Below are 55,667 nucleotides of genomic sequence, written 5' to 3'. Positions count from 1 at the left end.
CATTTCGAAACAGGCGAAACCCTTGGGCCCTTTGACCAAATCATCTGCGCGGTGCCTGCTGAACAAGTCAGCGATCTTTTGGCCGCCCATACCCCAGCCATTGCCCAACAAGCCAAAGCGATCAATTCATTGCCCTGCTGGACAGGCCTGTTTGCCTTTGAAACGCCTTTGGCGCTCGATTGGGATATGGCGCGCTTTGAAGCCCATCGGGTGCTGGATGTGATCTCCGCAAGCGTGAATAAGCCCGGCCGCACGGGGCCTGCGACCTATGTCGTCCAAGGCCGCGCCGATTGGTCGATTGCGCATTTGGAAGAAGGCGCAGACGAGATTGCGACCACCCTCTTTCAGGCCTTGGCAGAGGTTTGCGGCCCCCTACCGACACCTCTGGTCCAATCCGCCCATCGCTGGCGCTATGCACGGGTCGAGACCAGCCATGGGCCGGGTCATTTGTATGATGGCGATCAAGGCATAGGCGCGTGCGGCGATTGGTTGTCTGGCCCACGGGTTGAATCGGCTTGGTTATCTGGGCATCACTTGGGCCGACACCTGTCAGCTTAGCTGACAAAATGAAAAGACCGTTCTACAACCTTTTTGCTCTCGTTTCTCTCACTCGGATTGTCCAAAGGAAGCCCACATGTTCTTGTCTTTAGCCACATGGCCCGAAATTGATCAGCGGCTGAAAGCAGGCAAGCGCGGGATCATCATTCCCATTGGCAGTCACGAGCAACATGGCCCAACAGGCCTGATCGGCACAGACGCGCTCTGCCCCGACATCATTGCGCGGGAAGCTGAAAAGCAGGGTGACTTACTGATCGCTCCGCCTTTTTCGATCGGCATGGCCCAGCACCATATGGGCTTTCCGGGCTCTATGACATTGCGACCCTCCACCATGATTGCCACCATTGTCGATTGGACGGCCAGCCTAACGCGGGCGGGCTTTGACCGCCTCTATTGGGTCAATGGCCATGGCGGCAATGTCGCCACGATCCAAGCCGCTTTTGCGGAAACCTATGCGCCTTTTTCACTGCGCGGTGAGGCAGCCCCCTTTGCCCATATGCTGAAGAATTGGTGGGAATTACCGGGGATAGAACGGTTGTGCCTCGACATGTATCCCGTCGGCCATGGCTCGCACGGCACAGCCTCTGAAGTGGCAGTCACTTATTGGGCCTATCCAGAACGCGCAGACCTCGCGAAGCTGGTGCTAGACCCGAAGATCGCGCCTAATGGCCCGATCCGCGATGCTGCAGACTATCGCCGCCGCTTTGCGGATGGCCGCATCGGCTCTGACCCAACCCAGTCGACGCCAGAGCAAGGCGGCAAGATTGTTGAAGCCGCCGCCAAGGCCCTAATCACCGACGCCACCAACTTCTTTGCTGAGACTGCCTGATGGCCCAAGCCCCCCATAATTTTGATGTCTTGATTTCGGGCGGTGGCTTGGTTGGCCTGACTTTGGCCTTGGCACTTGACCAAGGTGGCCTGAAGGTGGCCGTCATTGACCGCTTACCGGCGGCGGACTTGTTGGAAGAAACCTTTGACGGGCGCGCCACCGCTATGGGGTTTGCGACCTATCGTATGATGCAGAGCTTGGGGGTCGCAAGCCACATTGGCGAAGTTCAGCCGATTGAACAGATTTTGGTGTCGGACGGCCGGATCAGTAGCCCCTCACGCAAAGGTGGCCCGTCTTCCCTCACCTTGCATTTCGACCATCGTGAGACAGGTGCAGGCGATGAGCCCTTGGGCTGGATGATTGAAAACCGCCGAATCCGCCTCGCGCTCGACAAAGAGGCCGCCACACGGTCCGGAATCACGCGCTTTGCCCCCGATGAGATCGACGATCTACGAATTGACACGGGCCAAGTTACGGCGCGCTTGAAGTCGGGCAAGATCTTGACCGCGCCCGTGATCGTCGGCGCAGAAGGTCGCGGCTCTTACGTCCGCAAAAAGGCGGGTATCCGCACCTATGGCTGGGCCTATGATCAAACCGGCATTGTGACCACGGTTGCGATGGAAAACAGCCATCAAGGCGTTGCGCATGAATATTTCTTGCCAACAGGCCCCTTTGCCATCCTGCCGCTGATGCATCATCGCGCCAATATCGTGTGGTCAGAGAAGACCAGCCGCGCAAAAGCCCTTCTGGCCATGAGCCGCCCCGATCTGGAGCAAGAATTGGCGCGCCGATTTGGCGACTTCTTAGGCGCGGTCAAGCTTGATGCACCCGTCTGGTCCTATCCTTTGTCGATGGAGCTTGCCGCCACTTGGGCCAAGCCGCGTGTGGCCCTCGCCGGGGATGCAGCCCATGGCATTCATCCAATTGCAGGCCAAGGCCTGAACCTTGGCCTCAAAGACGTTGCGGCTTTGGCGGAAGTTCTGGTCGAGGCGCGCGGTCTCGGCCAAGATTTAGGTGATTTGGCGGTGCTGGAGCGCTATGCCCAATGGCGGCGGACCGATACGATGACGCTGGCTATCTCGTGCGATGCCTTCGTCCGGCTTTTCTCCAACGACATTGCCCCGGTCCGGGCACTACGGACACTCGGCCTCGGGATTGTCGATGCCATTGGCCCAGCGCGGCGCTTTTTTGCGAGCCATGCCGGCGGTGCCGTCGGTGATTTGCCAAGACTTCTGCGTGGCGAGCGTTTAGGGGCGAATGCATGACCGACTTTGCCACGCCCAATCTACCCGCTCGCGATATGGCGGCGACCTCTGCCTTCTATCAAAAGCTGGGTTTCACGGAAGATTATGTTTCGCCCGGCTGGATGATCCTGTCACGCGGCGGCCTGCAACTTGAGTTCTTTCCCTATCCCGACCTTGACCCCACGACCTCGTCCTTTGGCAGCTGTTTGCGGGTCGACGACTTGCAGGGCCTCTATCAGGCGTGCGTCGCTTCTGGCATTCCCCAAGTTCACACCGGTATGCCCCGCGTGCATCCACCCAAGCGTGAGCCATCAGGCCTGACCATCGCCTATCTGATTGACCCAGACGGTAGCCTGATCCGCATCATCCAGAACGATTAAAGCCGCTCCAGCACGGCTTGGGCAAAGAGCTTCGCACCGTGCTTACCGTCTTGGCGGTCGAGCGTCAGATAAAGCCAAGGCTCAATCAGCTCTAACTCCATCAACAACCAATTGCCGTCTGCCCCGCGCACGAGATCAACCCGCGCATAAGTCAAAGGCGTGCCGTCGGCCTTGGCCAGCACGGCTTTCGCGGCTTCCAACGCGCCTTCGGGTGCATCAATGCCCGTTTCGACGGCCCCATGCTGGCCTTGCGTGCGATAATCACCCGCTTTTGGCCGCTTGATCAGCGCATGGGAAAACCGCCCACCGAAATAAAGCAGCGACAACTCGCCCTCTTCCGTCACCGCGGGCAGGAAGGGCTGGATCAAGGCAGCTGCCGGGGGCAATATATCGTCGGAAGGAACAGGTTCACCACGCTTCAAACGGGCTTGCCGCCAAGCGCCTGCGCCAATGCGCGGTTTGATGATGATCTCATCGGCATTCAGCACATCAAAGCTGCCCAGAATCACGTCGGGGCTGCAGGCATCGACGGCCAAGGTTGGGGGTACAGGGGCACCGCGCCGTTCAAGCTCTGCCAAATAGCCCTTGTCCATATTAGCGCGGATGACCGCGCCATCGTTTAGCAAGCGCGCGCCTGAGGCTTCAATTTCGGCAACGCGCTTCAAAAAGGTCTCAGTCGCTTGCGGGTAGTTCCACGCCAAAAGCGGCAGAACGGCTGAAAAGCGCGACCAATCCGTGCCGTCATCCTGCCAGAACACCGGCTCTATCTCGACACCCGATGGCGCAAACGCCTCGCGCAGCAGCACAAGTTGATTATGCGCATAATCGGGTTCAGCCCGATCCGGGCGGCTGGGGTAATAATCATGGGTGACGAGGAGTGCGATTGGTTTCATGTCCAAGCCGCTAGCCGCATCGCGCGCAAACGTCTAGAGCAGGCCCGCACTAAATTGCTTGCGGCAAGGAGCCCTTAGAGATGACGACCCAATTTGATGTTTGCGGTGTAGGTAATGCGATTGTTGACGTGATTGCACCCGCATCGGACGAATTCCTAGCCGAACATCAAATCGCCAAGGGTGCCATGACCTTGATTTTTGATGAGCCTGCGGTGGAGCGCCTCTATGCGACCATGGCAGCCGGTCAAGAAAGCTCCGGTGGCTCTGCCGCCAACACTTTGGCTGGCATCGCCTCTCTGGGCGGCAAAGGGGCCTATATTGGCAAGGTCGCCAATGACACCTTGGGCCAAGTGTTTCGCCATGACATGAATGCTGGCGGCGTGGCCTATGACACCCCGCCCCATGCCAATGGCCCTTCGACCGCGCGCTGCTTGATCAATGTGACGCCCGATGGCCAGCGCTCCATGAGCACCTTCTTGGGCTGCTCACCCCTGCTGACGCCAGAGGATTTGGACCCTGCGAAACTTGCTGCCGCGCAAATTGTTTTTTTGGAAGGCTATTTGTTTGACGCCGAAGAAGCCAAAGCAGCTTTCGTAAAGGCCTCTGAGATCGCCCACACTGCTGGCAATAAGGTGGCGCTGACCTTGTCGGACTTGTTCTGCGTCGACCGTCATAAGGCGGCTTTCCGTCATCTGGTTGCCAATCACATCGACATTTTGTTTGCCAATGAGGCCGAGATCATCGCGCTTTATGACGCGCCAGACTTTGACACCGCCTTGGCCGCAGCGCGCAAGGATTGCGACCTGGTCGCGCTGACCCGCTCTGAAAAGGGTTCGGTTCTGGCGCGTGGCGTCGAAGTTGTGACCGTTGCCGCCGATCCTGTTGCCCAAGTCGTCGACACCACGGGTGCTGGCGATCTTTATGCGGCAGGCGTGCTCTATGGCTTGGCCAGCGGTCGTGAACTTGAAGCGTGCGGAAAACTGGGTTCACTGGCAGCTGGGGAAGTGATTTCCCATTATGGCGCGCGCCCGTTGGTCAGCCTTGCAGAGCTAGCCGCCGCTCGCGGTCTCTAAAGGGTCAGGTTTGGCGTAAGTTTTGCTTGGGCAGCGCCATGATCAAGCACGCGGCCTACCTTGGAACACTGATGGCATTGGGCTTTGCCTCCACTGGGCAAGCCCAAAGCGTCTCCACCTATCGCTCTGACGGCGTCACCGCGCCGCAAGTGAAGGCGGAAGTGCGCAAAGAACGGCCTCGCAACGTGCGTATCACACGGTCCACCGATGCATTGCCGCCCGTCGGCGGTTTTATCGACACGATTGAACCGGTTGGCGGCGGCGTGCGCCTTGCACCCGCCTCGACCGAAGCTGAGCCTCTGCCAATGGCCATATTGGTCGACGTAGAGGCACAACCGCGCCAGAGACCACAATCACGCAAGTCGCGCCTGAAGCGCCCTGCACGCAACTAATCATACGACCTGTCGGCTGCCCTTCCCCTGCCCGGTTCTGAGGGTTAGAAAGCCCAACCTGCGACGGGATCGAACACCAGCATGCTGAAACTTGACGGGCTCACCAAAACCTATGCTGGCCAAAGGGGTGTGAACTCTATCAGCTTTGAAATCGCACCTGGCGAAGTGGTCGGCTTTGTCGGCCCCAATGGTGCCGGCAAGACGACGACCTTGCGGATGATTGCTGGCACGTTGGAACCCGATCAGGGCACAGTTCAACTGATGGGCCATGATGTCTGGTCGAACCGACAGACCGCCCAAGCCGTGATGGGCTATTTGCCTGAACATGCACCCTTGTATGACGATATGACCCCGCGCAGCTATCTGGACTTTCTATTGTCCGCGCGGGGGGTGGCGCGTAAGCAGCGCCCCGATCTCCTCACCCAAGCTGCCAAGCGAACCCAGATTGAAGATGTGCTGGATCGGCGGATTGAAGGCCTGTCGAAAGGCTATCGGCGACGCGTGGCGCTGGCTGGTGCGTTGGCCCATGACCCGCCTGTCCTGATCCTCGACGAACCCAGCGATGGCCTCGACCCTAATCAGAAGCGGGTGACGCATGCATTGATCCGCGAGCTCTCGCCCGGACGGATCATTTTAATCTCCACCCATCAATTGGATGAAGCCGCCACTTTATGTAGCCGCTTGATCTTGATCGCGGAGGGCCAAGTGCGCGCCGATCAAAGCCCGGCGGACTTTGCAGCCCAAAACCCTGAGGGCCGGATTGAAGATGTCTTCTATCGCTTGACCGCAGGACCTTCGCCCACGGCGTCAAATCCGGACGAGGCGCAAACATGACCGCCTTTTGGACTGGCTTTTGCGCCTTATACCGCCGTGAGTTGCGCCAAGATGCCGGCAATCCCTTGGCCTATATGTTTGTGGCGAGTTTTATCTCGGCTTCTGTCCTATTGGCGTTTCAAGTGGGCGGCCTGTTTGAGGCCGGGCGGGCGGAGCTGGTCGCTTTCTTCCAATTTCATCCGTGGCTGTTTGTGGTCCTGATGCCAGCGCTAAGCATGCGGGCGTGGAGCGATGAAGCGCGGACGGGAACTTTAGAAACCTTGCTCGCCCTACCCGTGCCGACGTCGGCGCTGGTGCTCGCGAAATTCATGGCGGCTTGGACTCTGGCATGCCTGATGCTCGTCCTCACGACACCACTCTGGCTGGGCCTTAGCCTGCTTGGGCCTGTCGATCATGGGGCGACTTTGACCGCTTATCTGGGCTCTTGCCTGCTGGCGGGGGCCTATCTGTCAATCGGAATGGCCGCGTCTTCTGTCAGCCGCAGCCAAGTCTTAAGCTTTGTCATCGCTTTGGGCGTGAGCTTTCTGGCCACTGCTGCTGGGCTACCGCTGGTGAGTAGCACCTTGGCGGCCTTCCTGCCTTTACCACTGACAGAGGCGCTCGCCTCACTCTCCATGCTGGATGCCTTTGCAGGATTTGAACGCGGCGTGATTGAAGCCCGCGGGCTGAGCTATTTTCTGGCCGTTATAGCGCTGGGTCTGTGCTTGACGGGCCTGTGGGTCGACACGAAGCGTGGGGGGCAAGCATGAAGCGGCCCCTCTTCACCCGCCTTGCTGCGGCTCTCTTGGTTGTTTTGTTTGTGAGCAGCCAAGTGATCAGCCAAAACTGGCTGGCGGCTCTGCGTGTCGATACCACCCAAGACCAGCTTTATACCCTCTCAGCCGATACAAACGCCGTGTTGCGCGAGCTCAAACAACCCTTAGAGCTGCGGCTTTATCTTTCCCGCGAGGCCTTGACCGAAGACCCAGTGATGCGGGGCTTTAGTCAGCGCGCGGCTGATTTGCTGTCGGTCTATGCGCGCGAAGCCAATGGCCAGATCAGATTGACGATCATCGATCCCAAGCCATTTTCGGCCCGTGAAGAGGAAGCTTTAAAGGCAGGTCTCACACCTATTCCGGGGCCGCGCCCGGATGATGCGGCCGCTTTTTTGGGTTTAGTGCTGAAGAGCCCCTATGGCCGCGATTTGGTGGTGCCGCTGCTCGATCCAGCCGACGCCGCCAGCCTTGAGTTTCAAGTAACCCGCGCCGTGATCAAACTGAGCGAACCGAACCGAACACGGGTTGCGATGCTCACCAGCCTGCCTTGGCTCGTGGCAACCGACCCAGAAAGCGGCACCATGCGGCCGGTGGCCGAGATTGCATCCTTATTGATGCAGGAGACCGAGTTTTCTCTCTTAAGCTCAGATTTTCAGACAATTCCGGCGTACACAAATGTGCTGATTGTTGCTCAGCCTGAGCCTCTGACCGAGGCGCAGCAATTTGCGCTGGACCAATATGTTCTCAAAGGCGGCAAGCTTTTGTTGCTTCTGGACCCCGCTTCAACCATTGCGCGCGATGGCGGCGGCGGTCAGCAACAGGGGACCCAAGCGCTGGGTCGTTTGACCCAAGCGTGGGGCTTTAGCGTGCAAGGCGATGTGATTGCCGATCGCGCCTACGCTTTGCCGGTACAGACGGGCCTTGCTGGCCGCGCGGCAATTGCACCCCAGCCGCTGATTTTTCAAGTGCCCGCCAGCGGCCTCAATCAGGATCATGCTGTCACGCGGGCCTTAAGCCAAGGCGTTCATGTGGCAACGCCCGGCGAAGTGGTTCGGCTTGGCCAGACAGGCACCAGCTTCACCCCGCTGCTGACCTCGTCGCCCGATACGATGCGCCTTGAGGCCAAGCGCACTTTATCGGGTCTAAGCCCACAAGATATTGAGCTTGATTGGCAAAGCTCTGGTCAGCGACAAGTCTTGGCAGCAGAAGTTAGCGGTTCTTGGCGCACGGCCTTTCCAAATGGCGATCCAGCCAAGCGACAAGTGGATGCGCTCGCGGCAAGCGATAAGCCCGGCCAAATCCTCGTTTTTGGCGACGTCGATTTGTTGGCCGATAGCCTTTATGTCAATGACACTGGCGCTGTGGCCGACAATGCGCGCCTGATCCTCAATAGTGTGGATTATCTGGCTGGCAAAACACAGCTTGTGGAGCTGCGATCCCGCACACCTCGCCCGCGCAATTTGGTAGAGGTCGAAAAGCTGCGGCAGGCGGCGCAAGCGCGCGTGCTGGAAGAAGAGCAGGCTTTGGAAAGTCGTCTCGCCTTGGCTGAAACCCGCTTAAAAGAGATCGAGGCCAAGGAAGCGGCCAAGGACCTCATCGCGTCAGACGTCACCGACAATGAACTCGCCCAAGTCCGCCAAGAGGTGCAAGAAGCCCGCACCCGCTTGCGGGCTGTCCAAGAAGGTGTGCGCGAGGGTGTTGCGCGCATCAAAACCCGTCTCATGGTAATCCCCGGCATTGTGATCCCCCTGCTGATCGTGCTGGCAGGGCTGTTGGTTCAGGTTTTCAGGCGACGCCAGCAGCGGCGGCTTGCCCAATGACCAAGCCGAATTTGACCACGGGCGACCTCAAACGACGGGATATCTTATTTCGCTTGGGCGGAGCTTGTGTGGCGGGCTTGGGTCTTAGCACTGTTGCACCTGCAACTAAGCCCAATGGTCAGCGGGAACAGCGCAGGTCCGGCAAGGTATTCCCAAAGTTTGCCAAAGAGGTGTCGCGTATCGGCTGGGTAAAGGTCGTGGGACCCGTCGCCCAGTTTGAACTGGCAGATGTGTCTGGAACCTGGAAGTTGCCCCGGGCTGATTGGTACAATGCAGGCGATGAACCGTTACGCCGTCTCATCAAGGCGCTAAGTGACTTGCGCTATCTCCGCGCCTTGCCCACGCCGACAAAACAAGAGTCTGCTGCCAGCCAAATCGATCCGCGCAAGGGTGGGGACGGGGTATGGCTGACATTAGAGGCCGACGACCGTACCCCGCTCGCCACGTTGATTTTGGCTAAACGGGGCGAACAGACCTTGGTACAGCTTGCGGGTGAGACCGCGCTCTATGAAGTCAATTCGGTGGATTGGCCGAGTTTTACCAATCCGAGCGCATGGCTGGACCTGCCCAAACTGGATTTTGCGCCCGAGCGGATCGCGACGGTCAGCCTCGCGCGTCCGGGGCAAGGCCAGCTTGATATTGTCCGGCGGCCAGATGGCGGATTTGCGCCGGTCGGCGGCAAAGCAAACCCCTTGATAACCGACATCGCACTGCTGCTTGGGCGCTTGGAATTCCAAGATACTCGGCGGGCTAACAGGCTTACCGGTCCCACACGCTTTAGCCATGAGACGAGCCTGAAATCAGGCTTGGTCATTGCGCTGGACGGCCATGAAGATGAAGGTCACTATTGGGTGAAATTGCGCATGGATGCAAGTCAGGCCGCAAGCCCAGAAGAAGGCGACCGTCTGGCCGCCCAAACCGACCAATGGGCGTTTGAAATTCCAGCTAAGTCCTGGACCTTATTGACGACCCCGACTGACTTACTTCTGCAAGCGGGTCCCTGACTTCTCACAAAAGCGCGCGTGCTGCGTCTGATAAAGCTCTAACGCTGGACCTGATGGCGTGTGCGTTCTAACTGAGGACTTATGATTTCTGGCTTCGCAAACCCGCAACGCTTTTTAGGCCTCAGCAACTGGCTGTTGCCAATTACCAGTGTGTTGGCTGTGATTGTTTCCGCTATCGGCGTGGTTTGGTCGCTCCTCTATGCCCCAGCGGACTATCAGCAGGGTGAGACCGCGCGCATCATGTATATTCATGTGCCGTCGGCTTGGATTGCGGTCGGTGCCTATAGCGGCATGGCGATTGGCAGCATTTCCTATCTGGTTTGGGGCCATGCACTTGGCGATATTGCCGCCAAAGTGATGGCACCAATCGGGGCAGCCTTTACCGCGCTCTGCCTTGCCACAGGTTCCATCTGGGGCCGCCCAACGTGGGGCACGTGGTGGGAGTGGGATGGACGTTTGACCTCGGTCCTCGTGCTCTTCTTCCTCTATTTGGGTTATATGGCGCTGCGCAGCGCTTTGGACGAAACCAGCAAGGCCTCCAAAGCCGCGGCCATTTTGTGCTTGGTCGGCACGATCAATATTCCGATCATCCGCTTTTCGGTTGAATGGTGGAATACGTTGCACCAAAAAGCCTCCATCATTCGCGAAGGTGGCCCCAGCCTCGACCCCAGCCTCTTACACCCCTTGCTTGTTATGGGCGTTGCCTATCTGTTGATTTTTGCCGCTTTGACCTTGGCCGCGATGCGCGCGGAAATCTGGAAGCGCTCAGCCGACGCGATTCAGGCGAGGTTGCAGTCATGATTCCGCAATTTGCTTCCTTCGCTGAGTTCTTAGCCATGGGCGGCTATGCTGGCTTTGTCTGGGGTGCTTGGGGTCTAAGCGCCGCCGTGATCGCTGGCCTCATCCTGCGCGCCAATGTGACAGGGCGCAACCAGAAAGCCCGCTTGGAAGCCTTGCGCCAAGAAAAAGACGCGGGCACACCCTCATGAGCGCACAGCCCTCTGCCAATCGCCTGATGGCGTTTCTGCCGCTGGCCTTATTCCTAGCTTTAGCCGGGCTATTTGCTTGGGCGATGTTTGGCCAACGCGTCGACCGCCATGCCAGTGCTTTGATCGGCAAGCCAGTACCGCCCATTATGTTGCCAGATATGGACGGCAAGACCCTCGACCTTACGAGCTACAAGGGCCGCGCCGTCATTGTGAATGTGTTTGCGTCCTGGTGTGCGCCATGTCGGGTCGAGCACCCCATGCTGCTGCAACTGGCCAAGGATAAGCGCTTTGTGGTTATCGGCCTTGCTTACCGCGATGACCCCAGCAAAACCCAAGCCTATCTCGACGAATTGGGCGACCCGTATGCGCAAACTGGCATTGATCGGCAGGGCGCGGCGGGCGTGCAATTGGGCCTAGGCGGCGTGCCAGAGACCTATGTCATCAGTGCCAAGGGCATTGTGCTGACCCGCCACCAAGGGGAAATCACCCCGAAAGTGGCCGCTGAATTGGCACAATTGGCGGCGCGAAATTCAACGCCCTAAAAATTGCTGCTTGGGGCGACGTGCCTTCTGAATTTGTTCGTAAATCATTAACGCGACGCAGATTAGCCCTGACTTTATGAAAGTTGATCCGCCTCTTTTCCCCCAATCTCTCGGCCAAACCCCTGCTGCGGCGCGCCCGTCTGCGGAGGCGACAGAGGCCCGCAAGGCGTTTGCAGCATTGTTGAGTGCTGCCAATCAGCGCTCGAGCTTACCTCGGACACCAACCACCGATACCCCGCCAGCGCGGCCTGCTTCTGCTATGAATTCAACGCCTTCGGTCAAGGCAGAAGAGCCAGCACCGCAAAATGGCTTGGCCCGCCCCGGGCGCGTGATCGACATCCGCGTCTAGTCAAAAAATTTAACTAAAATCCAATTCAAATCTAGTTTAAATCAAAGTCAAAATCACCTCAAATCAAGCTCTAACTTAGCTTAATATCTCCCGATTCTGCGGACGGTTTATTGGTAACTCATGGGTAATATCGCCCTCGGTTACAACAACCAAGCGCCTAAATGGCGTTCCACCGCTTGATGAAGGATCATACAATGATTGGCATCAACTCCAGCTTAGGGCCTGTACAGGCCTTACAGCTGCAGGTCGCAGCCCGGAGTGACCCGTCCCAAAAAAGTTCGGACGACACACGCGCTCGCGACACAGCGTCAGACAAGGGCCAAACGGCCTTTGAGCTTGATCTGACAATGCCTCGAAACCTGCCGGATAAATTGCCCAAAGCCCATCACCTGGACTTTCTGACCCAGATGGAAGCGATTGTGGCTGCCAATTCAACGCAGGAAACCACCAGTGACCTATCGACCGATGCTGCCCGCCTACAAGCGCTGCAGATCCGTCAACAATTGGAGTCATTGCCGCACGGGATCAGTAATCGTGCGTCCCAACTCGCGCTGGCCTTTTTCCGCTAGCCCCGGCTGACCCCACACCCTCTTTGTATTCGTGCCTTCGAGAGTTTCACCACGCCGACCCTGTGTCGGTGTGCTTGGGGGCGGCTGTCCGCACCCATGGGCTGAGCGAAGTTCCTCACCAACAGGGCCATAGCGCCCGTTTCAGCAACGCGTGACTTAAAGTCAAACCAATTGCTAAATGCAAGGAGATCACAATGATCAGTGTCAACACCAATATTGGCGCCATGGCCGCCGTTCAAAACCTCAACAGAACCGGCCTCGAACTCCAACAATCGCAGTCCGCCATCTCAACCGGCAAAAAGGTCGCCAATGTCCGCGACAATGGGGCAGTCTGGGTGATTGCCAACAAAATGAGCACAGACGTGGAATCCTATAGCCGCGTGCGTGAATCGAACGAGCGCGCCACGGCTATTCTCGATACCGGCATTGCAGCTGGCGAAGGGATCATGGAATTGCTCAACGAGATGAAAGCCAAGGCTTTGGCCGCAACCCAAACCGGCCTCTCTGCCGGTTCCCAGGCGGCTTTAGCCGCCGACTTTGCCCAATTGCGCGATCAAATCACAACTGTCGTGGCCAATGCCGCCTTTGACGGCACCAATATGGTGAAGGCAACACCCGACAGCGCCATTGCGTTGGGGGACTCGGCCGGGGCGAACAATATCACGATTGCGGGCGCAAACCTAAGCTTGGGCGGTGGGGTTGTGACCGTCACCGGGACTTCGGCGGTCGATAATACGACCAATGCCGCAGCCGCCCTAACGGCAGTCAATAACTCAATCACCGCATTGGGTACACAATTGGCGACCTGGGGTGCTGGGGCAAAGCGGATGCAAGTTCATCGTGACTTTGTTGGCAAGCTTCAAGACGCGTTGAACACCGGTATTGGTTCGCTGGTTGATGCTGACTTGTCGGCTGAAAGCGCCAAATTGCAATCCTTGCAAGTGAAACAGCAATTGGGCATCCAAGCCCTGTCCATCGCGAACTCAGGCATGCAAACGGCTTTGTCGCTCTTTCGCTAAAGCTGAAGCCTCTGACTGATTGAGCGCCACTATGACCCGGATGATTGCCTCGCAATCGTCCGGGTTTTTCTTTTGAATCAGAAGAATAGATCAAGTTTAATTGTGAATCGGCAAATTCTACCTATTGGTAACAAAAGATTCACTACCCTTTGGTAACGTGGCCCTAGTCAAAATGACGCAAGCGGCGAACCAGCCGCCAAGAATGCAAAATGCAAGGGGATCACAATGGTCACGGTCAATACCAATAAGGGTGCGATGGCTGCCATCCAAGATCTGCGCGTAGTGGGGCAGTCGATGGCAAAGTCCCAAGCCGCAATCGCAACTGGCAGCAAAGTCTCATCTGTTCAAGGTGCCGCGTCTAGTTGGGTTTTAGCCAAGCAAACCTCCAGCGATGTTTCGGCCTATAATCGCGTTCGCGAGTCGACTGATCGTGCATCAGCCATGTTGGATACGGCGATGGCGGCAGGTGCCGCCATCATGGACTTACTCGACCAAATGAAGTCGAAGGCCTTGGCGGGGACCCAGACAACCAATTCCGCTTCGGTTCAGGCCGCTTTAGCTGCTGATTACCTCGCTCTGCGTCAACAAATTGGGCTGGTGGTTGCAAATGCGCAATTCGAAGGAAGCAATATGGTTGGCCCCAACCCTGCAAGTGCCATAGCGCTGGGCGATGCCGATGGTAATAACAGCATCACAATTGCTGGGGCGGACCTCTCTTATGGCACCCCAATTATGCAGATCACGGCTTTTTCCCATTTAACAGGCCCAAACAACGCGACTGTTGCTCTGGGACTCGTGAACTCAACCATCACCACACTCGGCAATCAGATGGCCACATGGGCAGCTGGCGCCAAGCGGTTGGAAACCCATCGCGAGCTGACGAGCAAAATTCAAATGGCTCTGGACACGAAGTTCTCATCCCTCAATGATGCGGACCTCACGGCCGAGAGTGCCAAACTAAAGGCTGCCCAAACGCGCGAACAACTCGCGACACAAGCTTTTGCAGTGGCAAATGCAACAACAAGATCAGCGCTGTCGCTCTTCCCATAATTGAAGTCACTTTCAAATTAAAAACCATGGGTTGGCCAGTAAGCTTCTTGCTGGCCGATTTCATTTTCGAAATTCGAAATAAAAAATAAATACAGATAGATATGTATTTTGTTACTTTTGGTAACGTACGATTCATAACCCGCTGGTAATGTTATTCTTGTCACAAAGACACGGCGGCAAAAAGTCGCCCAAATGCAAAAAGCAAAGGGATCAAAATGATCAGCGTCAATACAAATATCGGGGCTATGGCGGCCATTCAGAATCTGTCCTCAACCAATCGCGATCTGCAATCCACACAGAATGCGATCTCAACGGGCAAAAAGGTTGCGTCAGCGAAGGACAATGGGGCCATTTGGACCATTGCCAATAAAATGACCTCCGACGTCAAAGCCTATGACCGCGTTCGGGAATCCAATGAGCGCGCCGGGGCAATCCTCGATACCGGCATCGCAGCTGGCGAGGCCATCATGGAATTGCTCAATGAAATGAAGGGCAAGGCCTTGGCTGCTTCTCAAGCAGGCTTGTCGGCAGGATCTCAAGCGGCACTAGCCGCAGACTTTGCCCAATTGCGCGATCAAATCACAAACGTGGTTGCAAACGCTTCCTTCGACGGGGCAAATATGGTCGCCGCAACACCCGCATCCGCCATTTCCTTGGGTGATGCGAATGGCACCAACAATATCACCGTTGCAGGGGTGAGTTTGGCCTTGGGGAGCACGACCATTACGGTCACGGCAACCTCAGCGGCCGATACAGCGGCAAACGCGTCAACTGCCTTGGGTCTTGTCAACACGTCCATTACCAACCTCGGCACGCAATTGGCGACTTGGGGTGCAGGTGCCAAGCGCTTGGATGTGCATCGTGACTTTGTTTCCAAGTTGTCCGATGCCCTCGACACCGGGATCGGGGCGATCACCGACGCTGACCTCAGCAAGGAAAGTGCGAAACTGCAATCCTTGCAAGTCAAACAACAGCTGGGCATCCAGGCATTGTCGATTGCCAATAGTTCTGCCCAGTCCGCGCTTTCACTCTTCCGCTAAGAGAAGAGATTTAAAAAGAAAAATCCCATTCGAAACCTTGGCCCGGACGGTAACGTCCGGGCCTTTTTCTGTTTGAAACAGGTGGCCAAGCGACGACATCAGAAACCAAAATCCCACTTAAATCAAATCAAAAACAATGGCTTGATGATGTTAATATGAATGTCTGCATTTTATTCTTCTTGGTAACTTCTGATTCATAACCCATGGGTAACTTGGCCTGGTCAAAAGGACGCGGGCGACAAAATGTTGCCCAATCTGCAAAATGCAAGGGGATCACAATGATCAGCGTAAATACCAATATCGGGGCCATGGCGGCCATTCAGAATCTACGCAGCACGAATTCTGACATGCAAACCACCCAAAAGGCGATCTCAACCGGCAAGAAAGTTGCCTCCGCCATCGACAATGGCGCTGTTTGGACGATCGCCAACAAAATGACTTCCGACGTCACCGCCTATGACCGCGTGCGCGAGTCCAATGAGCGCGCTGGGGCCATTCTTGATACAGCCATTGCCGCTACCGAAGCCATCATGGAATTGCTCAATGAAATGAAGGGCAAGGCTTTGGCCGCAACCCAGCCGGGCCTTTCAACGGCTTCACAGGGCGCACTCAACGCAGACTTTATTCAGCTGCGCGACCAAATCACCAATATTATTGCCAATGCGTCCTTTGATGGCACCAATATGGTCGGTGCAACGCCAGCTTCGGCGATCTCGCTGGGTGATGCGGCTGGGGCCAACAGCATTACGGTTGCCGGAGCTAACATGAGCTTGGGCGGTGCGGTGGTAACAGTTACGGGGACGTCCGACGTAAGCAGCGTGGCAAACGCCACCGCCGCACTGACCTTGGTCAACGCCTCGATCACCAATGTCGGCACACAATTGGCGACATGGGGTGCAGGCGCGAAGCGCTTTGAAGTTCACCGAGACTTTGTCAGCAAACTGCAGGATGCGCTTAACATCGGGATCGGGGCCATTACCGACGCTGATTTGAGCAAGGAAAGTGCAAGACTTCAATCTCTGCAAGTCAAGCAACAACTAGGCATTCAGGCGCTGTCTATTGCCAATAGTTCCGGTCAGGCCGCGCTCTCTTTATTCCGTAACTAATTCATTCGTCCCTGAAACAAAAAAGGCCCGGACGGCGACGTCCGGGCCTATCTTTATCTGGTTTTACTGAAGCGCTTAGCGAATGCCGGGCACGTGCAAAGCCGCTTCCGCTTCTGCCTTGGCCTTCATAGCACCGCCCGCATGACGGCCCAATTCAAGGCGTGCAATCGTGCGGTTATGCACTTCATCGGGACCATCTGCCAAACGCAGCGTGCGCTGATGGGCATAGGCCGAAGCCAAGCCGAAGTCTTGGCTGACACCGCCGCCGCCATGGGCTTGGATCGCATCATCAATGATCTGAAGGGCCATGTTAGGCGCTTGCACCTTGATCATGGCGATCTCAGCGCGAGCAACCTTATTGCCGACCGTATCCATCATATAAGCTGCCTTGAGGCAGAGGAGACGGGTCATTTCGATATCAATGCGGGCGCGCGCAATACGTTGCTCCCAGATTGAATGCTCGGCAACCGTCTTGCCAAAAGCGACGCGTGTGGTGAGGCGCTGACACATCTTTTCCAGCGCCATTTCAGCGACGCCAATGGTGCGCATGCAATGGTGGATGCGGCCTGGGCCCAAGCGGCCTTGGGCGATCTCAAAGCCTGCACCTTCGCGCAAGATCAAGTTTTCAGCCGGCACCCGCACATTTTCCATCTTCACTTCAAAGTGGCCGTGGGGCGCATCATCATAGCCAAACACATGCAGCGGACGCACCAAGGTCACGCCCTTTGCATCCAAAGGCATCAAGATCTGGCTTTGCTGGGTGTAGGACTTCGCGCTGGGGTCGGTCTTGCCCATCACGATGGCGACTTTGCAGCGTGGGTCACCGACGCCAGAACTCCACCACTTTGTGCCATTGATAACATATTCGTCGCCATCGCGGACGATAGACGTTTGGATATTGGTCGCGTCAGACGAGGCAACGGCTGGTTCGGTCATCAAGAAGGCCGAACGGATTTGGCCGTTCATCAAAGGCCGCAGCCACTTTTCCTTTTGCTCCAACGTGCCATAGCGCATCAGAACTTCCATATTGCCGGTGTCAGGTGCCGAGCAATTGAATACTTCAGACGCAAAGCCAACGCGGCCCAAAATCTCTGCAATGGCCGAATAGGTGACGTTCGATAGGCCGGGGCCTTCAAACTCAAACGTATCGTCGACATGGGCAGCGCCATGGCTTGGCGGCATGAACATGTTCCAGAGGCCAGCAGCCTTTGCTTTGACTTTGAGGTCTTCGACGACTTGGATGACCTTCCAACGCTCACCCTCAGCATCTTGTTGCTGATAAACCGGAATGGCAGGAATGATATGTTCCTCCATAAAGGCTTCAACCCGGCCAATCCAATGCTTGGTTACGTCTGAATGTTCGAAAATCATGTCGTGCTCCCTGTTTCGTGTTCTTCTACCTTCCGAGCAACCTAGCCCCGTGCTGGCGGGAGGGCAATCGAAAGCATGAGACTTGAAGCGGATAAAACTGCGGCATAAACAGCAAGGCATGAAACTTTTCCCCGTTACAGCGCACCGACACGACGTCTCCTTGACCCCTTTGGTCGAAGCGGACCGGGAAGCATTGCGCGCAGCCGCGTCTGACCCTGCTCTTTTCCGCTATTGGCCGCGCGATATGGCCGCAGATAAGTGGGATCAGAACTTTGATTGGATGCTGCAAGAGCAAGCTGCCGGTCGATGGCTTTTCCACACCGTCAAGGCGGGCGACGGGCGGATTGTCGGCCAAACCTGTTACCTCGCGATCCGGCCTGAACATAAGGGCGTTGAGATTGGCGGAACTTGGTATGTGGCTGATGTCCACGGCACGCAAGTTAACCCCACTTGCAAGCTCGTCCTCTTGGAAAACGCCTTTGCCTGCGGTGCCGAGCGGGTGGAACTGAAGACGGATGCACGCAACAGCCGATCTCGCGCCGCGATCTTGAAGCTAGGCGCTTCGTTTGAAGGCATTTTCCGTCGACATCTCTTGTTGCCGGACGGTCAGTGGCGCGACACCGCTTGGTTTTCCATCCTGCGAGACGAATGGCCAAAGGTCAAAACCGGTTTGGAAGCCCGTCTGGCCCGCTGAGCTTCAGCCGAGCGCTTGCACCAAAGCTTTCAAACGCTCAACCAAGCCCATCTCATCCTCGGTAAAGTCATTTTCGACCCACCAACGTTCGAGCTCGCGCAAGATGTTGCCGACTGCAGGTCCAGGACGCGCGCCAGCTGCCAGCACTTGCTCCCCCGTCACTGGAAAGCGTGGCGCGACAAAGCCGCTCGACAAGGCAATCATCGCGCGCCATTGGCTCGTGCGTCTGGGCTCAGGATCATGCGCCCACGCTAACCGCACGCGGTCGAGATAAAGGGCTGTCCCCATCCAATAGAGCGCGCGGCGAACCTCGCGGGCCGACAAATAGGATTGGATGCCCGTCTGATCACTGGCCCAAGCCAATAAGCGTTCACCTTCCGCGCTCGACAATTTGAGGCGGCTGACCAAGCCTGCAACCCGCGTTGGATCGCGTGGCAGAAGCGCCATCAAGCGCTGCAGCGGCTCTGGGTCTAGGAACAGACTGGTTTCGATCTCGACCAAATAGTGGAGGGCTTTGAGGTCCGTTGCTTCGGGTAAAATGGTAGCCAAAACGCCCGTTTCGGCCATGGCGGCTAGAACTGTGCGCGGATCAGGTGCCGCGAGCAGGCGCTTCACTTCCATCCAAACCCGTTCCACCGACAATTTTGCCATGCCCTCACGATGTTTCGTGCAAGCTGCCAGAGCGACCGGGTCTGGCACGCCTTTGCCGTAAAAGGCGTGGAAGCGGAAGAAACGCAAGATGCGCAGATAATCTTCGGTGACGCGTATCTCGGCATCGCCCACAAAGCAGACATGGCCAGCCTTGGCATCGTCAATCCCTGTGCCAACGGGATCAAAGACGCGGCCCTGCGCGTCGCAATACAGCGCATTCATGGTCAGGTCGCGGCGCTGGGCATCGGCCAGCCAATCGCCGGTAAAGACAACTTCGGCGTAGCGGCCATCGGTGGCCACATCCCTGCGCAGAGTCGTCACCTCCACTGGCTTGCCAGCGGGAATAGCGGTAACTGTGCCATGGGCCAAGCCTGTGGGCACCACTTTGATGCCAGCCGCTTTCAGCGCCGCCATCACCGCCTCGGGCTCTAACTGGGTCGCAATATCAATATCATGCGCCAGCTTGCCCAAAACCGCATCGCGCACGCACCCGCCAACCAAGCGGGCGCAGTCCGCCTTTGCCGCGTTGAGGGCGACAAGCACAGCTTGCGCATCGCGATTGCGCACCAAGGGATGAGTGGCGAGGCTGATCTCAGTCATGCTGCGCAGATAGGGCCGAAAATGGCACCTGTCATCCCTCGGATTGCATGGCGCGCGTCAGTTGTCACCCAGAGTCACCGGTCTGTTGCCACAATTCAATCTTGGTACCATCGGGATCGACCAGCCAAGCGAACTTGCCATAGGGCTCTTCTTGCACATCGCCCAGCATCTGGCCACCCGCAGCCAATATCCTGACGAGGAGTGCGTCGAGGTCATCCACCCGGAAGTTGAGCATCACATCCCGCGTGGAAGGCGCAAAGTAGTCGGTATCAGCCTTAAACGGACTCCAAAGCTGGTAGCCATCTTGACCTGCAAGTGAGAAATTCACGCCATAATCATCCAGCGCGAAACCCAACACATCGCGGTACCAAGCCTTCAACCGATCCGGGTCGGGGCTTTTGATAAAGACCCCGCCCAAACCCAAAACACGACCGCGATCTGTCATCCCCTGCCCCTATTCAAACAAAGCTTTCAGCTCCCGCTTCAGGATTTTGCCATTGGCATTGCGCAACAAAGGCTCGTTCATGATGCGCACATGCGCGGGGACTTTGAAGCTGGCGAGTGAAGCCCCGACCCAGCGTTTCAGCTCTTCGGCCGTCAAGGTCGAACCCGGCGGCACCGTCACGACCGCCCCCACTTCTTCGCCGAGGACCTTATGGGGCACGCCGATGATGGCCGCGTCGGAAATGTCGGGGTGCTTATAGAGAATGTCTTCGATTTCCGAGCAATAGACATTCTCGCCACCGCGAATGATCATGTCCTTGGCGCGGTCGACGATGAAGATGAAGCCTTCTTCGTCCATTTTGACCAAATCGCCCGATTTAAACCAGCCACCACCAAAGGCCGCTTCGGTCGCCTCAGGCTTATTCCAATAGCCAACGATGACATTGGGGCCGCGAATCCACAATTCACCCACTTCGCCGAGGGGCACGTCTTGGCCATTGGCATCGACAACGCGCACATCATTGATCGGATGGGCAGGACCACACGACAGCGGCCGCAACTCATAATCTTCTGAGCCAATATTGGTGACGGCGGCAGAAGTCTCGGTCAGGCCATAGCCTTGACCGGGCGACACTTTCGGGAAGGTCTCCACGATTTTGCGCACCAATTCTGCCGAGGAAGGCGCCCCGCCGTAAGAAACGCTCTCCACCGTGGACGTATCAAACTCCTTCAATTGAGGGTGTTCAATTACTTGCCACGCAATGGCCGGCACGCCGCCAAAGCTGTTGATTTTTTCCCGCTCGATCAACTCAATCCCTTTGAGCGCATCCCAGCGGTGCATCATGACGATCTTCACACCTTGCGCCACCGAGGGCACCAGCACGGCATGACAGCCCGTGACATGAAAGAACGGAATGGCCAACAAAGTCGCCTTCTTGGGCAGAGTTGGATCGGGTGCGGGCGGTGTCTCGCCCCGACGCAAGAATTGGCGGGCCGTATTGACCATCATATTCATTAGATTGGTGATGACATTGCGGTGCGTGCCATAAGCGCCTTTTGGTGCACCGGTTGTGCCGGAGGTATAAAACAGGGTGCAGAGGTCTTCGGGGTCGAGGTCAACATCGGGGGGTGCTGTCTCTGGCAGGCTCGCCCAAGAAACAGACTCGCCGATCAAATCTTCCAGTGCGATCGCGCCAGCGGGCTTATCATCGCCGCCACGCGCCACGATCAGGGCCTTTAGGTTCGGGATATTCGGCAGCTTTTCTGCAATCCGGTCGGCGCGCTCCACATCCACAATCGCCAGAACCGAACCAGAATCGCGCAAGCCATATTCCAGCTCGTCTGCAGTCCACCATGCGTTTAACGGGCAAATCATCGCGCCAATGATGACGCTGGCCCAAAACACCACCGGCCATTCGGGCAGATTGCGCATCACCAGCGCAACCCGGTCACCCTTTTTGACGCCATAAGTGTCCTTCAAAATATGGGCGAGTTTCGCGGCCGCATTGGCGTGGGCGCGATAGGTAATCCGCTCATGGCCATAAACCAAAAACTCAAGTTCACCATGCGAGCGGCCAATTTCGAAAATATCCCGCAGATTTTGTGGGCCGACTTTGTAAACGCGAACATCTTGACCGCGAATGGTCTTGGTTTCGATCTCTAAAGGACCACCTGGCCCCGTGAGAATGGCATGAGCTTGAGCAACCGACATGGCTGGAAATGGCATTGATGTTTCCTCTCCCTGAAGGGATTATGTGCCGCCTCTTTGGGCGTTTGATGCAGGTATTCAACGAGAGAAGCAGCAAAGCAAGGGAAAATCATGCGACGCGTGGGCTGATAGCAGCCAAATAATCCCAGAGGCGCTAAAGCCGCAGCCAGCTAGCCCATAAGCCGATGACAAGTGACCTAGGCGTCCCCACATAGATAAACAGAGATTGCCGTCCCTGACGGCCCGTAAAGGAGCAGGACATGCCACAAGAACGCCCAAAAACTCGCCTCATCGGGCTCGCGCTGGCGCTTAGCCTCCCACTCTTGGCCGCTGCCTGTGGCGCGAAAGACGATCAAGTCGGCGGCTTCACCAATGATTTGACTGGCAATGAGATTAAGGTGACGGCGCTGCGCGATCCGCAATTGCCACAAGTTACCTGCTATTTTGGCTCGTTCGACCGCAGCCTGCTTGACCGTCTGGGCAAGGGCAATTGGTTTGAGAACCCGTCCAACACCGCCATAGATTGCCACCAGACCAGCCCAATCGACGCGACTACGTTGGCGACCTTGCCGAAGAATTCGGAAGTCTTCTCCAAAGGATCCAGCCTGTTCTTCAAAAGCATCGCTTTGCGCCGGATTGTCGACGTGCCTAATCAGTCGATTATTTATGTTTCCTATAGTCGCGAACTGGTGGCAGCGTCGGCCAAATTGGGCATGAGTGTTGTGCCCGTGACCTTTACGGCCCCAGCATCGCCGCCCGCAGCAGCAGCGCCTGCCCCGAGCGCAAAGCCCTAAGGCGAAGGGGCCTTGCCTTCTGGCGCTGTCGCGTGCACCTCAGTCAGACCATGTCTAAGGCCGATTCAACCCCTCTGCCCGATCTAGCCGACCTGCCGGGTGAAGCCACGCCGGTGAAGGGTGTGCTGCTGGGGGTTGAGGTGATCCGCGATCATTTGCGGCGTTTGCCGGGCAAGCCCGGGGTCTACCGGATGATTGGGGTCGATGGCGAAGTCCTCTATGTCGGCAAGGCAAAGAATTTGAAGAATCGCGTGACCTCTTATGCCCGAGGTCTCGGCCATTCCAATCGTATCGCGCGCATGATTGATCTGACGCGCGCGATGGAATTTGTGGTGACGGCGACCGAGACAGAGGCGCTGCTCTTAGAAGCCAATCTGATCAAGCGCCTTAGACCCCGCTTTAACATCCTGATGCGGGACGATAAGTCGTTTCCCTATATCGCCATCCGTCGCGATCATGCGGCACCGCAAATTTCCAAGCATCGCGGCGCGCGCGCCAAGAATGTCGATTATTTCGGCCCTTTCGCCAGCGCTTGGGCGGTCAATGCCAGTCTAACGACCTTGCAGAAGGCGTTTCTCCTGCGCTCGTGCACCGACAGCGTCTATGACGGGCGCTCGCGGCCTTGCATGTTGCACCAGATCAAGCGCTGTTCGGCCCCCTGCGTCGGCTTGATCAGCAAAGACGATTATGGCGAATTGGTCGATGAGGCGACGGCATTCTTACGCGGCAAGTCCGTCGATCTGCAAACGCGCCTCGCCGATGATATGCATGAAGCCGCCGAGACCTTAGATTTCGAACGCGCAGCCCGCTTGCGTGACCGCATCAAAGCACTTGCCAGCATTCGGGCTGTTCAGGGGATCAACCCACAAAGCTTCCAAGAAGCCGATGTGTTTGGCTTGGCCTTAAATGGCGGGATGAGTTGTATCCAAGTCTTCTTTTTCCGAGCCGGGCAAAACTGGGGCAATCGCGCCTATTTTCCCAAGCACGAGAAGGAGGCCACAGAGCCTGAAATCCTCGATGCCTTCATGGCGCAATTTTATGACGACAAGCCCGCGCCAAGCCTGATCCTGACCAGCCATGCTCTGCCCGAGGAAGCTTTGTTGGCCGAGGCCTTGAGCCTGCGGATGGATGCCAAGGTTGAGATACGCTGTCCCCAACGCGGTGAGAAGCGCGATACGGTCGCCCATGCGACCTCCAATGCCCGCGAAGCACTGGCGCGCAAAATGGCCGAAAGCAGCACCCAGACGAAATTGCTCGATGGAGTCGCCGATGTGTTTGGCTTGGCGGCCACCCCGCAGCGGATTGAGGTCTATGACAATTCCCACATCCAAGGCAGCCATGCCGTTGGTGCCATGATTGTGGCGGGGCCTGATGGATTTGAGAAAAGCCAATATCGGAAATGGACCATAAAAGATGCCAAGGGCGGCGATGATTTTGCTATGATGCGCGAAGTCTTCACCCGCCGCTTTGCCCGCTTGGTGCAGCCCGAGCCCGAAGATCTTCCCCCCAGTGTGGATATGGAAGGCAATTTGATCGACGAGAGCGGTCGCAAAAACCGGCAACAAGACACAGCTTGGCCAGACATTGTGTTGATAGACGGCGGCGAGCAGCAATTGGCCGTCGTTATGGACGTCGCGAAGGAATTGGGGCTGGAAGAGGACATCACGCTGATTTCCATTGCCAAGGGCGTGGACCGTGATGCGGGGCGCGAATATTTTCATGTGCCGGGCCGCGCACCCTTCCGCTTAGAACCCAAAGATCCTGTGCTCTATTATCTGCAGCGATTGCGCGATGAGGCCCACCGCTTTGCCATTGGCGCACATCGCCAGAAGCGCTCCATCGCCATTTCGAAAAATCCGCTCGACGAGATTGCCGGCGTGGGCCCGATGCGCAAGAAAGCCATTTTGGCGCGTTTTGGCTCTGCACGCGGCGTTGCGCGGGCGAGTGCGACTGAACTGATGGAAGTGCCAGGCGTCAATGAAGAGCTGGCAGCTCGAATCCAAGCTTATTTTCAAAGGACCTAAGGATGAAGTGGCTCCCCAATGCCGTCTCGATCAGCAGATTGGCTCTTGCGCCTCTGATTGGCTATTTGATCTGGGTAGGACTCGCCAAAGGTTTAGCGAACCGTGAGCTTGAGTGGGCATTTGGATTGTTTGTGTTTTCAGCTCTGACCGACTGGCTGGACGGCTATCTCGCACGAAAGCTCGACGCCAAGAGCGAATTGGGCGGTAAGCTGGACCTTTGGGGCGACAAAATTCTGGTAGGGATTACCTTGCTGGCCTTGTGGGCGGGCTGGATCATGCAGAATAATCCACAAAGTGATCTGATTACTGGCGCTTTGGCAGATCCTTTAGGGATAGCGGCTGGGCTCTTCTTCCTGCTGGCCATTCCGGTGCGCGACAGCCTTGTGACGCGGTTACGCGCGCAAGCCAGTTCGAAGGGCATCTCCTTGTCCCCGACCTTTGCCGCGAAATCAAAGACTGCCGTGATTATGGGGGGAATGGGCGTGCTGCTCGCAGGGCTTGCGAGCGGCATGTCTGAATTGGGCTACGCTGGATTTGCTATTCTGGTCTTGGGAGCTTTGATGTCGATCTGGACCGGACTGTCTTACTTTAAGGCCGCCAAAGGGACCGGGAACTAAGCCGTCAACATCCGCTGAAGTGCCCAGTTTGGCGCACGCGCGCCCGATAGCGAGATATCGAGGCCGATCACGGCTTCCACGTCTTCATCGCGTCCGAGCGGCAGGCGCATCCAAAAGCGGACGGAATGACCATGCACACCGACCTCAGCGGGCGCAACGCCACACGATGGCTTCCGCTCGCGCACAACCCGTTGGATCGTCTCGGCAGAACCAGGAAGCTCTGACTGCACCAAACACAGGCGCGGGTCATCGCCAAAGACATCGCGGAGCGCACTGCCAGCAACGCGCACGCGCGGGCCTTCCAATGCCTTGGTCTCGATCAATGAGATGAACGGCAAAAGTGGGCCAAAGGCACGGGGTTGAAAACTCTCACGCGTCGGCATCGCCGAGCAGCCAGCTGCGCTGTTCCAGACGTCGAATAAACGACGCTGTTCTTCCAGCAGCAATTGAGCTCGGAACATTGACACCAATATTAACCCCCTGTTGAGATTAGTATCAGTGATTTGCACCGAATCGCGCAAGAGTCTTTATGTATAGCAAGAGAATATTTTCATCTTTTCACTGCGAATACTTGTTTCGCTAGCGAAACGATCTCTTAATAGTTAACGGCGACCGCGTCCTAAGCCAATTTTCTTGGCCAACTCAGAGCGCGCTGCCGCATAATTTGGCGCAACCATCGGATAATCTGCAGGCAGACCCCATTTGGCGCGATAGTCGTCAGGAGACATATCATAGGAAGAACGCAAGTGGCGCTTCAGCGACTTGAACTTCTTGCCATCTTCCAAGCAGACAATATGGTCCGGGAAGACGGACTTTTTGGCAGGCACGGCAGGAACCAATTCCTTGGACTCCACAACGGGCGCACCTTCATGGGTATTCTTTAACGACGCATAGACCGTCGAGATCAAACCAGGCAATTCCGATGAAGGAAGCTCATTGCCGGCCACATAGGCCGCAACGATTTCAACCGTCATCTCGATCAAACTGGCATCCGTGTTTTCCGACATTACTTAGTTCCCCAGAAATTAGAGACCAGCGCCTCCAAAGACTAACCTTACATAGGCCTAGACCAGTGTGGAGCGCATTTAGATCAGATGCAGCACCACATTATGGTTTTAGGCATTTATTTTCTCGTTGAACTGAGAAAACCACTGGGGCTGATTTGTTTCATCATACCGATGTAAATGCAAGCACTCAAACCATACTTTTTGCGCGGATACCCACGGTAGATCAAGACTGATTTAATTGATAACCCAAAAATTTGTACGCTATTTTAAAAAAGCTCATGCAAACGTTTCTAATTGAATATTCTATACTCAAAGTACTATTTGGTTACGCCTAACAGATTGTTATTACAATTCGTTCATGTTTAAAAATCCCCATACAGTGGAAAAAATCGTTTTCGAATTTTATTTGGAAAATGGGCGCATTTTCGATACCGACGGGTATCGACAACTAAGGTAACCTTAGGGGGTGTTTCCAAACACTAGGTTTGAAGAGCGTGCCGCAACGGAATATAGTAATTCTTCGTCGCCTTCTTCGAGCTTGGCCGCCAAGGTTGGTGACATTGCCGATGTCAGCGCCCAATTCCAGTAACGCAGCACAGTTTGTGCTTTATTGGTTGAAATTGTATCATAAACGAGCACAGAGCGGCCCCAGGGGTCGGTCAAATCGTGGTCATCGGCCATTGGGCGACGCAGTCCACGCCACAATTGCCGGAAATGTTTCCGTTTCAAACCAGTCGCCTTGCACAAAACAGCGATTGATTCGCCGCCGCCGTCCGACAAGATTTGCGCCCCGCACATCGGCTTGATGCCGGCGAGGAAGGAAATTTCAACAAAGAGCTCACGCGAAGGTAACTGGTGGTCGAGGGCTTCAATAGCCCCCTCAAGACTGCCGTACGGACTACGAGCCGCGGCATCCCGATTGCGCTGGCGACGCTCAATGAACTGAAGGGTCTTGCGCACCAAGGGGTCGCGCCAGCCATCGGCTGCTGCCCGCGCAAATATGTCTTGAGCTGCTTCCAAAAGCGTGAGGCGCTCAACCGCGAAACGCTGCAGAATGCGCCGGCGATCTTCCGCATCCCCCCACCAGAACATTGTTAGCCCTTGTGAGGGCTTAAGTTCAGGACGCTTAACCAAGAAGGGCACTAGGCTGTGCTCCTGCTTGGACATCGCGGTAGCCTGCTCGATCGCGGGATGGGCAAATGTACTGCCCTCATTGCGTAAAAGCGCCTGAATTACCTCAACTTCGCCCATATTGACCAAAACATCAGTCACGGCTTCTGAAACGACCTTGCGCTTGGCAATCATCACCCGGTGTGCAGTGGTGGCTGAGGGGGACAGCGCGGTCGCAATAAGGTCTGAGTCATTAAAGCCTTCGCAGACCTCCAACAGCGGGATCGCGACTTGGAGGGCATCCTTGGCCAAGAAACGTAGAAGAATGGCCGGGGTATCGACCAATAATGCCATACGCTCTGCACAGCGAACTCGGGCTCCTAAGTCGCTCTCACGCAGAACCTCAATCAGCAAATCGGCTGCGATATGGCGTTCTTGCGGCGTAATGCGGGAACCGGGCAGACCAACGACATCTTGTAGACGGCGCGTCAACATCGCGCGCGTCTTGGTTTGACCCCCTTCTTCGATTTCGAAGCTGTCTATCTCGAACTCTGAGAGGGTTCCGTCGGCCATTTTGTCCTCACGATGCCCTGCAAATTGGCCGAGGAACATTAAAATCCAGTTTACACCCTCTGTTCAAAGTAGTGCGCGTCTTCACTTAAATGGAACGTCATCCCACCAAGGAAAGAAGTCGGGCATGTCTGTTGAAACCTTGTTAGCGTAAGCCGGAGGTCTCTTTTCAAGGAAGCTCATGACACCCTCGCGGGCATCAATCGTTTGTCCACGCGCATACACACCGCGGCTATCGATCTTGTGCGCTTGCATCGGATGGTCCGCCCCCAACATGCGCCACATCATTTGACGGGTGAGCGCAACGGACACAGGTGCTGTGTTGTCGACAATTTCGCGTGCGATGGCCTGCGCCGCTGGCAAAAGGTCTTCTGGCGCATGCAGCGACTTCACCAATCCAGCCGCGAGTGCTTCTTCCGCCCCAAATACGCGCCCTGACATGCACCAGTCGAGAGCCTGAGAAATGCCGACCAGCCGCGGCAGGAACCAGCTGGAACAGGCTTCTGGCACAATGCCGCGGCGGGCAAAGACAAAGCCAAAGCGCGCCGCCGTTGACGCAATGCGGATATCCATCGGCAATTGCATCGTGGCACCAATGCCGACGCCCGCCCCGTTGATCGCGCCGATGACCGGCTTCAGGCTTTCAAACATGCGCAAGGTCATGCGGCCACCGCTGTCGCGGATACGCTCCAGATCAACAAGTCCGGCCTTGTCAGGGCGATCTGAGCGATTGTCATAGTCAAATGTTTTGGCCCCAGCCGACAGGTCGGCCCCGGCGCAAAAGGCACGTCCTGCCCCCGTCACAATAACCGCGCCGACATCGTCATTGGCGTCGGTCAAATCGAAGGCGGCCACCATGTCGAGCATCATCTGACCGGTAAACGCATTCATTTTGTCGGGACGGTTGAGAGTGATCACAGCGACCTTGTCTGCAATCTCTAGCGTTATCGTTTCAAAACTGGTGTCGGCTGACATATGGAACTCCCTGACTGGCCGCCTTCTCATTGGGGCGACGCAAGGTGTCAGATTGGCCTAGTTTATAGCGCCTGTGCAAGGCCCTAATCTGGGCCTCCACACCCTTCAATGCGACTCAGGCCGCTTGCGACCCGGATCAGCGCGGTCGTCATAGCCGTGGCGCGAGGAATAGAAGCTCAACCACATCAAACCAAAGCCCAGCGCAAGTGACAGGACGGTCCCCAGCCCCATCGCGATCCAGCCATGCATGGAGATCACAGGGAACCGCCCGACCAAGAAGACGGAGACAAATCCTGCCAAGCTGGCAATCAACAGCAAGACCAAGAACACAATGATGAGCCAAGCCCCGCCAGACAGGCGCTCGCGTGCCGCCTTTGGTGCTTCAGTGGGCAAGTCGTCAGTCAAGGACTTAATTGGGCTTCTTGGCTGGCGCACAGCGAATGACCACGATGTCATCTGCTGTCTGCATCACTTGGGAGTCAGGGGATTTCATGCACCACGTCTTCGTCGTGTCCTGAAAATACTCCCCATTCGGGATTTTGGTGATCTGACGCAGCGCCGACAATAAGGCCACGCGATCTTCGGTTTCGCCATTGACCTGTGCAGCGTCATTAAAGACACCTCGGCGGCGAATATTGATTTCGTTGATCCGACGTTGGAGGTCTGCCTGGGCAGCCGTGGGCGGGCGAACAAAGCCCAAATAACCGTCGGCTTGCTCACCAATTACGCCAGCAGCCAAGGCTTTATCGACAGGGCCATTGTTATCGATTGCCACGGCGGAAGTCGCGATTAACGCGCCTGCAAACAGAATAGCCGTGAAAATTTTGCGTTTCATGTCCATCACTCTCCTAAAGCGCAACCTGTCTTGTGGCGCGCCTGTATCAGGGGCTTAGAATATGCCAGGATTGGCTTGTGCTGCTTTGTCGAGCTCACGCTCCAGTTTTACCCGCACATTCTGTTCAATCTTCATATTGATATTCAGATTGATCTCGATCGGCTTGTCGGGCACTTGCAGGCGGATCGTGGGTGTGCAGCCGGCAATGCCAACCAACCCAACAACGCTTAGCGCAAGAAGACTGTGACGCATGGGATCTTCCTTATCAGCACGGGCTTATCCCGTAAGACAGTCATAGCATGACTATACCGATGTGAACCCCCCATGAATTCTTCTAAGCACAGCGGTTCATGTTATAACACAAAAAAACGCCCCAGAGTGACCCGGGGCGTGATTGAAGTGCTTAACACGGAGATTTTTTAGTTTGTGATTCGCGTTGTGCCAGAGCCCGTCTGGGCAATCGAGGTCGATCCAATCGCATCGCGGCGCATGGAGTCGATCCGGGCACGGAAGGCATTAAAGCGCGCCATTTGATCAGCAGGCAGCGCCTGACCAGTTGGCACACCGACGCCTAGTGGATTGATAGCTTGGCCATTGCGGCGAACTTCATAATGCAAGTGTGGACCCGTTGAGCGGCCGGTATTGCCGACGAATGCAATCACATCGCCTTGCTTCACCCGGTCACCGGGACGCAAACCAGGGGCAAAGCGGGAGATGTGACCATAACGGGTCGACCATGTGCTATCATGGGCGATGTCCACGACATTGCCATAACCACCCATGACGCTAGCGCGGGTGACAACACCATCACCAGCAGCCAGAATCGGGGTTCCGATTGGCGCACCGAAGTCGATCCCCTCATGCATTTTGGTATAGCCCAAAACAGGGTGAACGCGGCTGCCATAGCCAGAAGTTAGACGGGCACCGTTGATGGGCGTCCGCATCAAGAACTTACGTGCTGAGCGCCCAGCCGCATCAAACCAATCCGATGACGCAGAACCTGGAGCCTGAAAGCGATATAATTGGATGGTACGACCACCCGCAGTCGTCATGCGCGCGAAGACGGGTTCACCCTCACGCACCACTTGCCCACGCAAATCCGACACACGGTCATACATCAACTCAAACTCTGTGCCTGGTGCCACTTCACGTTCGAAGTCGACGTCGTAAGCAAAGGCTTGAGCAATCGAATCAGCGGCCCGGTCTGGTGCGCCAAGCTCGCGCACCGCATTAACCAAACCGTTTTGCCCAATCACACCAGCGATACGCAAAGTTTTGCGCTGCATATTGGTGGTCATTTCACGGGCACGGAACACATTGTCGATGCCGCGCGTTACAGTGACAGAACGTTCTGCCCCGCTAGCAAGATTGAACCCGGCCAAACGATTGCCATTGGCGCCTGGCTGCATGAAGACAGTGACCTTGTCATCGCGGCGTACATCGCGCGGATCAAGGCTGCGTGCCAAAGAGCGGACTGCGCTGGCGACATCGTCGCGCATCGCACCAGCACGGATGAGGGCTTGCTCGAGTGTTTCACCAGCCCGGATCGAGATCGTTTGACGGTCGGACTGACCAGTGCCTGCGGCAAAAGCCATATGCTCAAGATTGGCGTTCTGAGCGATAGCAGTGTGGATATTTCCAGCGGAGGCGATGAAGCCGATCGCACATCCCAAGCTGAGCTTGAGTGCGAGATTGAAGGCAGCGCGACGATTGGTCGTGTGTCTCAAAAGCTAACCCCTTTAGCCGTTACGAGTACGAAAGGTACCCTTCACAGATTAAGTTCGGGTGTAAATCCCGCCCCGTTTAACCATACTTTGGCAGTTTTTTTTCTTATTGTGTTGCTTGAAATACACAAGTTTCAGCACAGAGCAACCCCTCCCCTCAGTCAGCGTCAATTTTCGTACCTGCAATTGCCTCTTTTTGGTCACTTTTGATCGCAGTTTGGTACAGGTTCGAGTGCCTATGATTAGGGGGTCGAGAAACCGGCCAGAGCAAGGTATACAGCTTGTATGAATGACCGAGTCCCGCCTCATGATGACCTTGATTCTGAGAACGAGACTCTAAGTGTTAACAAAGTTAACCAATTGAGTCGTAAAACTTATCTCCGTGGAACTTCGCGCCTTTGGGGCTTGGGAATCTTAGGACTCGCCTCAGCCGCGAGTTTGGGTTGGATCTGGCGGACCGATCTTGCGGAATCAGGCGTACAGTCCCTTTTGCATGAGCGTGGAATCGAAGGCGGAATTTCTTTCACAAAATTGTCAGTGAATGAGGCAACGATCCGAGATCTGCGTTTGGGTCCAGCCAGCGACCCGACGCTGTTTCTGCCGACGGCGACTTTGAGTTGGCATGTCGATGTTACCAGCGGCCGTTTGGTAATCGACCGACTAGAGGCGCAAGGTGCCAAGCTCCATATTGGCATGACCAAGAATGGCGAGTTGGACTTTGGCGCGCTCAAGCCTTTCTTGATCCCATCTGACAAACCGAGCCAAGTACGATTGGCCGATGTGGTGCTACGCGACACCCACCTGAGCTTTGATAGCCCATTGGGCCGAGGGTCGGCGCGCATTCATGCCACGGGCGGCGATCAGCAGGGGTGGCGCGCACAGGTGCTGGTTACCCCGCCCAAACGCGTTTCGGTCCAGTCATCAGACCGCCCGCTGGCCTTAGGGCTCGCCTTGCTGCCTGGGCAAAGGGATGCGGCAAGCCAGCAGGGTCAAACTCAAATTGGCGTAGCCCTGCAGCCCGACGGTCAAAGCTATCGCTTGGGCGACGTCCAGCTTGACCGCCTCGCGGGGGTGGCACAAGCGCTCGTGGTTCTCGACGGCAAGGGCGGGACGCGGGTGGAAACGCGGGCAATTGCCCTCAAGGCTCAAAAGGCCCGCATCCCGACTTTGACGATACAATCCCCCACTCTACGCGGTGGCACCGGACAGTGGCAGCATCAGGTCTCAGGCAGTCGGCCTTGGTCGGAGACGGGCTTTGGCGCGCTGATCGGCCGGTTTGAGGCCAAGTCCGTGCAGGCACCTCAAGGCATGTTTTACACGGTTGGCGTGGACTTTTCGACGGCCCGCACGAAAACAGGTCTCACCCGTCTCGACGTGAAGGGCAGTGGCGCTAAACTTTTGACGGCCCCTTCTTTGGGATGGCAGGCCGACAGCGCCGAGATTTCAGGCTTTGCTCAGGCGGTCTTGAAAGATCTACGCCAAGCCCCAGACGCGATTTGGGAGGGCCAAACCCTCCTCGCTTGGACGAACTTGGTTGGGCCCACGGCCCAAGTGCCAGATCCGGTTTCTGGAAAAGCGGGCCTCGCCTTTGTCTATGGACCTAAACAGGCGGAAGTGCGCTTGCAGGAAGCCGTCGACCTCGCGCTGCGCTCTGGCCCAAAGCTGCGCCTTATCCCTGACGGCAAAAGGCCACCGTTGATCCGCTTTGACCTAACCAAAGCGGAAGCAGCGCCTTTAGAAGCTTTTGGCGCTGGCGATATCGCCATCCAAGCGCCCAATTCTGGCAAAGGCCAAGGCCGATTGGAAGATTTTAGCTGGAACCCAGCTGGCTGGACCGTGGCTGCCCGCAACCTCAGCCTCAAGAATGTTCCGTTACCGGGCAATGGCTCAGGCTTTCTGGTTTCAGGCCAAGTGGCAGACCTCTCTTTGGCCGCTAAAGCGGGCGGGGTTCCAGTTGGCGCTGGACGTGGAACACTTGAGGTCGCCGCCAAAGCGGGTGCTGCAGGCCTCGGCCTTGGAGCCGGGCGGGCGAGGCTTACGGGGCAAGTGCGCGGTGACGGGCAAAATCTGACCGCTTCCCTTTCGGGTCCGGTGGAGGGCTTTGGCAAGAATGGCCCTGGCGCGCGTCAGGGGCGCATCGCCTTGGACGCCAAAGCAACCCGCAGCCAATCGATCTGGACGGTCGACTTGGACGGCCAAGTGGGCTCTGCCGGGTTCCGCTCCCCCGAGTTGAATGTGATTGATCTGACAGGTCGGCTAAAAGGTCGCGCCAGAGTGGGCACTTTACCCAATGTCGCACGCATCAATTCGGGTGCAAAAGCGCCGACCATTGCCGATCTTGCAAATTGGGATGCCAATCTAACCTTTACTGGCTCCGTGGAGCGCCTGACAGCCCAATCGTTTGGGATACGTGCCGGCGTCGTCTCCATCCCGATCACGGCCCGTGGCGATGGCCAAGCAGTTGAAGGCAATGCGACTGTTGCCCTCGTGGCTGAGACTTTGGCGTATGACGACAGCCACGTCGATGGTGTCCGAGCAGACTTGCCCATTCGCTTCCGCTCTGGAGCCGGCCAAGCGCCGCTTTGGCAGGCTTATAGCGATCTCAACGCCACCGCCGTTTCGCTTACGTCTGGCGAGAGCTTTTTGGAGGGCTTGCAGATAAGGGGTCCCGTTCAGGCTGTTCCGTCCGACGATGGTTTGGGCATGCTGATCCGGGGAGACAGTTGTTTGGCGGTTTCTGCTCAACAAGGGCGCTTTCCAGGTGACGCCAGCGTCGGCCCCGTCAAAACAAGCTTCTGCCCCGACCGGTTAGGCCGCTTTGCCAGCCTGACGGGCGGCAACCCTATTATCTACGCAGATGCCCGCTTTGAACCGCTTGAGCTGCGGCTGGGCGCGATGGAGGATGGCAGATCGCTGCGGCTTGGCGCGGTCCGTGGCGACTTCAGACCCTCACCGACGGGCGGCTGGCAATTGGACCTGACGTCCAAAGAGCTTGGCTATACATTCAAACTGCCCGACGGCGGCTTTGCAGAGCTCAATGCGCAGGATTCCAGCTTACGCCTCACGCCTGACCCCGGCGGCATGACATTACGCGGGCAATTGGCTGGATTGCGCGCCAAGGGTCTGCCTGTTCAGATTTCTGGAATCGCGACCGCCGACTTACAAGCGCGACGCACCGGAATTGTCGGCAGTCTCGCGTTTGAAAACCTTTTGGTGCGGGATGCGCCAACTTATTTCCCGACGCCGGACGCGAACGGCGAGCAGGTTGAACGCCCTGCCCGCTTTGGCATGCTGTCCCTCACCGGGGAAGGCACCATTAATGGCAGCCAAATCGACATTCAAAGCGACATCAGCTTGGCTGACTCTGGCACCTTTTTGGCGCGCGCGATCTTGAACCACAATGCGCAAACAGGTCTCGGCCGCCTCGATGCATTATCTGAGGCCATTTCTTTCGGCCAAATTCCGAAGAATGCGGCTGGCGTTGAGCAAGAGAATCGCCGCCCCTTGGATGCCGACGATATTGTACCTGCCCTGCAAGGCGTGATCTTGGACGTGGCTGGCGATGTCTCAGGCTCAGCCTCCATGGCTTGGGGCCCAAATCAGACGACTGTATCAGACGCTAAACTGTCGACCGCCAATCTCGACTTCCTGACAATGCTTGGCCCTGTGACGAATTTGACGGGTGAATTTTCGCTCGACGACTTGTTAAAAGTGCGCTCCGCCGGGCAGCAGGGCTTTACAGTCGCCCAATTTGACCCGGGCCTGCCAATCCAAGATGTCAATGTGGTGTTCGCCTTGCCGGGGGACAATACACTTCAATTGACCGACGCCAGTTGGCCATTTGCCGACGGCAAATTGTCTGTCCGTCCGGCAAGTTGGACATTCCGCGATGGAGACCAATCCTTCGCGGTCGATGTGGAAGATGTCGACCTCGCGAAATTCCTTGGCCTAACGAAGATCCCGAACCTGCAGATTGACGGCAAAGTCTCAGGCGTTTTCCCGATTGAAGTTCGCAACGGCAGTGTCGAGATTGTTGGCGGTAAGCTTCAGGCCCGTGATGGTGGCGGCAAAATCCGCTACACGGGCCCTGTGCCGGGCTCTGACCCCAAATCGCCAGCCAAGAAATTGCCTTGGTACCAAAGATGGTTTGCCCCCAAGCAACCCACGCCCGCGGAAATCGCGGCCCAAGCTCTGGCCGGGATCGAGTATGAGATTGATGTGATCACCGTCGACGGTCGCATCACCGGCGACCTGACTTTGGGGGTGGTTCTGGTCGGGGCCAATCCGCAAGTCCTGTCCGGCGTGCCGATCAAGCTCAATGTGAAGGCCACTCTGCCCGTCGGACAATTGACCGATATAGCCAACCGCTTCTTAGAGAGTGCAACGAACGCGGACATGCTGAAGGAATTGGACAAACTGGACCGCGCCCGCAACGGCAAGGGCATTATTCCCACCGCGGAAGAAGATAAGGCGGCACAAGCCCAAAAGGCTAAGCCTTAGACAAGTCAGAGGTTCTACCCGGATTCAGGCTTGACCTTGCCCAATGGCTTGGCCAAGACTTTCTCCAAGCAAAAACAATTTTGGGGAGCATTGCCTATGGCCTTACCAACTGCATTTCAGGGGCGCTTGCGCCTGCCCATCGTTGCGGCACCCATGTTTCTGGTATCTGGCCCGGAATTGGTCACAGCCTGCTGTAAGGCCGGTATCTTGGGGACATTTCCCGCGCTCAACCAACGCACGAGTGAAGGCTATGCCGAGTGGCTCGATCTCATCCAAGCCGCCTTGACCCCGCAAGATGCGCCCTTTGGCGTGAACCTCATTGTGCACAAGACAAATCCACGCTTGGCTGCGGACGTCAAAATCTCCAGCGACAAGAAAATTCCACTCGCGATCACCTCGCTTGGGGCCGTGAAGGATGTGGTGCAGGCCATTCATGACGGCGGCGGCCTCGTCTTCCACGATGTGACGAATATGAAGCATGCGGAAAAAGCGATGGAGGCGGGCGTTGATGGCCTGATCCCAGTCTGTGCCGGGGCCGGTGGCCATGCAGGCACGTTGTCACCTTTTGCGCTGGTCACAGAATTGCGCACCGCTTTTCCAGATACCTGCATCGCACTTTCGGGCGTGATGTCGACGGGTCGCCATGTTGCCACCGCCCGCATGTTAGGCGCGGACTTGGCCTATATGGGCACGCGTTTTATCGCGACCAATGAGAGCCGCGGCCAAGACAATTATAAGCAGATGATCGAGGACAGCGAAGCGGCCGACATTGTCTATACGCCTAAGATCAGCGGTATCCCGGCCAATTTCCTGATCCCATCGCTTCTGCAAAATGGTCTCGACCCCGTCACCATGGAGCCCAAGACCCATGTCGATATGGGCGAAGAACTCAATGCGGGCAAAGCTTGGTCGACCATCTGGTCGGCGGGGCAAGGCGTCGGGGCGATCCACGACACTTTGCCAGTCAAAGACCTCATTGATCGGCTTGAAACTGAGTATCGGGCCGCCCTTGCCGAAGCAAAAGGATTTTAGACCATGGCTAGTTTTGAAGACAAAGTCGCGATCATTACCGGGTCTGCAACTGGGCTAGGCGCATCCACCGCGTTAAAGCTATCTGCTTCAGGCGCACGCATCATCCTGAATTACTCCAAAAGCCAAGCCGAATGTGAAGCGACCGCGCAAGCCTGCTTGGCGGCTGGCGCAAAGGATGTGCGCGTTGTGCGAGGCAATGTCGCCATGGATGAAGATTGTCGCAAGATCGCGGCAGCCGCAGAGGACTGGGGCCAGGTGGACATTCTGGTCAATAATGCTGGCACAACCAAACACGCACCCAATCATGGTGATATGGACGCCTTAGAGGCCGAGGACTTCCTACATCTTTATAACGTCAATACGGTCGGCCCGTTTATGATGGTGCGGGCGGCAAAGCCCTTATTGCTCGCTGCTTATGCGAAAACCCAAAATGCGAGCTCAGTGGTGATGATCTCCTCCATTGCAGGCGTCATCGGGATTGGATCCTCGGTTGCCTATGCCGCGACCAAGGGTGCCCTGAATACGATGACTAAATCTTTGGCACGGGGTTTAGCCCCAGCGATTCGGGTCAATGCTGTCTGTCCTGGCTTTATTGATACGCGCTGGTTCACGGATGCATTCGGTGAAGACACCACCGCGAAAATCCGAGAAAACGTGAAGAAACAAGTGCCTCTGCAAGTTGCGTCGGGTCCGGACGATATTGCCGACACGGTTGCCTTCTTTTGTTCCTCCGCTTCACGACACATCACCGGTGAAACCTTGCTCGTGGATGCCGGACTCCATCTCGGCGCAAGCATCCGTGCACCAACATAAGTGTTCGCACGCTTATTAGTCATTTTTTGATGTTTTATGATTAAAGAAGATGCACGACGCGACTAATCGCGTCCGCCAGATGTTCAGTGCGATTGCAAACCAAGTGTTGCGCTGATGTCATAGCGGCGAAGCTCGAACTTCGCCAAAAAGGCGAAAGTAAATTACAAGGGGTCGCACCTTCCGCGGCTTCCACAGGGGACTAAAATGAAACTTAAAGCACTCCTTTTGGCAACTGCCTTGGTTTGTGGCGCTCCCGCCGTCGCTTCCGCTCAAGAAACCACCACCAGCGTGAACATTGGTGTGGCTTCTAGCTACCAATTCCGCGGCGTGACCCAAGCATTCGACGAAAGCCTTGACGCTCAGCCGCAAGTTTTCGGCGGTGTGGACCTGTCGGCTGGCTCTTTCTACGTCGGCACCTGGTTGTCGAACGTTGATTTCGGAACCGAAGCCAATTTGGAAGTCGACCTCTATGCTGGCTACAAGCCACAAGTCGGCCCTGTCACTTTGGACATCGGCGTTCTGGCCTACACCTACCCACAAGAGAGCAACCTCTTGGTTTATGAAGCCAAGTTGGCTGGTACTGTGGCCAGCGAGTCTGGCGTTTCGCTAACCGGTTCAATCTTCTACTCGCCAGAATATGGCAAAGATGGTCCTTCCTACTGGTATTACGAAGCTGCTGTGTCGGCTCCAATCCCAGGCGCAAAAGTTGGCCCATTTGCACTTTCCGCAAATGCCTCGGTCGGCACGATGGATCTCGAAGAGAACTTGCTCCTGGAATCCTACACCAACTGGAAAGTCGGTTTGACAGCTGCAACTGAAAGCGGCTGGGCAGTGGACTTGTTCTACACCGACACCGATGTGGATGGCTTGAAGCCATTCGAAGGCAAGGGCGTCGTTCAGTTGAAGCGCACCTTCTAAGAACGACTTCTAAAGTCACAACGAGAGGCCGTAAGCGCAAGCTTACGGCCTTTTTCTTTGCGCCATGACTGGACGCCTTACTCCTTGTCGCTGGCCACTTCCGGCGTGATGCGGATTGCCAAAATCTGATTGCGATGCTTGCGCAAGATCTGGAAGCGATAGCCGTGGAAGGCAAAGCGTTGGCCGGGATCGGGGATAGCTTGGGCCTCATGGATCACAAGACCGGCGATGGTCACAGCTTCCTCGTCGGGCAAATCCCAGTCCATGGCGCGATTAAGGTCACGAATAGGCACAGCCCCATCCACATTGACTGACCCATCTGGCTGCGGCCGCACGCCTTGAATGGCAATATCATGCTCGTCCACAATATCGCCGACGATTTCTTCTAAAATGTCCTCCAAGGTCACGAGACCTTGAAGCGCACCATATTCATCGACCACACAGGCGACATGGCTGCGACGCTTGAGGAATTCTTCTAATTGTTCCTTCAAGGTCGTGGTATCGGGCACGAACCAGGGCGGGCGAATGATGGCCTTCAGGTCAATTGCATCCAGATCGCCTTGCGCGTCGGCAATGGCTTGCAACAAATCCTTGGCGTGCAAAATCCCGACGATATTTTCTTGATCACCCTCATAGAGCGGCAGGCGCGAGTGCTGGGTCTGCAGCACTTGCATGACGATTTCGCGTGGCGGCAATTCCACATCAATCGTCTTCATATTCTTGCGGTGGATCATGACGTCTGAGACGTCGAGCTCTTCCAAATCAAGGACGCCTGCAACCCGGTCCCGATCCGACTTCTCCACGCTGCCTTCGTGCTTGCCGAGTTCAATCGCGCCGCGAATTTCTTCCATCGTTGCATCTTCATCGGTGACGCGGTCGAGCTTGACGCCAAAGATCTGCAGTGTCGCCCGCACGATCCAGCGCACCGCCGTTACAATCGGGCTCAACAGCGTGACAGACCATTGCACCGGCAGCGACACCCACCGTGCCGTCGCCTCTGGATATGAGAAGGCAAAGGTCTTGGGCATGACTTCGGCAAAGATCAAAACAATCGCCGTCACCAACGCCGTTGCGATGGCAATCGTCGTGGGCGCTTGGCCGAACAATTGTACCAAAAGCGCCGTCGTCAACGCACCCGCCAAAGTGTTGAGAAAGTTATTGCCCAAAAGCAGGGAGCCGATCAAACGGTCTGGGTTCTGAATGAGGCGATTGACGCGAGCAGCCCCTCGGTCGCCTTCCTTCTCAAGCTGAAACATCCGCGCGCGGGACGAAGAGGTGATCGACGTTTCGGCGGCAGAATAAAAGGCCGATAAAGCAATCAAAACAGCAACCAAAATCGCGGTTACGATGACCGTGGGGTCCATCGTCATTTTTGAACATCCTCTTTCAAAAAGGCACGGACGGCTTCGGCATCAACGCCCTTTTGTACAAAGGCCGCGCCAATGCCGCGCGTCAAAATCAGGGTCAGCGCCCCATTCTCATTCTTCTTATCATGGCTCATGGCCTCAAACAGCGCATCAGGTTGCCACGGGCCGCCGGGCAACAGGCTTGGCAGATGGGCAAGCCCGGCTGCGGCCAAAGCCCGCTCAGCCAAGAGGACGTCTTCGTGCGGGCAGAGACCTTGGGCATGGGAGAAGCGGAACGCCATGGCCATGCCGCACGCAACCGCTTCACCATGGCGCAGCACGCTTTCGTCAAAGCCGACGATGGCTTCAAACGCGTGGCCAAATGTATGGCCCAAATTGAGTAGCGCCCTTACCCCGGCTTCACGCTCATCTTCAGCAACAATGCGGGCTTTGGCTTGTACCGATTGACCAATGGCGTAGGCCAGATGCTCGACATTGCCAGCCAGCGCTGTCGGGGCATGCGCCAAACACCAGTCGAAGAAGGCCCTATCGCCTAAAAGGCCAATCTTTAAAATTTCCGCCCAGCCGGCCCGCAGATCCCGCGCTGGCAAAGTTGCCAGGCTGTCCAAATCTGCCAGCACATAACGTGGCTGCCAGAATAATCCGATCAGATTTTTGCCGGCACTCGCATTGATCGCGGTCTTACCACCGACCGAGGAATCGACTTGGGCCAGCAAGGTGGTGGGCACCTGCACAAAATCGATGCCCCGCTTGGTGATGCCCGCGGCAAAACCCGTCAAATCCCCCGTCACGCCGCCGCCAAAGGCGATGATCAGGTCAGAGCGCTCCAGATTGAGCTTCAAAAGCGCTTCGGTGACACGTTCGAGGCTGGCAAAGCTTTTGCTGCCCTCACCGGGCGCGATCTCGATCACATCCCACTGGATACCCGCTTCAGTGAGGCTTTTCGAAAATAACCCACCATGCAGTGCCCAAGCTGTCGAATCCGCAATGATCGCCACACGCGGCCGCTTCATCAATGGGCGGATCAGGGTGCCCGCTTCTGACAACAGACCCCGGCCGATATCGACAACATAGGACCTTTGATCCAAAGCCACTTGAATGGTTTGCTTCACGCCACGCTCTCCAAATCGCCATGCGCCCGCAGTGCAGCGATGACGGCATCGACCGTGATATGGTGTGGGCCTTCACGGGACTCCACGACTATGTCTGCCTCAGCATAGGTCGGATAGCGTACTTCCATCAATTTTTCCATGATTTCGCGCGGGTCGCCTGCGCGTAGGAGGGGGCGATCATCGCGGCGCGACACGCGCTTGACCAAAGTCTCCAAATCCGCGCGCAACCAGACAGTCGTAGCCCGCTGGCGCAGCATCACACGCGTGACGGGGTTCATAAAGGCCCCACCGCCCGTCGCCAAAATATGAGGTGGCTCTTCTAGTATGCGGGCAATCACCCGCCGTTCACCGGCCCGAAACTCATCCTCACCGCGCTCGGCAAAGATATCAGCAATCGGCCTGCCCGCGGCAATCACGATCTCATCATCGGCGTCTTTGAACGGGACATTCAAATGCGCGGCGAGGCGGCGTCCAACCGACGACTTCCCCGCCCCCATGAGGCCAACCAGCGCCACGGTCCGTTTGAGCGGAACAGGAAAGGGTGGCTGCGCTTGAAACATGGCCTAAACGTAACGCCACGCGGGCTTTGGTGCAATAAGAGCATGGACAAACAACAGCATTGTCACTTTTGAATCACAGACTATTCATGCGAATTTAATTGCCTCTCATACAGCTCTCCGTCATGGAGACGGCAATGGCATACCGCTTTGAACCTGCCAGTTGTTAGATGGAAGGCACCGTGATGGATATCGCAATCTCTTTGGCTATTGGTTTGGTCATGTTGGTCATTGGCGGTGATCTTTTGGTCCGTGGTTCGGTGACGGCGGCAAAAAGCATGGGCGTATCGCCTCTGCTGATTGGTTTGACCTTGGTTGGCTTTGGCACCTCGACGCCGGAACTTGTCACCAGTGTCACCGCTGCCATGGAAGGCTCACCCGGGATCGCGGTTGGCAATGTCGTCGGGTCCAATATTGCCAACGTCCTTCTGATACTTGGCGCGTCGGCCGTGATCTATCCTTTGGTGATTGATCCAAAAGGCTTCAAGCGCGACATTATCGTGCTGATCCTTTCCAGTTTTGCGCTGCTCGCCGTGGTACTGGTTGGCTTTATGCCAGCTTGGGTAGGCATCCTCTTCATTCTCTCGCTGTTTGGTTATGTCTATTTCGTCTATCGGCAAGAGAAGCAGCATCCTGACGAAGCCGCCGTGGTTTTAGAGCACCGCGTTGAAGATGTGCCCAAAGGCCCTAAGGGCATTCTCCTGCCCTTAGCTTTAGCCGTCGGCGGGATTGCGATCACGATTTTTGGTGCGCGTTTCTTCGTCAATGGTGCTGTTGATCTGGCCAAAGGTTTTGGCGTTTCTGATACGATTATCGGCCTCACCGTCGTTGCCGTGGGCACATCCATGCCGGAACTCGTAACCTCAATCACGGCAGCCTTTCGTAAGCATGCCGATGTGGCTTACGGCAATATTGTCGGCTCCAATATCTTCAACGTCTTATTCGTCCTTGGGGCCACCTCCTTGGTCAAGCCGATTGAGATCCCGAAACAGATCATCCAGTTTGACATTTGGGTGCTGCTGGCAACCACCGCCCTCCTGGTTTTCTTTGCTCGCTCCGGCCTTAAACTCATGCGCTGGGAAGGGTTTGTATTCCTCGCTGGATTTGTGGCCTATACGTCGTTCTTGATCTCGATTGCGTGAGACCTTGCACGGGTTTCTAAGGAGTTATCATGGCCAGCACGTCCTCTGACGCCAAATATTTTGGATTCCTGCCACAAGAAGCCGTGCCGGGCGCGCTGCTGGTTGCCGCAGCCATCGCGGCGATGATTGTGGTGAACTCCCCCTTAGCTGGCCTCTATCACGCAATTTTGGACACCAAGGTGACAGTCGGGCCAACAGGCGGCGGGATCGAGATGAAATTCTCCTATTGGATCAAGAATGGTCTGATGGCGATTTTCTTCTTTTTTGTCGGTCTTGAGCTCAAGCGGGAGTTGTTGGAAGGCCAATTGTCCAATCCCGCTGCTGCGATACTGCCGATTGTTAGTGCCGCAGGCGGCATGGCGATCCCGGCCTTAATCTTTTTGTTCTTCGCCGCACCTGCAGGCTTTGGCCATGGCTGGGCGATCCCTGCTGCCACCGACATTGCTTTCGCTCTGGGCGTTCTGTCCCTCTTGGGTAATCGCGTCCCCCCTGCCCTAAAGGCCTTTTTGCTGGCAGTTGCTGTGGTGGATGATTTGGGCGCGATCGTAATTGTGGCCTTTTTCTACACCGAAACCCTCCATATCCATTATTTAGTGCAAGCCGCTGTGGTTCTGGGCGTTCTCATCGCCATGAACCGCTTCAAAGTCCGCTCGATCGGCCTTTATGTCCTGATCGGTGTCGTTCTCTGGGTGTTCATGCACCAAAGTGGCGTGAGTGGCACGATTGCGGGCGTACTGGTTGCCGCCTGTGTGCCAATGCGCGACCGCCACGATAAATCCCCGCTGCACGAGGCGGAGCATGACTTCAGGCCTTGGGTGCTGTTTGGCATTATGCCTGTGTTTGCCTTTGCCAATGCGGGCGTCGATCTGGCGGGGGCTGAGAAATATCTGACCCATCCCGTGACCTTGGGCGCTGCTCTTGGCCTTGTGCTGGGCAAGCCTATTGGCATCGCGCTCAGCGGCTTTGCGGCCGCCAAGGTGATGCGGGCAAAGCTTCCGGGCACCTTTCCACAAATGGTAGGCGTGGCTTGCGTTGCGGGCATTGGCTTTACCATGAGCCTGTTTATCGGGGCCTTGGCCTTTAAGGACCCAAGCCTTGCTACCCCAACACGGCTTGGCGTGTATGCGGGCTCAGTGATCTCCGCTGTTTTAGGGCTCTTGATCCTATCGCGGTTTTTGCCGTCATCAGACCAAGTCGCCAACGCGGCGGGGGAGGATGAGACCGCGCCCTTCATCAAGCCAGAACCCGTGTTTGAAGCCCGCGACCGCGCCGACTAAGCACTTAAGCCGGCGCATCAGCCTTCAGCGCTAAAGCATGGACAGGCCCGGCCAGCTCTTCGGCCAAAACCTGATAGATGGCGCGCTGGCGGGCCACTCGGTTTAGGCCGGCAAAAGCGGCGCTGACAATGGTGACCGAAAAGTGGGTCTCGCCAATGCCCGTCGCGGATCCACCTTGCTTTGCCGCATGAACGGCGGCTCCAGCGTGGCCGGCATGGCTTGCACTTTCGTCCAAGATTTCAAGCACTAAGGGCGTAAAGGCCTCGGTCAGCTTTTTTCGCATCTGTATTTGCACGGGTCCCATCGGTCATTCGTCCTTGTCTGTAGCGGCAGTCAAACGCATATTAGGACCCTCATGACAGATTCATTCTCCTACCGCCCTAAATTTGTGGACATTCGGGTGCGAAAGCCACCGGTTGTCAAAGTAAACCCCGATGTCCAAATGTGCGAGCACGATGGATGTGGGGCCGAAGCGACCTGTCGCGCGCCCAAAAGCCGCGATAATCCGGGCGAGATCTGGCATTTCTGCGAGAAGCACGCGGCGCTCTACAATAAGAACTGGAACTTCTTCGAGGGCATGACCGAAGATGATGCGCGCGCGCATCGTGACGCCGCCTCTCATGGTGGCAGACCGACTTGGACATTCCGGGCCAGCGCGAATTCCCCAGACGCCCACGTCTATAAAAAAGCGGCGACAGGTGAAGACCCGAAAGACCCCTTGGCGAGCCGTCGTGCAACCGGCCGGGCAGCGCCTGATAGCCCAGATACACGACCAACAGCGCCGGTCCTTAAAGCGCTCGATACGCTGGGTCTTGATGCTCATGCCGATCGCGCCAAAGTTCGCAGTACCTATGCCGCCCTTGTCCGACAGTATCACCCAGACTCAAACGGGGGGGATAGAAGTGCGGAAACCCGCCTCAATGCGGTGGTCAAGGCCTATAAGGTTCTCAAGACCGCGCGTCGCGCTTAAGACTTGTTGTTGTCATCCCGGACGGCGAAGCCGATCCGGGACCTCCTGCCGCAAAGTCCCCTGAGGTCCCCGCTCTCCGCTAATGCTCTGGCGGGGACGACAGGCCCGGCTGGAAGCCCCCAACACCTGCCAAAATCCCTCGCAAAAATGTCACAGCGCACCATGTCAGCAGTTCGAACAGAAATGCATGCTTGACGGCGCGCGTCTGATCCTCAAACAAGACCTTAAGAGGACCTGATAACGACCATGACTGATACATTGACTGCCGCTCTGCCTGACACGACTGTTTCGGTCGAAAACGTTTTTGGTTTCGCTTCCCAGCTGACGGTTCCAGCTTTCAGCCAGTCCAACGAATATGTCCCCGAACTGGATCCGACCTATAAGTTTGATCCTCAAACCACCCGCGCCATTCTGGCGGGCTTTGCCCATAATCGTCGGGTGATGATCCAGGGCTATCACGGCACGGGCAAGTCGACCCATATTGAGCAAGTCGCTGCCCGCCTGAACTGGCCTTTGGTGCGCGTCAATCTCGACAGCCATGTCAGCCGCATCGATCTGGTCGGCAAGGACGCCATCGTGCTCAAAGACGGCAAACAGATCACCGAATTCCGCGAAGGCATTCTGCCTTGGGCGCTGCAGCGCAATGTCGCCTTGGTGTTTGACGAATATGACGCCGGCCGCCCCGATGTGATGTTCGTGATCCAGCGCGTTTTGGAAGCCTCTGGCCGTTTGACCTTGTTAGACCAAAACAAAGTGATCAAGCCACATCCAGCTTTCCGCCTGTTCGCCACCACCAACACCATTGGTCTGGGCGACACAACGGGCCTCTATCACGGCACCCAACAGATTAACCAAGGCCAGATGGACCGTTGGTCAATCGTCACCACGCTCAATTATCTCGACCACGACGTTGAGACCGACATCGTGGCCGCTAAGTTGGGCGAGACCGACCCTGTCAAGCGCGCGGAATTGGGCAAGATGGTGCGCGTTGCCGATATGACACGCAATGCGTTCATGAACGGCGATATCTCAACCGTCATGAGTCCACGTACCGTGATCACTTGGGCGCAGAATGCCGATATCTTTGAAGATGTTGGACTGGCCTTCCGCCTCACCTTCTTGAACAAGTGTGACGAGCTAGAGCGGCCAACCGTGGCTGAATTCTATCAACGTTGCTTTGGCGCAGACTTGCCAGAAGCGGCACACCGCGTTCGGGTCGCCTAAGCGAAAAGCGCTTGTGGCCGCGTTAAGCGGCCACAACCCCGCCTTTGAGGTTCGCTGGAATGCCATCGCGTTCGCTGGCTGGGATTTCCAGATAATAAGTTGGCGCTGAGATGTTCAAGCGCTTACGCGCGGCATCCAAAGGTTCTGCCAACAGACGCTCATAATGCTGGACCGGCAACCAAGCGGCCTTGCGACCATTCTGATAGGCCTGCCAAACCGCCTTAAACACGGGCCGTCCAGGCAAGAGACGCTGAAGCTCACGCCCAGCGGCAAAGCCAATCAGCGCAAAGCCCAAAGACCGGGTTTGCGGGAAGGAAAACGAGACCACGCACGCCTCGCCCAAAGCATCGGTTTGATAGCCGCTGAGGACGTGCCACAAATCGTGCACATCACGCATGCGACGGCCATACCAAGCAAAAGGATGCAGCGAGTCGATTTCATCACCGGTTGCGCGGCTCTCTTCAGCCAAGCCTTCGGCCGAGATTTTACGCCCCTGCACAAAGGCCAGATAGGCGCGACCAACACTGCCTTCAGGCAGTTTGGCCAAAGTCTCATGGTCATCCAAAATGGGCTGCAACTCCACCCTGTCATAGGCGATGCGACCGCCTTCAGCCGAGCGAAGCAGGCGCGCATAGCCATTCGGGATCGAACGGCCAGACAGCGCACGCATGATTTCAAAAACGGCTTTGGTGTCTTCTTTATTATTCAGCAAGCGGCCAATGCCACGCGCTGCTGCACCAAAGTCATAGCCGATACGGGAGAGGAGAGTTTCAGTCATAAACGGTCTCTAACAAAATGTCGCAGGCTCGTAAAGTGACGCATACGTCATTTTTGTAAAAAAGTGGTGAACTAGCTTTCATCCTCTGGCGTACTCTCTGGCGCGTCCTCTGGCTTCATTGCGATGCCGCGCTTGGCCAAGGCTTCGCGCAGCAGCACTTCAACTTGAACATTGGCCGAGCGAAACTCAGCAGCCGCCAGCCGTTCTACCGCGCTCAGCACCTGAGGGCTGATGCGCAATAGAAACGGCTTACGGGGCTTGGCGGCCATTCCTCACCCCGCCTTAATAGAGCGTGCCAGCGTTGACGACGGGTTGAGCCTCACGGTCGGCGCAAAGCACGACCAAAAGGTTCGAGACCATCTGAGCCTTGCGTTCCTCGTCCAAGGTGACAACACCCCGAGCCGACAATTGCTCCAGCGCGCTTTCCACCATGCCGACGGCACCCATCACGATCAATTGGCGGGCGGCCAGAATCGCTTGGGCTTGCTGACGCTTCAACATGGCACCGGCAATTTCGGTGGCATAGGCAAGGTGCGAGATACGGGCTTCATCAACCGCCATCCCGCCGACTGCCAAGCGCTGGTTCAAGCGCTGGCCCAATAAGGTCGCCACGTCTTCGGCGTGACCGCGTAGGGTCAGCTCGCCCTCTGCCGCATGGTCATAAGAATAATGGGCGGCGATATCGCGCAAGGCCGTATCAATCTCAATCCGGCTAAAGCGCTCATAATCATCGACGTCAAACAAGGCTTGTGCCGAGTCCTGCACGCGCCAGACGACATTGGCGGCGATTTCAATTGGATTGCCGTCCTTGTCATTCACTTTCAGCTTGTCGGACGTGACGTTGCGAACGCGCATCGATATTTTCTTGCGCGTCAACCAAGGCCAAACCCAGCGCAAACCGGTTGCGCGGTCGGTGCCACGATAGGCACCAAACAGCAAAATCGCCACCGCCTCATTGGGCTGGATGGAATAAAAGCCACCCATGCCGACAGAACCTAAACCGATCAGAATAATGGCTGCGCCGAAATAAGTATCGCCCGCCCCAGTTACAAACAGATAAATCGAAAAAGCAATCGCCAGCACAAATGCCAGAAACAAGGGCACGCCGGGCAAAGACAAGGTGGGACGTTCCACCGTGCGGTTAATTTCAGTCCGAGACATCTCAAACTCCTCTTCTCAGTATCAATATGATATCACTTTGTGATCATATTGCAAGCGGAAATCGAATTTTCGCTCTCAGCAGGCGCTCTGGCAGCGATGACATTGTGGAAATGAAGCCCCTTCAGTCCCTTCGGGACACATCGGCGTATACGCCGATACCCCACAAGTGGGGAAGCGGGAGGCTCAACTGCTCCCGCTGCCGCTTCCCCATTTATGGGGAAGCTCCGGCGAAGCCGGTGAAGGGGTGTTTCAGCACATTTAATGGCAGTTCAGCGCCCCCCCCCTCAATCCACCAACCCACTCTCCAAGATGCGGGCGCGGATAAAATCATAAGCCAGATCGGGGGATGCGGCGCGTAACGCCCCCGCGCGCCATAAGTCGAATAGGCCGTGCGCCAAACCCCAGGCGGAGAAGACACGATTGCGCACGGCCTCTTCCCCTGCCCCGTCGTCAAAAGCTTGTGTTGCCAAGGCAATCACACGGCGGACCTGCGGGCCGGGCACAGGCTCGGCTAACAGCGCAGTTGAGCGCAGCGAGAACATCAAGCGGTAGAGACTAGGCTCATCAAAGGCAAAGCGCAGAAAGCCGTCGATGACCGACAAGGCGGTAAGATCGGCTCCAACAGGAATCCTCCCGGCCAAGAGGGCAAACCCTTCAGCCGCGACAGCCTGCTTTAGCGCATCCTTGTCGGCAAAATAGCGGTAGAGGGCCCGGTGACTAACCCCGATTTCGGCTGCCAATTCGCGCACGGTTGGCAATTCCTCCTCGCCCTTGCGCAGGCGCGCAACCACGGCCGCCAGCGCCGCCTCTTTTAAGGAGCCATGATGATAGGGCTGGTCTGAGTCGGACTTTGGCATGATCAACCCATCTTTAAGCCAGCCCGCGCGCCTGACAACCGCCTTGACAGCCGATGTAGCTCAAATGTATCCATTGGATACATTTAGGAGAAAAAGCTATGTATGACATGATCAAAACTCACCTCGGCAGCGCTGTGCCCTTTGCCACGACAACGGGGGTTACGATACTCGACCTTGGGGCGGGTGCGGCTACAGCCAGCCTTGAGCAACGCCCCGAAGTTAATAATCATATCGCCAGCATGCACGCGGGGGCCTTGTTCACTTTGGGCGAAGCCGCATCGGGTGCTGCCATGAGTGGTGCTTTTGTCGAACAGCTGCTGCAAGTGCGCCCCATCGCGACCGATGCGTCGATTGAGTATGTGAAGATCGCCAAGGGCACGATCACGGCAAAAGCAAAAACCAGCGAACCCGCCGCCGACCTTCTGGCGCGCTTGACCTCGGACGGCAAAGTCCGCTTTCAAGTCGATGTAACGCTGAGCAATGAGAGCGATCAAGAAGTTGCCCATATGAAAGTAGGTTGGCTGGTCTCGGCCAGGTAAGCGTTCGAAATTGCGCTGATGCTAAGGGCACTTCCCGTGGGGGTGGATAGATTGGGTCGTTGGTGGGGGGGGGCTGAGCTTGAAGGCCATTTCACTTGGAAGGCCTTTGCAGCAGGCGATGCCTACGCAAAGGCCGCGTTCCAGTGCGTTTGCGCGCAAGAGGAGGAGTCAAGGATAGCGCAGCTTGCCCTTGAAACGTTCCAAAGCAAATCAAGCTTGGGCACTCACTGGATCAAAAGCGGTTGTCGGCCCATACACAGCCCAGCCACAAAAAATCCCGGCTGGACCAACCAACCGGGATCTTTTGATCTTCAAAGAAGAATGTCGCTTAAGCGGCGCGGGTTGCCAAAGTGCCGGTCAATTTCTTGATGGCCTCTTCGCGGTTGACGCTTTCGATCGCAGCCACTTCACGGGCCATGCGGTCGAGGGCAGATTCATACAATTGCCGCTCAGAATAGGATTGCTCTGGCTGGTCGGTTGCACGATGAAGATCGCGAACCACTTCGGCGATTGAAATCAGGTCACCCGAATTGATCTTCGCTTCATATTCTTGGGCGCGACGGCTCCACATCGCGCGTTTGATGCGCGCACGGCCGGTCAAGGTCTTTAAAGCGTCGTCCATAATGGAAGGGCCAGACAAGGCCCGCAGGCCGCCCGTTTTCACTTTCGACGTTGGAACGCGCAGAGTCATTTTGTCTTGATCAAACGCAATGACGAAAACTTCCAGGCTCATGCCTGCTACCGTTTGGGATTCGATCCCCGTGATCCGGCCAACGCCATGCGCTGGATAAACCACATAGTCACCAATTTGGAATGTTATCTTCTTAACGTCGCTCATCGCGAACTCACCCTCGCACCATGCCAGCCCGCCAGAGACAAAAAGCTACTTGCACCGCCACGCGCTTTCCTAAAAAAGATCGTTACGATGTTGTGTCTGTTTGCTTCGTAAGGCTGGGGTCCACCAGAGAATGCTGTGCAGGACTGCACCAGCCCCGTTTATATATCATAAATGTTTCAGAAAGTGAAGCGCGCAGGATGCGACAGCCTCGGACGTTACCTCTGGGCTAACTTGCTACGGTCGTCTGGGTGCCGCCAATCAGGCCCTGACGTTCGGAAGCGGTCAACAGACGCCACTTGCCCTCGGGCAAGTCACCCAGCGTCAAGGTGCCGATCCGGATCCGACACAGATCGACCACATAGAGGCCCACCGCCTCGCACATCCGCCGGATTTGCCTGTTACGGCCCTCAGTCAGAATGAAGCGCAAACGGTAGCGGCCAATCACTTCAACCACGGCAGGCTTGAGCTGGCGACCGTCGAGCACCAGCCCATAGCGCAGCTTTTCCAAGGCCCAGTCAGTGATGATGCCTTCAATGGCAACAAGATATTCCTTCTCAAGGCCAGATTGGGGGCCGATCAAGGCTTTGGCTAGGACACCATCTTCAGAGAGCACCAGCAGGCCGCGCGAATCCATGTCTAAGCGGCCGACAGGTGCCAAGCTCATCTCATCATCGGGAATGATCTCGGACGTGCCGACCAGATTTTCGGCCGTGAGCAAGCGGATCGCCGGAACTTGTCCCGGCTCAGGATGGGCCGAGACGATACCTGGCGGCTTGTTGATGACGATGGAGAAGCGATTGTCGAGTTGGGACTTGCCGGCTTCAGCAATCGTCAAAGTTTGGCCGGGCTGGATCTTGCGGCCCATATCAGCGACGGTTTCGCCATCGATGGAGACAAGGCCCGCGTCAATCAAAGCTTCAGCTTCGCGCCGCGAGCACACGCCCGTTTGGCCCATCCATTTATTGACGCGCATCGGCTCTGCGCCGTCATAGGTTTTGGACCAACTCATCAGACGAACTCCAAAGGCCTCGCGACCTTCTCTTGGGCGAAAATTTAGGCCCGCCGCTTAATTGCCTTCGCCGGGATTGGGCGAGAAATATTTCTCAAACTTGCCGTCTTCTTTAGCAAAGTCATCGCGGTCCGCTGGCGGCTCGCCCTTCACAGTGATGTTGGGCCAAATCTTGGCATAGTCGGAATTGACCTTCAGCCACTTGCCGTCTGGCTCATCTTCCGTGTCAGGCTTGATCGCATCCACGGGGCACTCAGGCTCACACACCCCGCAATCGATGCATTCGTCAGGGTGGATCACCAAGAAGTTCTCGCCTTCGTAGAAGCAATCTACGGGACACACTTCGATACAATCCATATATTTGCACTTCACGCAGGCGTCAGTCACGATGTAGGTCATGGTCCTAGCGGTGGCTCCTCAACAGTTTTTCGGCGCCGATGTGACCGCGCTGACCCGAAAGGTCAACCTCGTCCCGGCTGATTGCGGTATTATAGAGCAGAACAGCTTCCGATGCAGGCCCTCGCCTCACACCTAGAGCGAGAATTTCTACATGGAAGGGGTGACCTGCAATGGCGAAAGCCAAAACATCCCCTGGCGCGATCGTATAGCCGGGCTTGTCAATCTTGCGGACGGCCAAACCGCCCCGTGCGAGGCGCACCCCTTTGCGAGAGACGAATTCCGTCGCCAAGCTGCGGGTCTTAAAAAAGCGGGCGCGCCACAGCCAAACGTCTAGCCGGGCGCGATCGGCCTCCTCACTCATTCAGATTGCGGCTCCACGACAGGCGCGGGCTGACCACCACCACCGCCTTTTTGCGGCTTCTTGCCCTTATGCTTTTTAGACGACTGTCCGCCTTTAGCTGACTTGGCGGGTTCTGCCGTCAACTTCAAAGCGGCCAAGACGGCAAATGGGTTGTTCGGATCAACCGTGCCACCACCGGAATTCGGACGCGGTGGGGCAGCCGCAAAGCTGCGACCTTCCCCATTGCGATGCGGCGGACGGCCACTATCTGGCCGCTTAAATCCACCTTCGCGTGGCGGGCGATTGCCATCGCGACGCTCACCTTGCGCGGGACGTTGACCCTCAGGACGGGGTGGACGCGGTTCACGGGGTGCGGACTCGGTCGCGGCTTGCCCTTGTGGGCGGGGGTTGGGCGCGCGATTGGGAGTGCCGCGCTTGAACGGACGCTGATCGGTGCGCGGCGGCTTGGCCCGTTTCCGCCGCCACAAAGTGACGGTTTCCATCGTTGCAGGCTCGCCGACTTCTGCGGCTTCTAAGACTTCGGGCGCTTCAGCAACTTCTGGCGTTGCCTCAACAACAGGCTCCACGCCTGTGTCAGGCTCTGCATCGGGCGCCGGTTCGACATCGGGCGTGCCGCCTTCATTGACTTCAGCCTCACTGGCCGCCTCGGTAACGAGGTCAACGGCAACAGCTTCAACTGGCTTTACAGGCCGGGTGGTCTCAAACTTCTCCCAGCCCAAAGCTTCTACGACGGCTTCGGCATCTTCGTTGGAGGCCCCCAGCAGCGACACGATGACAGCGGGGAACACGCAAGGCCCTTTGGCTGCTTCAGCCGCTTCAAACAAAGCGTCGGCAATCCGGTCGACAATATCCAGCCGCACAGCGCGTTGGCCAAAGGCGCGGAAGCCAGCCGCTGCCAAGGGCTTGGCCTCCACAGGGCTGGTCAAGGTAAAGCTTGTCACCCCCAAAGGCGGCAAGAAAGGTGCGCTGACGGCAGGATCGCCACCGCCTGCGAAGAAGGCAAACAAAGCATGTAAGCGTGCAGGCCGCGGCTTTAGGAGGGCTGGCGCATAAATATTGGCACGGCCAAAACGCAAGCCCACGGCACGAAGGGCTTTGCGATCATCTTGCGACAATTGCTTGATGTCGGCATCGAGCTCAGTCCGGTCCATCACGCCACCGGCTTCGGCAACCCGATAAGCCACACCCCGAGCCAAGCCCTTCAAGCTCTCACCTTCGGCCGCTTCGGCCAAAGCCTTCAGAGGCACCAAGTCCCGCGCCACAATTTCGAGCAACCAATTGTCGAGCCGCTCTTGGGCGCGCTTCATCACATCTTCTGGGGCCAGCTCGCCGCCAATCATCACGGCCTTTGGCTTCAACAAGGGCTGGCGGCCCATCAGCTTGGCAATCTCATCGCCGCGCCAAATAATCACGCCCAGATCTGACAGCACAAAGTCATTGATGCCACCTGTCGCGATTGCTTCGAGACGACGTGTGAGTTCAGGCCGCAAGGCTTGGAACGCGGCATTCTTCACGGCGCGTTCTTCAAGACCTGAGGCTTGCGGATCTGCCTGAAAGCGCAAACCGACGAGGCGGCCAATTGCATGGCCTTCCACTGTCACTTCGCCGGTTTCATTCACGTCAACTTCCATGGCATTTTCCCGTTTGAGGCCCTTCAACAGGGCGGAGGTACGCTTATCAATGAAGCGCTGCATTAAGCGCTCGTGGAGTGTATCAGATAGACGGTCTTCTATCACCCGTGTTTGGCCTTGCCAGTGTCTATTTTCATCAACCCAGTCAGATCGGTTCGCGACATAGGTCCAAGTGCGGATTGCTGCCAATCTTTGTTGCAATTGTTCAATATCACCATCGGTTCTGTCGAGCTCATTTACTCTACGCGCGAACCAATCAGATGGGATCAATCCTTTAGGCTTAAGCAGGTGTTCGGCCAATCCCTCAATCAGATGAACATGTTCATCTTGGGGCGCTTTGCGAAAATCGGGTAGCTGACACGCGTCCCAGAGGCGGCGCACCCCCACAGAAGAGCGCGTGAGGGGTTGGACCCACGCCAGAATCGCCAAGCGGCGAAACGCCTCTTCATCAATCGCGCCGCGCGACCGCTTGAGCGAGGGGTGTGGCGATGGCGCTTCGAGTGAGGCAATCAAGGCTTGGCATGAGCGGTAGTCGAGGTCCGACGTCCGCCATTCCAAGGCATCGACCGGCTCAAACTGATGACCCTCCACCCGTTCAATCGTCTCGGCATCGAGGTCTGGGCAATCAGCGGTTTCACCAAACGTGCCATCGGTGCGAAAGCGGCCCGCGCGGCCGGCAATTTGAGCGATCTCATCGGCACGCAACGGCCTGTGCCTGCGGCCATCAAACTTCGACAGACTGGCAAACGCCACATGGTCGACATCCATATTGAGGCCCATGCCAATCGCATCGGTGGCAACGAGAAAATCGACTTCTCCAGATTGATAGAGCGCGACTTGCGCATTGCGGGTGCGCGGGCTCAACGCCCCCATCACAACCGCCGCGCCGCCCTTATGACGGCGGATCAGTTCGGCGATGGCATAGACTTCTTCCTGGCTGAAGGCGACGATGGCACTGCGCCGGGCCAGCTTGGTAATCTTTTTCACGCCCGTATAGCTCAAGGTCGACAAGCGCTCGCGCCGCTCAATCTCAATGCCCGGGATCATGGCGCGGATCATGGGCCGCATGGTGTCCGAGCCTAGGAACATCGTCTCGGCTTGGCCGCGCGCACGCAATAGACGGTCGGTAAAGATATGCCCGCGATCGGGATCGGCACAGAGTTGGATTTCGTCGATGGCAATAAAGGAAAAGGGCCGGTCTAGCGGCATGGCCTCCACCGTGGCGACAAAATAGCGCGCAGAGGCTGGCACAATCCGCTCCTCCCCCGTCACCAACGCGACGTGGCCGACTCCTTTTTGCTTAACGATGCGATCATAGACTTCGCGCGCTAAAAGACGCAGCGGCAAACCGATCATGCCCGTGGGATGGCCCAGCATACGCTCCACCGCCAAATGGGTCTTGCCCGTATTGGTCGGGCCCAAAACGGCCCACACCCGGCTATCGCGATCAATCAGTCCAACCATGGGGTCAGACCTAGAGTTTTATTGTGTCAGGGGAAACCCTCAACTGCGGTTCGAGGCTCCCACACCCATAGCCCCGCCAAGAAAACCTCGCGAGGGTGCACCATAAAGAGGGGCCGGGGCGCGTGGTATGCGCCAAATGAAGTGGGCC

58 protein-coding genes (1 of these 58 running past the window's edge) are annotated in these 55,667 nt (G+C 56.7%); 32 read left to right on the top strand and 26 right to left on the bottom strand.

The window, feature by feature from the left end:
* The 4 genes from ACOVRA_RS13645 to ACOVRA_RS13630 all read left to right on the top strand — a co-directional run.
* A protein-coding gene (locus ACOVRA_RS13645; protein ID WP_421720774.1) for an NAD(P)/FAD-dependent oxidoreductase crosses the window boundary here: on the top strand, window positions 1-558 show its 3' portion. Its footprint begins 468 nt before the window's first position; 558 of the gene's 1,026 nt are visible here — the last part of the coding sequence; its start codon lies beyond the left edge, outside the window; its stop codon occupies window positions 556-558.
* 76 nt (window positions 559-634) lie between these two features.
* Window positions 635-1,387: a creatininase family protein gene (locus ACOVRA_RS13640; RefSeq protein WP_421720773.1), complete on the top strand. Its 753-nt coding sequence runs from the start codon at window positions 635-637 to the stop codon at window positions 1,385-1,387.
* The gene (locus ACOVRA_RS13635; protein WP_421720772.1) at window positions 1,387-2,652 is read left to right on the top strand and encodes a UbiH/UbiF/VisC/COQ6 family ubiquinone biosynthesis hydroxylase; all 1,266 of its coding nucleotides are present in this window, start codon (window positions 1,387-1,389) and stop codon (window positions 2,650-2,652) included. The genes ACOVRA_RS13640 and ACOVRA_RS13635 overlap by 1 nt, the downstream gene beginning before the upstream one ends.
* Window positions 2,649-3,011: a bleomycin resistance protein gene (locus tag ACOVRA_RS13630; protein ID WP_298227836.1), complete on the top strand. Its 363-nt coding sequence runs from the start codon at window positions 2,649-2,651 to the stop codon at window positions 3,009-3,011. The genes ACOVRA_RS13635 and ACOVRA_RS13630 overlap by 4 nt, the downstream gene beginning before the upstream one ends.
* On the opposite strand, the gene ACOVRA_RS13625 is transcribed toward ACOVRA_RS13630, so the two are convergent.
* Window positions 3,008-3,904 carry an ATP-grasp domain-containing protein gene (locus tag ACOVRA_RS13625; RefSeq protein ID WP_421720771.1) on the bottom strand — a complete coding sequence of 299 codons (897 nt, stop codon included), beginning with the start codon at window positions 3,902-3,904 and terminating at the stop codon, window positions 3,008-3,010. The two genes, ACOVRA_RS13630 and ACOVRA_RS13625, sit on opposite strands and share 4 nt — an antisense overlap.
* 80 nt (window positions 3,905-3,984) lie before the next feature.
* On the opposite strand from ACOVRA_RS13625, the gene ACOVRA_RS13620 reads away from it, so the two are divergent.
* The 15 genes from ACOVRA_RS13620 to ACOVRA_RS13550 all read left to right on the top strand — a co-directional run bounded on the left by ACOVRA_RS13620 (window position 3,985) and on the right by ACOVRA_RS13550 (window position 16,446).
* Window positions 3,985-4,977: an adenosine kinase gene (locus ACOVRA_RS13620; protein ID WP_421720770.1), complete on the top strand. Its 993-nt coding sequence runs from the start codon at window positions 3,985-3,987 to the stop codon at window positions 4,975-4,977.
* Window positions 4,978-5,015: 38 nt separating this feature from the next.
* Entirely contained in the window at window positions 5,016-5,369 is a 354-nt protein-coding gene (locus tag ACOVRA_RS13615) for a hypothetical protein (RefSeq protein ID WP_421720769.1), read from the top strand.
* Window positions 5,370-5,450: 81 nt separating this feature from the next.
* Window positions 5,451-6,203: an ABC transporter ATP-binding protein gene (locus ACOVRA_RS13610; protein ID WP_421720768.1), complete on the top strand. Its 753-nt coding sequence runs from the start codon at window positions 5,451-5,453 to the stop codon at window positions 6,201-6,203.
* Window positions 6,200-6,952 (top strand): ABC transporter permease, encoded by a 753-nt coding sequence (locus ACOVRA_RS13605; RefSeq protein ID WP_421720767.1) that lies wholly within the window; start codon window positions 6,200-6,202, stop codon window positions 6,950-6,952. The genes ACOVRA_RS13610 and ACOVRA_RS13605 overlap by 4 nt, the downstream gene beginning before the upstream one ends.
* Window positions 6,949-8,778: a Gldg family protein gene (locus tag ACOVRA_RS13600; RefSeq protein WP_421720766.1), complete on the top strand. Its 1,830-nt coding sequence runs from the start codon at window positions 6,949-6,951 to the stop codon at window positions 8,776-8,778. The genes ACOVRA_RS13605 and ACOVRA_RS13600 overlap by 4 nt, the downstream gene beginning before the upstream one ends.
* Window positions 8,775-9,782 carry a hypothetical protein gene (locus tag ACOVRA_RS13595; protein WP_421720765.1) on the top strand — a complete coding sequence of 336 codons (1,008 nt, stop codon included), beginning with the start codon at window positions 8,775-8,777 and terminating at the stop codon, window positions 9,780-9,782. The genes ACOVRA_RS13600 and ACOVRA_RS13595 overlap by 4 nt, the downstream gene beginning before the upstream one ends.
* A gap of 81 nt (window positions 9,783-9,863) precedes the next feature.
* Complete coding sequence (locus ACOVRA_RS13590) at window positions 9,864-10,583, top strand: heme ABC transporter permease (protein WP_421720764.1); 720 nt, start codon at window positions 9,864-9,866, stop codon at window positions 10,581-10,583.
* Entirely contained in the window at window positions 10,580-10,771 is a 192-nt protein-coding gene (gene ccmD, locus ACOVRA_RS13585; RefSeq protein ID WP_421720763.1) for a heme exporter protein CcmD, read from the top strand. Before ACOVRA_RS13590 ends, ccmD begins: the two co-directional genes overlap by 4 nt.
* Window positions 10,768-11,313 (top strand): DsbE family thiol:disulfide interchange protein, encoded by a 546-nt coding sequence (locus ACOVRA_RS13580; RefSeq protein ID WP_421720762.1) that lies wholly within the window; start codon window positions 10,768-10,770, stop codon window positions 11,311-11,313. The genes ccmD and ACOVRA_RS13580 overlap by 4 nt, the downstream gene beginning before the upstream one ends.
* Window positions 11,314-11,389: 76 nt before the next feature.
* Window positions 11,390-11,662, top strand: coding sequence for a hypothetical protein (locus ACOVRA_RS13575; RefSeq protein ID WP_421720761.1), 273 nt, complete (start codon window positions 11,390-11,392; stop codon window positions 11,660-11,662).
* Window positions 11,663-11,841: 179 nt separating this feature from the next.
* On the top strand, window positions 11,842-12,231 hold the full coding sequence (locus ACOVRA_RS13570; RefSeq protein ID WP_290801765.1) for a hypothetical protein: 390 nt from the start codon (window positions 11,842-11,844) through the stop codon (window positions 12,229-12,231).
* A 194-nt stretch (window positions 12,232-12,425) separates the two neighbouring features.
* A complete protein-coding gene (locus tag ACOVRA_RS13565) occupies window positions 12,426-13,250 on the top strand; it encodes a flagellin (RefSeq protein ID WP_298227859.1) in 825 nt (274 codons plus the stop codon).
* 225 nt (window positions 13,251-13,475) lie between these two features.
* On the top strand, window positions 13,476-14,300 hold the full coding sequence (locus ACOVRA_RS13560; RefSeq protein ID WP_421720760.1) for a flagellin: 825 nt from the start codon (window positions 13,476-13,478) through the stop codon (window positions 14,298-14,300).
* A 215-nt stretch (window positions 14,301-14,515) separates the two neighbouring features.
* Window positions 14,516-15,340 (top strand): flagellin, encoded by an 825-nt coding sequence (locus ACOVRA_RS13555; protein WP_421720759.1) that lies wholly within the window; start codon window positions 14,516-14,518, stop codon window positions 15,338-15,340.
* A 278-nt stretch (window positions 15,341-15,618) separates the two neighbouring features.
* Window positions 15,619-16,446: a flagellin gene (locus ACOVRA_RS13550; protein ID WP_421720758.1), complete on the top strand. Its 828-nt coding sequence runs from the start codon at window positions 15,619-15,621 to the stop codon at window positions 16,444-16,446.
* Window positions 16,447-16,521: 75 nt separating this feature from the next.
* On the opposite strand, the gene ACOVRA_RS13545 is transcribed toward ACOVRA_RS13550, so the two are convergent.
* Complete coding sequence (locus ACOVRA_RS13545; RefSeq protein WP_290804057.1) at window positions 16,522-17,817, bottom strand: acyl-CoA dehydrogenase family protein; 1,296 nt, start codon at window positions 17,815-17,817, stop codon at window positions 16,522-16,524.
* A gap of 118 nt (window positions 17,818-17,935) precedes the next feature.
* Between ACOVRA_RS13545 and ACOVRA_RS13540 the strand changes: the two genes are divergently transcribed.
* Window positions 17,936-18,511: a GNAT family N-acetyltransferase gene (locus tag ACOVRA_RS13540; RefSeq protein WP_421720757.1), complete on the top strand. Its 576-nt coding sequence runs from the start codon at window positions 17,936-17,938 to the stop codon at window positions 18,509-18,511.
* 3 nt (window positions 18,512-18,514) lie between these two features.
* Here ACOVRA_RS13540 and ACOVRA_RS13535 read toward each other — a convergent pair whose 3' ends face one another.
* The 3 genes from ACOVRA_RS13535 to ACOVRA_RS13525 all read right to left on the bottom strand — a co-directional run bounded on the left by ACOVRA_RS13535 (window position 18,515) and on the right by ACOVRA_RS13525 (window position 21,932).
* A complete protein-coding gene (locus ACOVRA_RS13535) occupies window positions 18,515-19,762 on the bottom strand; it encodes a CCA tRNA nucleotidyltransferase (RefSeq protein ID WP_421720756.1) in 1,248 nt (415 codons plus the stop codon).
* A 64-nt stretch (window positions 19,763-19,826) separates the two neighbouring features.
* The gene (locus tag ACOVRA_RS13530) at window positions 19,827-20,207 is read right to left on the bottom strand and encodes a VOC family protein (RefSeq protein ID WP_421720755.1); all 381 of its coding nucleotides are present in this window, start codon (window positions 20,205-20,207) and stop codon (window positions 19,827-19,829) included.
* A 9-nt stretch (window positions 20,208-20,216) separates the two neighbouring features.
* Entirely contained in the window at window positions 20,217-21,932 is a 1,716-nt protein-coding gene (locus ACOVRA_RS13525; protein ID WP_421720754.1) for a class I adenylate-forming enzyme family protein, read from the bottom strand.
* 242 nt (window positions 21,933-22,174) lie between these two features.
* Between ACOVRA_RS13525 and ACOVRA_RS13520 the strand changes: the two genes are divergently transcribed.
* From ACOVRA_RS13520 to ACOVRA_RS13510, 3 genes are read left to right on the top strand one after another with little or no spacing between them, the layout of a single operon-like run.
* Window positions 22,175-22,708: a CreA family protein gene (locus ACOVRA_RS13520; protein ID WP_298227876.1), complete on the top strand. Its 534-nt coding sequence runs from the start codon at window positions 22,175-22,177 to the stop codon at window positions 22,706-22,708.
* Between the two features lie 50 nt (window positions 22,709-22,758).
* Entirely contained in the window at window positions 22,759-24,732 is a 1,974-nt protein-coding gene (uvrC, locus tag ACOVRA_RS13515; RefSeq protein ID WP_421720807.1) for an excinuclease ABC subunit UvrC, read from the top strand.
* A gap of 2 nt (window positions 24,733-24,734) precedes the next feature.
* A complete protein-coding gene (locus tag ACOVRA_RS13510; protein ID WP_421720753.1) occupies window positions 24,735-25,349 on the top strand; it encodes a CDP-alcohol phosphatidyltransferase family protein in 615 nt (204 codons plus the stop codon).
* Here ACOVRA_RS13510 and ACOVRA_RS13505 read toward each other — a convergent pair.
* From ACOVRA_RS13505 to ACOVRA_RS13470, 8 genes are all read right to left on the bottom strand, one after another.
* The gene (locus tag ACOVRA_RS13505) at window positions 25,346-25,810 is read right to left on the bottom strand and encodes a PAS domain-containing protein (RefSeq protein ID WP_421720806.1); all 465 of its coding nucleotides are present in this window, start codon (window positions 25,808-25,810) and stop codon (window positions 25,346-25,348) included. The two genes, ACOVRA_RS13510 and ACOVRA_RS13505, sit on opposite strands and share 4 nt — an antisense overlap.
* A gap of 141 nt (window positions 25,811-25,951) precedes the next feature.
* The gene (locus ACOVRA_RS13500) at window positions 25,952-26,356 is read right to left on the bottom strand and encodes a MucR family transcriptional regulator (RefSeq protein ID WP_290807194.1); all 405 of its coding nucleotides are present in this window, start codon (window positions 26,354-26,356) and stop codon (window positions 25,952-25,954) included.
* A gap of 459 nt (window positions 26,357-26,815) precedes the next feature.
* On the bottom strand, window positions 26,816-28,039 hold the full coding sequence (locus tag ACOVRA_RS13495; protein ID WP_421720752.1) for a DUF2336 domain-containing protein: 1,224 nt from the start codon (window positions 28,037-28,039) through the stop codon (window positions 26,816-26,818).
* An 81-nt stretch (window positions 28,040-28,120) separates the two neighbouring features.
* Window positions 28,121-29,011, bottom strand: coding sequence for a crotonase/enoyl-CoA hydratase family protein (locus tag ACOVRA_RS13490; RefSeq protein ID WP_421720751.1), 891 nt, complete (start codon window positions 29,009-29,011; stop codon window positions 28,121-28,123).
* A 105-nt stretch (window positions 29,012-29,116) separates the two neighbouring features.
* Entirely contained in the window at window positions 29,117-29,416 is a 300-nt protein-coding gene (locus ACOVRA_RS13485; RefSeq protein ID WP_421720750.1) for a hypothetical protein, read from the bottom strand.
* A gap of 4 nt (window positions 29,417-29,420) precedes the next feature.
* Window positions 29,421-29,846 (bottom strand): YdbL family protein, encoded by a 426-nt coding sequence (locus tag ACOVRA_RS13480; RefSeq protein WP_421720749.1) that lies wholly within the window; start codon window positions 29,844-29,846, stop codon window positions 29,421-29,423.
* A gap of 54 nt (window positions 29,847-29,900) precedes the next feature.
* Window positions 29,901-30,098 (bottom strand): YnbE family lipoprotein, encoded by a 198-nt coding sequence (locus ACOVRA_RS13475; protein ID WP_290807203.1) that lies wholly within the window; start codon window positions 30,096-30,098, stop codon window positions 29,901-29,903.
* A gap of 167 nt (window positions 30,099-30,265) precedes the next feature.
* Window positions 30,266-31,573, bottom strand: a complete 1,308-nt coding sequence (locus ACOVRA_RS13470; RefSeq protein ID WP_290807205.1) for a M23 family metallopeptidase — start codon at window positions 31,571-31,573, stop codon at window positions 30,266-30,268.
* 534 nt (window positions 31,574-32,107) lie between these two features.
* On the opposite strand from ACOVRA_RS13470, the gene ACOVRA_RS13465 reads away from it, so the two are divergent.
* From ACOVRA_RS13465 to ACOVRA_RS13450, 4 genes are all read left to right on the top strand, one after another.
* Window positions 32,108-36,070, top strand: coding sequence for an intermembrane phospholipid transport protein YdbH family protein (locus ACOVRA_RS13465; RefSeq protein ID WP_421720805.1), 3,963 nt, complete (start codon window positions 32,108-32,110; stop codon window positions 36,068-36,070).
* 96 nt (window positions 36,071-36,166) lie between these two features.
* Entirely contained in the window at window positions 36,167-37,102 is a 936-nt protein-coding gene (locus tag ACOVRA_RS13460) for an NAD(P)H-dependent flavin oxidoreductase (RefSeq protein WP_421720748.1), read from the top strand.
* Between the two features lie 3 nt (window positions 37,103-37,105).
* Complete coding sequence (locus ACOVRA_RS13455) at window positions 37,106-37,915, top strand: SDR family NAD(P)-dependent oxidoreductase (protein WP_421720747.1); 810 nt, start codon at window positions 37,106-37,108, stop codon at window positions 37,913-37,915.
* A gap of 204 nt (window positions 37,916-38,119) precedes the next feature.
* On the top strand, window positions 38,120-38,833 hold the full coding sequence (locus ACOVRA_RS13450) for a TorF family putative porin (RefSeq protein ID WP_421720746.1): 714 nt from the start codon (window positions 38,120-38,122) through the stop codon (window positions 38,831-38,833).
* Between the two features lie 77 nt (window positions 38,834-38,910).
* Here the strand turns inward: ACOVRA_RS13450 and ACOVRA_RS13445 are convergent, their stop codons facing one another.
* From ACOVRA_RS13445 to ACOVRA_RS13435, 3 genes are read right to left on the bottom strand one after another with little or no spacing between them, the layout of a single operon-like run.
* Window positions 38,911-40,203 carry an HlyC/CorC family transporter gene (locus ACOVRA_RS13445; protein WP_421720745.1) on the bottom strand — a complete coding sequence of 431 codons (1,293 nt, stop codon included), beginning with the start codon at window positions 40,201-40,203 and terminating at the stop codon, window positions 38,911-38,913.
* Complete coding sequence (gene aroB / locus ACOVRA_RS13440) at window positions 40,200-41,312, bottom strand: 3-dehydroquinate synthase (RefSeq protein ID WP_421720744.1); 1,113 nt, start codon at window positions 41,310-41,312, stop codon at window positions 40,200-40,202. The genes ACOVRA_RS13445 and aroB overlap by 4 nt, the downstream gene beginning before the upstream one ends.
* On the bottom strand, window positions 41,309-41,872 hold the full coding sequence (locus ACOVRA_RS13435) for a shikimate kinase (protein WP_298230523.1): 564 nt from the start codon (window positions 41,870-41,872) through the stop codon (window positions 41,309-41,311). The genes aroB and ACOVRA_RS13435 overlap by 4 nt, the downstream gene beginning before the upstream one ends.
* Before the next feature lie 182 nt (window positions 41,873-42,054).
* On the opposite strand from ACOVRA_RS13435, the gene ACOVRA_RS13430 reads away from it, so the two are divergent.
* Window positions 42,055-43,011, top strand: a complete 957-nt coding sequence (locus ACOVRA_RS13430; protein ID WP_421720804.1) for a calcium/sodium antiporter — start codon at window positions 42,055-42,057, stop codon at window positions 43,009-43,011.
* 29 nt (window positions 43,012-43,040) lie between these two features.
* Entirely contained in the window at window positions 43,041-44,288 is a 1,248-nt protein-coding gene (gene nhaA / locus ACOVRA_RS13425; protein ID WP_421720743.1) for a Na+/H+ antiporter NhaA, read from the top strand.
* A gap of 4 nt (window positions 44,289-44,292) precedes the next feature.
* Here nhaA and ACOVRA_RS13420 read toward each other — a convergent pair whose 3' ends face one another.
* Complete coding sequence (locus tag ACOVRA_RS13420; RefSeq protein ID WP_421720742.1) at window positions 44,293-44,592, bottom strand: BolA family protein; 300 nt, start codon at window positions 44,590-44,592, stop codon at window positions 44,293-44,295.
* A 51-nt stretch (window positions 44,593-44,643) separates the two neighbouring features.
* On the opposite strand from ACOVRA_RS13420, the gene ACOVRA_RS13415 reads away from it, so the two are divergent.
* Both ACOVRA_RS13415 and cobS read left to right on the top strand, forming a co-directional pair.
* Window positions 44,644-45,258 (top strand): J domain-containing protein, encoded by a 615-nt coding sequence (locus ACOVRA_RS13415; protein ID WP_290807220.1) that lies wholly within the window; start codon window positions 44,644-44,646, stop codon window positions 45,256-45,258.
* A gap of 246 nt (window positions 45,259-45,504) precedes the next feature.
* A complete protein-coding gene (cobS, locus tag ACOVRA_RS13410; RefSeq protein ID WP_421720741.1) occupies window positions 45,505-46,482 on the top strand; it encodes a cobaltochelatase subunit CobS in 978 nt (325 codons plus the stop codon).
* A gap of 22 nt (window positions 46,483-46,504) precedes the next feature.
* On the opposite strand, the gene ACOVRA_RS13405 is transcribed toward cobS, so the two are convergent.
* From ACOVRA_RS13405 to ACOVRA_RS13390, 4 genes are all read right to left on the bottom strand, one after another.
* Window positions 46,505-47,260 (bottom strand): Coq4 family protein, encoded by a 756-nt coding sequence (locus tag ACOVRA_RS13405; RefSeq protein ID WP_290807224.1) that lies wholly within the window; start codon window positions 47,258-47,260, stop codon window positions 46,505-46,507.
* A gap of 71 nt (window positions 47,261-47,331) precedes the next feature.
* The gene (locus tag ACOVRA_RS13400; protein ID WP_421720740.1) at window positions 47,332-47,529 is read right to left on the bottom strand and encodes a hypothetical protein; all 198 of its coding nucleotides are present in this window, start codon (window positions 47,527-47,529) and stop codon (window positions 47,332-47,334) included.
* Between the two features lie 13 nt (window positions 47,530-47,542).
* Window positions 47,543-48,421, bottom strand: coding sequence for an SPFH domain-containing protein (locus tag ACOVRA_RS13395; protein ID WP_421720739.1), 879 nt, complete (start codon window positions 48,419-48,421; stop codon window positions 47,543-47,545).
* A 284-nt stretch (window positions 48,422-48,705) separates the two neighbouring features.
* Window positions 48,706-49,278: a TetR/AcrR family transcriptional regulator gene (locus ACOVRA_RS13390; RefSeq protein ID WP_421720738.1), complete on the bottom strand. Its 573-nt coding sequence runs from the start codon at window positions 49,276-49,278 to the stop codon at window positions 48,706-48,708.
* Window positions 49,279-49,376: 98 nt separating this feature from the next.
* Here ACOVRA_RS13390 and ACOVRA_RS13385 point away from each other — a divergent pair, with 98 nt between their 5' ends.
* Entirely contained in the window at window positions 49,377-49,817 is a 441-nt protein-coding gene (locus ACOVRA_RS13385; RefSeq protein WP_421720737.1) for a YiiD C-terminal domain-containing protein, read from the top strand.
* Window positions 49,818-50,145: 328 nt separating this feature from the next.
* On the opposite strand, the gene ACOVRA_RS13380 is transcribed toward ACOVRA_RS13385, so the two are convergent.
* The 5 genes from ACOVRA_RS13380 to ACOVRA_RS13360 all read right to left on the bottom strand — a co-directional run bounded on the left by ACOVRA_RS13380 (window position 50,146) and on the right by ACOVRA_RS13360 (window position 55,519).
* Window positions 50,146-50,655, bottom strand: a complete 510-nt coding sequence (locus ACOVRA_RS13380) for a CarD family transcriptional regulator (protein WP_421720736.1) — start codon at window positions 50,653-50,655, stop codon at window positions 50,146-50,148.
* Window positions 50,656-50,881: 226 nt separating this feature from the next.
* Window positions 50,882-51,664: a pseudouridine synthase gene (locus ACOVRA_RS13375; protein WP_421720735.1), complete on the bottom strand. Its 783-nt coding sequence runs from the start codon at window positions 51,662-51,664 to the stop codon at window positions 50,882-50,884.
* A gap of 57 nt (window positions 51,665-51,721) precedes the next feature.
* Window positions 51,722-52,063: a ferredoxin FdxA gene (gene fdxA, locus ACOVRA_RS13370; protein WP_290804621.1), complete on the bottom strand. Its 342-nt coding sequence runs from the start codon at window positions 52,061-52,063 to the stop codon at window positions 51,722-51,724.
* Between the two features lie 4 nt (window positions 52,064-52,067).
* Entirely contained in the window at window positions 52,068-52,424 is a 357-nt protein-coding gene (locus tag ACOVRA_RS13365) for an RNA-binding S4 domain-containing protein (protein ID WP_290804623.1), read from the bottom strand.
* Window positions 52,421-55,519: a helicase-related protein gene (locus tag ACOVRA_RS13360; protein WP_421720734.1), complete on the bottom strand. Its 3,099-nt coding sequence runs from the start codon at window positions 55,517-55,519 to the stop codon at window positions 52,421-52,423. The genes ACOVRA_RS13365 and ACOVRA_RS13360 overlap by 4 nt, the downstream gene beginning before the upstream one ends.
* Window positions 55,520-55,667 lie beyond the last annotated feature (148 nt).

This window comes from Aquidulcibacter sp. (assembly GCF_049239865.1).
GTDB lineage: Bacteria > Pseudomonadota > Alphaproteobacteria > Caulobacterales > Aquidulcibacteraceae > Aquidulcibacter.
Note: the sequence above shows the minus strand (reverse complement) of the source record. Positions and strands in the feature narration are given on the sequence as shown.

Bases quoted from the DNA above. Each gene is read 5' to 3' on its own strand.
- ACOVRA_RS13640 (WP_421720773.1), top strand. From the start codon at position 635: ATGTTCTTGTCTTTAGCCACATGGCCCGAAATTGATCAGCGGCTGAAA.
- ACOVRA_RS13635 (WP_421720772.1), top strand. From the start codon at position 1,387: ATGGCCCAAGCCCCCCATAATTTTGATGTCTTGATTTCGGGCGGTGGC.
- ACOVRA_RS13630 (WP_298227836.1), top strand. From the start codon at position 2,649: ATGACCGACTTTGCCACGCCCAATCTACCCGCTCGCGATATGGCGGCG.
- ACOVRA_RS13625 (WP_421720771.1), bottom strand. From the start codon at position 3,904: ATGAAACCAATCGCACTCCTCGTCACCCATGATTATTACCCCAGCCGC.
- ACOVRA_RS13620 (WP_421720770.1), top strand. From the start codon at position 3,985: ATGACGACCCAATTTGATGTTTGCGGTGTAGGTAATGCGATTGTTGAC.
- ACOVRA_RS13615 (WP_421720769.1), top strand. From the start codon at position 5,016: ATGATCAAGCACGCGGCCTACCTTGGAACACTGATGGCATTGGGCTTT.
- ACOVRA_RS13610 (WP_421720768.1), top strand. From the start codon at position 5,451: ATGCTGAAACTTGACGGGCTCACCAAAACCTATGCTGGCCAAAGGGGT.
- ACOVRA_RS13605 (WP_421720767.1), top strand. From the start codon at position 6,200: ATGACCGCCTTTTGGACTGGCTTTTGCGCCTTATACCGCCGTGAGTTG.
- ACOVRA_RS13600 (WP_421720766.1), top strand. From the start codon at position 6,949: ATGAAGCGGCCCCTCTTCACCCGCCTTGCTGCGGCTCTCTTGGTTGTT.
- ACOVRA_RS13595 (WP_421720765.1), top strand. From the start codon at position 8,775: ATGACCAAGCCGAATTTGACCACGGGCGACCTCAAACGACGGGATATC.
- ACOVRA_RS13590 (WP_421720764.1), top strand. From the start codon at position 9,864: ATGATTTCTGGCTTCGCAAACCCGCAACGCTTTTTAGGCCTCAGCAAC.
- ccmD (WP_421720763.1), top strand. From the start codon at position 10,580: ATGATTCCGCAATTTGCTTCCTTCGCTGAGTTCTTAGCCATGGGCGGC.
- ACOVRA_RS13580 (WP_421720762.1), top strand. From the start codon at position 10,768: ATGAGCGCACAGCCCTCTGCCAATCGCCTGATGGCGTTTCTGCCGCTG.
- ACOVRA_RS13575 (WP_421720761.1), top strand. From the start codon at position 11,390: ATGAAAGTTGATCCGCCTCTTTTCCCCCAATCTCTCGGCCAAACCCCT.
- ACOVRA_RS13570 (WP_290801765.1), top strand. From the start codon at position 11,842: ATGAAGGATCATACAATGATTGGCATCAACTCCAGCTTAGGGCCTGTA.
- ACOVRA_RS13565 (WP_298227859.1), top strand. From the start codon at position 12,426: ATGATCAGTGTCAACACCAATATTGGCGCCATGGCCGCCGTTCAAAAC.
- ACOVRA_RS13560 (WP_421720760.1), top strand. From the start codon at position 13,476: ATGGTCACGGTCAATACCAATAAGGGTGCGATGGCTGCCATCCAAGAT.
- ACOVRA_RS13555 (WP_421720759.1), top strand. From the start codon at position 14,516: ATGATCAGCGTCAATACAAATATCGGGGCTATGGCGGCCATTCAGAAT.
- ACOVRA_RS13550 (WP_421720758.1), top strand. From the start codon at position 15,619: ATGATCAGCGTAAATACCAATATCGGGGCCATGGCGGCCATTCAGAAT.
- ACOVRA_RS13545 (WP_290804057.1), bottom strand. From the start codon at position 17,817: ATGATTTTCGAACATTCAGACGTAACCAAGCATTGGATTGGCCGGGTT.
- ACOVRA_RS13540 (WP_421720757.1), top strand. From the start codon at position 17,936: ATGAAACTTTTCCCCGTTACAGCGCACCGACACGACGTCTCCTTGACC.
- ACOVRA_RS13535 (WP_421720756.1), bottom strand. From the start codon at position 19,762: ATGACTGAGATCAGCCTCGCCACTCATCCCTTGGTGCGCAATCGCGAT.
- ACOVRA_RS13530 (WP_421720755.1), bottom strand. From the start codon at position 20,207: ATGACAGATCGCGGTCGTGTTTTGGGTTTGGGCGGGGTCTTTATCAAA.
- ACOVRA_RS13525 (WP_421720754.1), bottom strand. From the start codon at position 21,932: ATGCCATTTCCAGCCATGTCGGTTGCTCAAGCTCATGCCATTCTCACG.
- ACOVRA_RS13520 (WP_298227876.1), top strand. From the start codon at position 22,175: ATGCCACAAGAACGCCCAAAAACTCGCCTCATCGGGCTCGCGCTGGCG.
- uvrC (WP_421720807.1), top strand. From the start codon at position 22,759: ATGTCTAAGGCCGATTCAACCCCTCTGCCCGATCTAGCCGACCTGCCG.
- ACOVRA_RS13510 (WP_421720753.1), top strand. From the start codon at position 24,735: ATGAAGTGGCTCCCCAATGCCGTCTCGATCAGCAGATTGGCTCTTGCG.
- ACOVRA_RS13505 (WP_421720806.1), bottom strand. From the start codon at position 25,810: ATGTTCCGAGCTCAATTGCTGCTGGAAGAACAGCGTCGTTTATTCGAC.
- ACOVRA_RS13500 (WP_290807194.1), bottom strand. From the start codon at position 26,356: ATGTCGGAAAACACGGATGCCAGTTTGATCGAGATGACGGTTGAAATC.
- ACOVRA_RS13495 (WP_421720752.1), bottom strand. From the start codon at position 28,039: ATGGCCGACGGAACCCTCTCAGAGTTCGAGATAGACAGCTTCGAAATC.
- ACOVRA_RS13490 (WP_421720751.1), bottom strand. From the start codon at position 29,011: ATGTCAGCCGACACCAGTTTTGAAACGATAACGCTAGAGATTGCAGAC.
- ACOVRA_RS13480 (WP_421720749.1), bottom strand. From the start codon at position 29,846: ATGAAACGCAAAATTTTCACGGCTATTCTGTTTGCAGGCGCGTTAATC.
- ACOVRA_RS13475 (WP_290807203.1), bottom strand. From the start codon at position 30,098: ATGCGTCACAGTCTTCTTGCGCTAAGCGTTGTTGGGTTGGTTGGCATT.
- ACOVRA_RS13460 (WP_421720748.1), top strand. From the start codon at position 36,167: ATGGCCTTACCAACTGCATTTCAGGGGCGCTTGCGCCTGCCCATCGTT.
- ACOVRA_RS13455 (WP_421720747.1), top strand. From the start codon at position 37,106: ATGGCTAGTTTTGAAGACAAAGTCGCGATCATTACCGGGTCTGCAACT.
- ACOVRA_RS13450 (WP_421720746.1), top strand. From the start codon at position 38,120: ATGAAACTTAAAGCACTCCTTTTGGCAACTGCCTTGGTTTGTGGCGCT.
- ACOVRA_RS13445 (WP_421720745.1), bottom strand. From the start codon at position 40,203: ATGACGATGGACCCCACGGTCATCGTAACCGCGATTTTGGTTGCTGTT.
- ACOVRA_RS13435 (WP_298230523.1), bottom strand. From the start codon at position 41,872: ATGTTTCAAGCGCAGCCACCCTTTCCTGTTCCGCTCAAACGGACCGTG.
- ACOVRA_RS13430 (WP_421720804.1), top strand. From the start codon at position 42,055: ATGGATATCGCAATCTCTTTGGCTATTGGTTTGGTCATGTTGGTCATT.
- nhaA (WP_421720743.1), top strand. From the start codon at position 43,041: ATGGCCAGCACGTCCTCTGACGCCAAATATTTTGGATTCCTGCCACAA.
- ACOVRA_RS13420 (WP_421720742.1), bottom strand. From the start codon at position 44,592: ATGGGACCCGTGCAAATACAGATGCGAAAAAAGCTGACCGAGGCCTTT.
- ACOVRA_RS13415 (WP_290807220.1), top strand. From the start codon at position 44,644: ATGACAGATTCATTCTCCTACCGCCCTAAATTTGTGGACATTCGGGTG.
- cobS (WP_421720741.1), top strand. From the start codon at position 45,505: ATGACTGATACATTGACTGCCGCTCTGCCTGACACGACTGTTTCGGTC.
- ACOVRA_RS13405 (WP_290807224.1), bottom strand. From the start codon at position 47,260: ATGACTGAAACTCTCCTCTCCCGTATCGGCTATGACTTTGGTGCAGCA.
- ACOVRA_RS13400 (WP_421720740.1), bottom strand. From the start codon at position 47,529: ATGGCCGCCAAGCCCCGTAAGCCGTTTCTATTGCGCATCAGCCCTCAG.
- ACOVRA_RS13395 (WP_421720739.1), bottom strand. From the start codon at position 48,421: ATGTCTCGGACTGAAATTAACCGCACGGTGGAACGTCCCACCTTGTCT.
- ACOVRA_RS13390 (WP_421720738.1), bottom strand. From the start codon at position 49,278: ATGCCAAAGTCCGACTCAGACCAGCCCTATCATCATGGCTCCTTAAAA.
- ACOVRA_RS13385 (WP_421720737.1), top strand. From the start codon at position 49,377: ATGTATGACATGATCAAAACTCACCTCGGCAGCGCTGTGCCCTTTGCC.
- ACOVRA_RS13380 (WP_421720736.1), bottom strand. From the start codon at position 50,655: ATGAGCGACGTTAAGAAGATAACATTCCAAATTGGTGACTATGTGGTT.
- ACOVRA_RS13375 (WP_421720735.1), bottom strand. From the start codon at position 51,664: ATGAGTTGGTCCAAAACCTATGACGGCGCAGAGCCGATGCGCGTCAAT.
- fdxA (WP_290804621.1), bottom strand. From the start codon at position 52,063: ATGACCTACATCGTGACTGACGCCTGCGTGAAGTGCAAATATATGGAT.
- ACOVRA_RS13365 (WP_290804623.1), bottom strand. From the start codon at position 52,424: ATGAGTGAGGAGGCCGATCGCGCCCGGCTAGACGTTTGGCTGTGGCGC.
- ACOVRA_RS13360 (WP_421720734.1), bottom strand. From the start codon at position 55,519: ATGGTTGGACTGATTGATCGCGATAGCCGGGTGTGGGCCGTTTTGGGC.